General features: G+C 73.6%; 36 protein-coding genes and 1 tRNA gene. 22 read left to right on the top strand and 15 right to left on the bottom strand.

What is annotated here, in order from left to right; all coding sequences use genetic code 11:
* Positions 1-371 precede the first annotated feature (371 nt).
* Complete coding sequence (locus CYJ76_RS12250) at positions 372-572, top strand: hypothetical protein (protein ID WP_141495059.1); 201 nt, start codon at positions 372-374, stop codon at positions 570-572.
* A gap of 77 nt (positions 573-649) precedes the next feature.
* Here the strand turns inward: CYJ76_RS12250 and CYJ76_RS10130 are convergent, their stop codons facing one another.
* Positions 650-1,369 (bottom strand): PspA/IM30 family protein, encoded by a 720-nt coding sequence (locus CYJ76_RS10130; RefSeq protein ID WP_070705621.1) that lies wholly within the window; start codon positions 1,367-1,369, stop codon positions 650-652.
* A 110-nt stretch (positions 1,370-1,479) separates the two neighbouring features.
* Entirely contained in the window at positions 1,480-3,630 is a 2,151-nt protein-coding gene (locus CYJ76_RS10135; protein ID WP_168168494.1) for a TPM domain-containing protein, read from the bottom strand.
* A 229-nt stretch (positions 3,631-3,859) separates the two neighbouring features.
* On the opposite strand from CYJ76_RS10135, the gene mfd reads away from it, so the two are divergent.
* From mfd to CYJ76_RS10175, 8 genes are all read left to right on the top strand, one after another.
* Positions 3,860-7,384, top strand: a complete 3,525-nt coding sequence (mfd, locus tag CYJ76_RS10140; RefSeq protein ID WP_101850030.1) for a transcription-repair coupling factor — start codon at positions 3,860-3,862, stop codon at positions 7,382-7,384.
* Entirely contained in the window at positions 7,381-7,812 is a 432-nt protein-coding gene (locus CYJ76_RS10145) for a MazG nucleotide pyrophosphohydrolase domain-containing protein (RefSeq protein WP_070705619.1), read from the top strand. The genes mfd and CYJ76_RS10145 overlap by 4 nt, the downstream gene beginning before the upstream one ends.
* A gap of 69 nt (positions 7,813-7,881) precedes the next feature.
* Positions 7,882-9,162: a phosphopyruvate hydratase gene (gene eno / locus CYJ76_RS10150; RefSeq protein ID WP_101850025.1), complete on the top strand. Its 1,281-nt coding sequence runs from the start codon at positions 7,882-7,884 to the stop codon at positions 9,160-9,162.
* A 184-nt stretch (positions 9,163-9,346) separates the two neighbouring features.
* A complete protein-coding gene (locus CYJ76_RS10155) occupies positions 9,347-9,913 on the top strand; it encodes an FtsB family cell division protein (protein ID WP_070705617.1) in 567 nt (188 codons plus the stop codon).
* Entirely contained in the window at positions 9,910-10,449 is a 540-nt protein-coding gene (locus CYJ76_RS10160) for a DUF501 domain-containing protein (protein WP_070705616.1), read from the top strand. Before CYJ76_RS10155 ends, CYJ76_RS10160 begins: the two co-directional genes overlap by 4 nt.
* Positions 10,446-11,444 (top strand): Ppx/GppA phosphatase family protein, encoded by a 999-nt coding sequence (locus CYJ76_RS10165; protein ID WP_101850031.1) that lies wholly within the window; start codon positions 10,446-10,448, stop codon positions 11,442-11,444. The genes CYJ76_RS10160 and CYJ76_RS10165 overlap by 4 nt, the downstream gene beginning before the upstream one ends.
* A gap of 4 nt (positions 11,445-11,448) precedes the next feature.
* A tRNA-Leu gene (locus CYJ76_RS10170) sits at positions 11,449-11,523 on the top strand.
* A 90-nt stretch (positions 11,524-11,613) separates the two neighbouring features.
* Complete coding sequence (locus CYJ76_RS10175) at positions 11,614-12,483, top strand: Bax inhibitor-1/YccA family protein (RefSeq protein WP_101850026.1); 870 nt, start codon at positions 11,614-11,616, stop codon at positions 12,481-12,483.
* A 90-nt stretch (positions 12,484-12,573) separates the two neighbouring features.
* Here CYJ76_RS10175 and CYJ76_RS10180 read toward each other — a convergent pair whose 3' ends face one another.
* The gene (locus tag CYJ76_RS10180; RefSeq protein ID WP_101850027.1) at positions 12,574-14,370 is read right to left on the bottom strand and encodes a bifunctional metallophosphatase/5'-nucleotidase; all 1,797 of its coding nucleotides are present in this window, start codon (positions 14,368-14,370) and stop codon (positions 12,574-12,576) included.
* 84 nt (positions 14,371-14,454) lie between these two features.
* Here CYJ76_RS10180 and CYJ76_RS12550 point away from each other — a divergent pair, with 84 nt between their 5' ends.
* Complete coding sequence (locus tag CYJ76_RS12550; protein ID WP_180802281.1) at positions 14,455-14,766, top strand: hypothetical protein; 312 nt, start codon at positions 14,455-14,457, stop codon at positions 14,764-14,766.
* Between the two features lie 2 nt (positions 14,767-14,768).
* On the opposite strand, the gene CYJ76_RS10190 is transcribed toward CYJ76_RS12550, so the two are convergent.
* From CYJ76_RS10190 to CYJ76_RS10210, 5 genes are all read right to left on the bottom strand, one after another.
* Entirely contained in the window at positions 14,769-15,992 is a 1,224-nt protein-coding gene (locus CYJ76_RS10190; RefSeq protein WP_070705431.1) for an acetyl-CoA C-acetyltransferase, read from the bottom strand.
* Positions 15,993-16,067: 75 nt separating this feature from the next.
* The gene (locus CYJ76_RS10195; protein ID WP_083323612.1) at positions 16,068-17,114 is read right to left on the bottom strand and encodes an SGNH/GDSL hydrolase family protein; all 1,047 of its coding nucleotides are present in this window, start codon (positions 17,112-17,114) and stop codon (positions 16,068-16,070) included.
* Positions 17,111-18,067, bottom strand: coding sequence for an NAD-dependent epimerase/dehydratase family protein (locus CYJ76_RS10200; RefSeq protein ID WP_238138222.1), 957 nt, complete (start codon positions 18,065-18,067; stop codon positions 17,111-17,113). The genes CYJ76_RS10195 and CYJ76_RS10200 overlap by 4 nt, the downstream gene beginning before the upstream one ends.
* Positions 18,068-18,096: 29 nt before the next feature.
* Positions 18,097-20,868 carry an alpha/beta fold hydrolase gene (locus CYJ76_RS10205; protein ID WP_238138221.1) on the bottom strand — a complete coding sequence of 924 codons (2,772 nt, stop codon included), beginning with the start codon at positions 20,866-20,868 and terminating at the stop codon, positions 18,097-18,099.
* Positions 20,865-21,887, bottom strand: coding sequence for a 3-oxoacyl-ACP synthase III (locus CYJ76_RS10210; protein ID WP_070705048.1), 1,023 nt, complete (start codon positions 21,885-21,887; stop codon positions 20,865-20,867). Before CYJ76_RS10210 ends, CYJ76_RS10205 begins: the two co-directional genes overlap by 4 nt.
* 97 nt (positions 21,888-21,984) lie before the next feature.
* On the opposite strand from CYJ76_RS10210, the gene CYJ76_RS10215 reads away from it, so the two are divergent.
* Positions 21,985-22,749: an ABC transporter ATP-binding protein gene (locus CYJ76_RS10215; RefSeq protein ID WP_070705045.1), complete on the top strand. Its 765-nt coding sequence runs from the start codon at positions 21,985-21,987 to the stop codon at positions 22,747-22,749.
* On the top strand, positions 22,734-24,323 hold the full coding sequence (locus tag CYJ76_RS10220) for a hypothetical protein (RefSeq protein WP_070705042.1): 1,590 nt from the start codon (positions 22,734-22,736) through the stop codon (positions 24,321-24,323). The genes CYJ76_RS10215 and CYJ76_RS10220 overlap by 16 nt, the downstream gene beginning before the upstream one ends.
* A gap of 63 nt (positions 24,324-24,386) precedes the next feature.
* On the opposite strand, the gene CYJ76_RS10225 is transcribed toward CYJ76_RS10220, so the two are convergent.
* Together CYJ76_RS10225 and CYJ76_RS10230 are read right to left on the bottom strand one after the other, a co-directional pair.
* Positions 24,387-25,877, bottom strand: coding sequence for an FtsX-like permease family protein (locus CYJ76_RS10225; RefSeq protein ID WP_070704404.1), 1,491 nt, complete (start codon positions 25,875-25,877; stop codon positions 24,387-24,389).
* Entirely contained in the window at positions 25,874-26,602 is a 729-nt protein-coding gene (locus CYJ76_RS10230) for an ABC transporter ATP-binding protein (RefSeq protein WP_070704406.1), read from the bottom strand. The genes CYJ76_RS10225 and CYJ76_RS10230 overlap by 4 nt, the downstream gene beginning before the upstream one ends.
* A 129-nt stretch (positions 26,603-26,731) precedes the next feature.
* On the opposite strand from CYJ76_RS10230, the gene CYJ76_RS10235 reads away from it, so the two are divergent.
* Positions 26,732-27,445: a sensor histidine kinase gene (locus CYJ76_RS10235; protein WP_070704409.1), complete on the top strand. Its 714-nt coding sequence runs from the start codon at positions 26,732-26,734 to the stop codon at positions 27,443-27,445.
* A complete protein-coding gene (locus CYJ76_RS10240) occupies positions 27,442-28,122 on the top strand; it encodes a response regulator transcription factor (RefSeq protein ID WP_070704412.1) in 681 nt (226 codons plus the stop codon). Before CYJ76_RS10235 ends, CYJ76_RS10240 begins: the two co-directional genes overlap by 4 nt.
* Positions 28,123-28,125: 3 nt before the next feature.
* Here CYJ76_RS10240 and msrA read toward each other — a convergent pair whose 3' ends face one another.
* From msrA to CYJ76_RS10255, 3 genes are all read right to left on the bottom strand, one after another.
* Positions 28,126-28,758 (bottom strand): peptide-methionine (S)-S-oxide reductase MsrA, encoded by a 633-nt coding sequence (msrA, locus tag CYJ76_RS10245; RefSeq protein WP_070704415.1) that lies wholly within the window; start codon positions 28,756-28,758, stop codon positions 28,126-28,128.
* A gap of 90 nt (positions 28,759-28,848) precedes the next feature.
* Positions 28,849-29,343, bottom strand: coding sequence for a transcription elongation factor GreA (gene greA, locus CYJ76_RS10250; RefSeq protein WP_070704418.1), 495 nt, complete (start codon positions 29,341-29,343; stop codon positions 28,849-28,851).
* Between the two features lie 161 nt (positions 29,344-29,504).
* A complete protein-coding gene (locus tag CYJ76_RS10255; RefSeq protein WP_070704421.1) occupies positions 29,505-29,885 on the bottom strand; it encodes a DUF4307 domain-containing protein in 381 nt (126 codons plus the stop codon).
* A 141-nt stretch (positions 29,886-30,026) separates the two neighbouring features.
* On the opposite strand from CYJ76_RS10255, the gene mca reads away from it, so the two are divergent.
* The 5 genes from mca to CYJ76_RS12555 all read left to right on the top strand — a co-directional run bounded on the left by mca (position 30,027) and on the right by CYJ76_RS12555 (position 35,199).
* Positions 30,027-30,974 carry a mycothiol conjugate amidase Mca gene (mca, locus tag CYJ76_RS10260; RefSeq protein ID WP_070704424.1) on the top strand — a complete coding sequence of 316 codons (948 nt, stop codon included), beginning with the start codon at positions 30,027-30,029 and terminating at the stop codon, positions 30,972-30,974.
* Complete coding sequence (locus tag CYJ76_RS10265; RefSeq protein ID WP_070704427.1) at positions 30,974-31,306, top strand: hypothetical protein; 333 nt, start codon at positions 30,974-30,976, stop codon at positions 31,304-31,306. Before mca ends, CYJ76_RS10265 begins: the two co-directional genes overlap by 1 nt.
* Positions 31,303-32,091, top strand: coding sequence for an isoprenyl transferase (locus tag CYJ76_RS10270; RefSeq protein ID WP_070704430.1), 789 nt, complete (start codon positions 31,303-31,305; stop codon positions 32,089-32,091). The genes CYJ76_RS10265 and CYJ76_RS10270 overlap by 4 nt, the downstream gene beginning before the upstream one ends.
* A 184-nt stretch (positions 32,092-32,275) precedes the next feature.
* On the top strand, positions 32,276-33,652 hold the full coding sequence (locus CYJ76_RS10275; protein ID WP_083323482.1) for a PhoH family protein: 1,377 nt from the start codon (positions 32,276-32,278) through the stop codon (positions 33,650-33,652).
* A gap of 290 nt (positions 33,653-33,942) precedes the next feature.
* Positions 33,943-35,199: an aggregation-promoting factor C-terminal-like domain-containing protein gene (locus tag CYJ76_RS12555; protein ID WP_180802282.1), complete on the top strand. Its 1,257-nt coding sequence runs from the start codon at positions 33,943-33,945 to the stop codon at positions 35,197-35,199.
* A 99-nt stretch (positions 35,200-35,298) separates the two neighbouring features.
* On the opposite strand, the gene CYJ76_RS10285 is transcribed toward CYJ76_RS12555, so the two are convergent.
* Positions 35,299-36,690, bottom strand: coding sequence for a class II fumarate hydratase (locus tag CYJ76_RS10285; protein WP_070703596.1), 1,392 nt, complete (start codon positions 36,688-36,690; stop codon positions 35,299-35,301).
* Positions 36,691-36,715: 25 nt separating this feature from the next.
* Positions 36,716-37,666, bottom strand: coding sequence for a type I pantothenate kinase (gene coaA / locus CYJ76_RS10290; protein WP_070703604.1), 951 nt, complete (start codon positions 37,664-37,666; stop codon positions 36,716-36,718).
* A 94-nt stretch (positions 37,667-37,760) separates the two neighbouring features.
* On the opposite strand from coaA, the gene glmS reads away from it, so the two are divergent.
* The 3 genes from glmS to CYJ76_RS10305 all read left to right on the top strand — a co-directional run bounded on the left by glmS (position 37,761) and on the right by CYJ76_RS10305 (position 41,497).
* Positions 37,761-39,614: a glutamine--fructose-6-phosphate transaminase (isomerizing) gene (gene glmS / locus CYJ76_RS10295; RefSeq protein WP_070703598.1), complete on the top strand. Its 1,854-nt coding sequence runs from the start codon at positions 37,761-37,763 to the stop codon at positions 39,612-39,614.
* A gap of 66 nt (positions 39,615-39,680) precedes the next feature.
* Positions 39,681-40,043 carry a holo-ACP synthase gene (locus CYJ76_RS10300; protein ID WP_070703600.1) on the top strand — a complete coding sequence of 121 codons (363 nt, stop codon included), beginning with the start codon at positions 39,681-39,683 and terminating at the stop codon, positions 40,041-40,043.
* A 20-nt stretch (positions 40,044-40,063) separates the two neighbouring features.
* Positions 40,064-41,497: a bifunctional ADP-dependent NAD(P)H-hydrate dehydratase/NAD(P)H-hydrate epimerase gene (locus CYJ76_RS10305; RefSeq protein ID WP_144043080.1), complete on the top strand. Its 1,434-nt coding sequence runs from the start codon at positions 40,064-40,066 to the stop codon at positions 41,495-41,497.
* The last annotated feature ends 193 nt before the right edge of the window (positions 41,498-41,690 follow it).

Consider the following 41,690-nt stretch of genomic DNA (forward strand, 5'->3'; position numbering starts at 1 on the left):
CCGAGGGGGTAGAAGTCCTCAGATCATGCCCGGGACCTCGACCCCTACCCCCAAGCACCCACGCTCAACTCCGAAGAGCCAGCTACCGGGACCTGGAGGACGCCAGTACTCGATCCACGAGTGCTGGGGCGATCCGGGCGACGGTGCTGCGGCAGATCAGGACCACGGACCGTCTCGATCCTGTGCAGGAGGACTCACCGGCGCTGGAGTACGACCTGTGGGAGGTGCGTGTCGACGAGGCCCCCGGGGCCGATGCCACGCCCAGGTCGTTGGTGGTCGCCCAGGTGGCGAACACAGCGAACCAGAGCCACAGCGGTCCCGGGCCCCGGTTGCAGGAGGGTGCACGGGGAGTGCTCGTTCTGGGGACGGCGATGTCGGACGAGTGGGTCCACCCGGAGTTCGGCTGGGTCTACTACCCGGTGGCCTTCTACGGGGAGGAGGGGAAGGGCCAGCTGCGCGACCGGGCCACGGAGCGACTGGCTGCAGCGAGCCCCCAGGGAAAGACGGTGGACGAGGTGCTGCGCGAGGCCAACCAGGGCGTGACCTTCCACGCGTCGACGATGACGGACTGACCTGCTGCACCCGGGCGCCCAGCCATGAGGAGGCCCCCACCGCGGTGCGGTGGGGGCCTCCTTCGTCGTCGAGGGGGTCAGCCCTGCTGGTTCTTCAGCGCGGCGAGGCGGGCCTCCACCTCGGCGGACTTGGTGGAGTCCTCGAGCTGCTCGAACTGGCCCTCCAGCGTCGCGGACTGGGCCTCCTGACGGCCCTGCACCAGCGCCTCCTGGCGGCGCACCTTCTCGTCGAAGCGCCCCAGCTCGGAGGACGGGTCGAGGATGGAGATCGAGCCCATCGCGTCGGACACCTGCTGCTGCGCCTCGGCGGTCCGGGCGCGGGCCACGAGGGCGTCGCGGCGGGACTTCAGCTCGTCCAGCTTGGAGCGCATCTCGACCAGGCCCTGCTTGAGGGTCTCGACCGTCTGGCGCTGCTGGGTGATCATCGGCTCGGCGGTGCTCACGTCGCCCTCGAAGCCGATCTGCTTCTCGATGGCGGCCTTGGCCAGGTTGTCGAACTTGTCCGCCTCGGCGGTCTGGCCGGCGGCGCGCAGGCGGTCGGCCTCGGTGGAGGCGGCGGCGGCCTTGCGGCCCCAGTCGGCAGCCACCTTCTGGTCCTGCTCGAGGTCCTGCTCGGCCATGCGCAGGCCGGCGATGGTCTGCGCCACGGCCTCCTCCGCGTCGGCGATGGCGTTGGTGTAGTCCCGCACCATCTGGTCGAGCATCTTCTCGGGGTCCTCGGCGCGGTCGAGGATCGCGTTGATGTTCGCGCGCGCCAGCGTGCTGATGCGGCCGATGATCGTCTGCTTCTGAACCATGAGGTGTTCCTCTCCTGCCGCGGGGCGCGGCGTCCGTTCGCTCGGTCGTCAGTCTGTCCTACAGGGCCTGCGGGCGCCAGCACAGCCGCAGGGGTCGGTGGGGAGGGGACTCAGAAGCGGCCGCCGCCGCCGAAGCCACCGCCGGAGCTGTCCCCGATGCCGCCGAAGCCGCCCCCGCCGCCTGAGGAGTGGCCGCCGCCGAAGCCCCCTCCGTACCCTCCGCCGCCGAACCCGCCGGAGAGGATGCCGCCCAGCACCAGGGAGCCCACGTCGATGCCCCCGTAGCCGCCGCGGCGACCGCCGTAGCCCCCACCGAAGGGGCCACCGGGGCCACCCCCGAAGGGCCCCTGCTGCAGGTCGTCCTCGGCGGCGGTCCGCGCGGACTCGATGAGGCGCTCGGCCTGGTCGAGCAGGCCGCCCGCACCCTGCGGGTCGGAGCCCAGCTGGGCCTCGGCGGCGTCGAGCAGGCGCCCGGCCTCGGAGATCTCGGTGCGGGCCCGACCACCCACGGCCCCGCGACGGGTGCGGATGAACTCGTCGACGCTCGCATGGGCGGCGCGGAGTCGGGTCAGGCGCTGGCCCACCGTCCCGGCGACCCGCTGGCGGTGGTCGTCGGCGGTCCGGGCCGGTTCGAGGGCGGCGTCGATGGCCTCCTCCGCGGCGGTGAGCTCGGCCAGGGCCGCCAGCGGGTCGCCCCCGGAGTGGCTCCCCTCGGCCTGGGCGATCGCGCGACGGGCGCGGTCCACCAGCGGGGCCAAGGCGGCGTCACCCGGGCGCAGCCGCTCGGCATCGGCGATGTCCTGCGAGATCGACCCGATGGCGCGGGCGAGCTCGTGCTGCGAGTTCTCCAGGGTCTGCCGGGCGCCGTCCACCTGGTCGAGCAGGTCGGCGGCCTGGCCGAGGGCGTCCTCACCGGTGCGGGCGGCCGTCACCGCGGTGCGACGGTCGCTGCCGGTGAGGGCCTTCTGCCCGTTGGTGGCCGCCTGGCGCGCCGAGGCGATGAGGCGCTCGGCCTGCTCGATGTTGCCCGCGACGGTGCCCAGGGTGCGCGGGTCGTAGCTCACCTGCAGGGCGCGCAGCTGCTCGCGGGCGCCGGGCAGCCGGCCCTCGAGCTCGTCGGCCCGGGCGGGGATGCCCTGCAGCACCTCCGGGGCCCGGGCCTCCAGGTCGCGCAGCTGCTCGAACTTCTCACCCTGGGCGTGCAGGGTGGCCAGTGCCTCACCGGCCAGGTCGTCGATGCGCTCCAGGGTGCCGCGCTGGGACTCCTCGGTGGCACCGGAGCGCAGGGCCTCGTCCACCTGCTGCTTGAGCGCGAAGGCCTCGGAGGCTCGACTCCGCGCGGCCTGCACCGCGTCCTCGAACTCCTGCGTGGCCTGCGCGCCGAACTGGGCGCGGGAGTACCGCACCTCCTCGTCGGCCGAGCGCACGGCGTCGTCCACCTGCACGAGGCGCTCGGACACGCGGTGCGCGACCTGCTCGGTGGTCTCGCCGGTGCCCTGGGCGTCGGCGGGCGCCGTGGAGGGCTGCGGTGCGCGGCGGCCGCGCCGCCCCATCCGCGTGAGCATGACGACACCACCCACCAGGAAAGGGGCCGCCAGGAGCCAGACCGGGAAGCCGGTGCCACCGCCGGCGCCCGAGTCCCCGCCGCCGCCGGCGAGGTCGCCGGTGGCCGCGTCCTCGAAGCCGCGCACGGCACCCTCGACGGCGCCGTCCCAGTCGTCCTTGCCCAGGGCGGGCTCCACGTACTCGGTCTCGATGGTCGAACCCTCGGCCTGGCTCACGGTGCCCGTCCCGCCGTACATGCCGTAGCGGCGCTGGTCGGTGGCCACTGCCAGGATCGCGTCCTTGGAGCCGAGCCCGGAGGCGTCGAAGGTCTGCTTGGCCCAGGTCTCCCCGTCGACGGCCTGGCCGGAGGAGTCGGTGAACTCCTCCACGTAGACCACGAAGAGCTGGAGGCCGTGCTCGGAGCGCAACTGCTGGAGCTCCCGCTGGAGTCCCTTCTCGTCCTTCAGCACGCCTGCGTCGTCGACGAGCTGGTCGGGCAGGTCCATCGGCTGGGTGGCCGGGAGGGCGCGCGTTCCCGTCACCACCGTCGTCGCGGGCCGGGCGCCGTGCGGGGTGGCCACGGCCGAGGCGGGCGCGAGGGCCGGCACAACGGCCGAGCCGGCCAGGCTGACGGCCAGGATCCCCCCGGCGAGACGCCCACCGCCTCGGCGGGCGTGGGGCGTGCGGACGGACGAGGAGCGCTGTCGGTGGGCCACGGGGTCGATCCTCACCGAGCCACGGCGTGGACGCAACATCGCACGCCGCCGGTCCACAGGGGTCCGGACCCGGGGCCGACGGGGTGTCGGTGGTGGCACCTACCCTTGGCGTGTGCCCGATGCCGTGACGCCTCAGCCCGCCCCCGCCACCACCCCCGCCGACCAGGACGCCGCACCGCCCCTGGGCGGGTTGCTGGCACAGGTGGCCGCCTCGCCCTGCTTGGCGCGGATGCTGGAGATCCACCGCCGCGGGGACGCCGAGGTGGACCTCACGGCCGTGCCCGGGGTGCGGCCGTGGGTGGCCGCGGCGCTGGCCCGTGAGATGGAGGCCGACGGGGGCGTGGTGCTGCTCGTGACCGCCACCGGCCGCGAGTCCGAGGACCTCGCGGCCAGTCTGCGCTCGGTGCTGCCGCCCTCGTCGGTGGTGGTCTTCCCGAGCTGGGAGACCCTGCCGCACGAGCGGCTCAGCCCGCGCAGCGACACCGTCGGCCAGCGCCTGGCGGTGCTGCGGAGGCTGGCCCACCCGGGCCGCGACGACCACGACGGCCCGGTCCGCGTGGTCATCGCGGCGGTGCGCTCGCTGCTGCAGCCGATCCCCACCGGCCTGGGCGACCTGGAGCCGGTCTCGGTGCAGGCCGGTCAGGAGCGCGGCCTCGAGGAGGTGGCCCAGGCCCTCGTGGCGGCCGCCTACACCCGCACCGACCTGGTGGAGAAGCGCGGTGAGTTCGCCGTGCGCGGCGGCATCCTCGACGTCTTCCCGCCCACCGAGGACCACCCGCTGCGCCTGGAGTTCTGGGGCGACGAGGTGGAGGAGGTGCGCTGGTTCCGGGTGGCCGACCAGCGCTCGCTGGAGGTCGCGCCCGGCGGGCTGTGGGCCCCGCCGTGCCGCGAGCTGCTGCTCACCCCCGAGGTGCGCGAGCGCGCCGCACGCCTGGTCCCGGAGCTGCCGGGCGTGGCCGACATGCTCGAGGCGGTGGCCGCCGGCGTGGCCACCGAGGGCATGGAGTCGCTCACCCCGGTGCTCGTGGACGGCATGGAGACCCTGCTCGACGTGCTGCCCGCCGGGTCGCGGCTGCTCGTGAGCGACCCCGAGCGCATCCGCCGCCGCGCGGCCGACCTCGTGACCACCTCGCAGGAGTTCCTCACCGCCGGGTGGTCCTCGGCGGCGGCCGGCGGGCAGGTGCCGGTGGACCTGGCCGCAGCACTGGGGGAGGGCGCCTACCGGGAGCTCGCCCAGATCCGCGAGCATGCGCTGGAGACCACCGGGTGGTGGGCGCTCTCGCCGTTCGCCCCGGACCTGGACACGCTCGACGACGACGCCACCCACCTGCGCCTGGACGCCGAGGAGGTGCCGAGCTACCGCGGTGAGCCGGACCGCGCCGTGACGGACGTGCGCGCGGCGCTGGCCGCGGGGCGGCGCGTGGTGCTGCTCACCGACGGGCCGGGCCTGGCCAAGCGCCTCGCCGAGGTGCTCGGCGAGGCCGAGGTGGGTGCCCGCCTCGTGGTGGCCCCCGGGCCCGAGGGACCCGCGGGCGTGGCCGAGATCTGCACCGCCTCGTGGGGGCCGGGCGTCAGCCTGCCCTCGGTGGGCCAGGGGCTCGTCGTGGTCTCCGAGCAGGACCTCACCGGGCAGGCCGTCAAGGGCTCCACCAAGGACATGCGCCGTATGCCCTCGCGCCGCCGGAAGATGGTGGACCCGCTGCAGCTCAACCCGGGTGACTTCATCGTGCACGAGCAGCACGGCGTGGGACGCTTCGTGGAGATGGTGCAGCGCCAGGTGGGTGGGGCCACCCGGGAGTACCTCGTGGTGGAGTACGCCTCCTCCAAGCGTGGTCAGCCGGCCGACCGGCTCTTCGTGCCCACCGACCAGCTCGACCAGATCACCCGCTACGTCGGCGGCGAGGCACCCACGCTCAACAAGCTCGGCGGCTCGGACTGGTCCAAGACCAAGTCCCGGGCGCGCAAGCACGTCAAGGAGATCGCCAACGAGCTCATCCAGCTCTACTCGGCGCGCATGGCCACTCAGGGGCACGCCTTCGCCCCGGACTCGCCCTGGCAGCGGGAGCTCGAGGACGCCTTCGCCTACGTGGAGACGCCCGACCAGCTCTCCACCATCGACGAGGTGAAGGCCGACATGGAGAAGTCGGTGCCCATGGACCGCCTGCTGTGCGGCGACGTGGGCTACGGCAAGACCGAGATCGCGGTGCGCGCCGCGTTCAAGGCCATCCAGGACTCCAAGCAGGTGGCCGTGCTCGTGCCCACCACCCTGCTGGTGCAGCAGCACCTGCAGACCTTCAGCGAGCGCTACCAGCAGTTCCCCGTCACCGTGCGGGCCCTCTCGCGCTTCACCCCGGACTCCGAGGTGGAGCAGACCCTCGAGGGGCTCAAGGACGGGTCGGTTGACCTCGTCATCGGGACCCACCGACTGCTCAGCCCCTCGGTGCGCTTCAAGGACCTGGGCCTGGTCATCATCGACGAGGAGCAGCGCTTCGGCGTGGAGCACAAGGAGCAGCTCAAGACGCTGCGCACCGCGGTGGACGTGCTGGCCATGTCGGCCACGCCCATCCCGCGCACCCTGGAGATGGCGGTCACCGGCATCCGCGAGATGTCCACGCTGGCCACTCCGCCGGAGGAGCGCCACCCCGTGCTCACCTACGTGGGCGCCTACGAGGAGAAGCAGATCGCCGCGGCCATCCACCGCGAGCTGCTGCGCGAGGGGCAGGTCTTCTTCGTGCACAACAAGGTGGCCACCATCGACAAGGTGGCCGCCCGGCTGCGCGAGCTCGTGCCCGAGGCGCGGGTGGAGGTGGCCCACGGCCAGATGGGGGAGCACCGGCTGGAGCAGGTGGTCACCGACTTCTGGGAGCGCAAGTTCGACGTGCTCGTCTCCACCACCATCGTGGAGACCGGCCTGGACATCGCCAACGCGAACACGCTCATCCTCGACCGGGCGGACACCTTCGGCCTCTCGCAGCTGCACCAGTTGCGCGGCCGCGTGGGGCGTGGCCGGGAGCGCGCGTACGCCTACTTCCTCTACCCGCCGGAGAAGCCGCTCACCGAGACCGCGCACGACCGCCTGCGCACCATCGCCAGCCACACCGACCTGGGGGCCGGTATGCAGGTGGCGATGAAGGACCTCGAGATCCGCGGCGCCGGCAACCTGCTGGGCGGCGAGCAGTCCGGGCACATCGCCGGGGTGGGCTTCGACCTGTACGTCCGGATGGTGGGCGAGGCCGTGGCCCGCGCCAAGGAGGGCGACGAGGGCGACGGCGAGCCCACGGAGATCAAGGTGGAGCTGCCGGTGGACGCCCACCTGCCGCACGACTACGTGCCGGGGGAGCGCCTGCGCCTGGAGGTCTACAAGAAGCTGGCCGGAGTGCGCGACGACGCGGAGCTCGACGACATCGTGGCCGAGGTCACCGACCGCTACGGCACCCCGCCGCAGCCGGTGGAGGCCCTCTTCGCGGTGGCGCGCCTGCGCACCCTGGCGCGGCGTGCCGGGGTGGCCGAGATCTCCGCGATGGGGTCCAAGGTGCGCTTCGCGCCGGTGGAGCTGCGCGAGAGCCAGGAGCTGCGCCTGCTGCGCATGTATCCCGGCACCGTGGTGAAGCCCGCCCTGGGCGTGCTCCTGGTGCCCACGCCGAAGACCGCCAAGGTGGGCGGCCAGCCGCTGCGTGACGCCGAGGTGCTGGAGTGGGCCGGGCAGCTGCTGCGGGCGGTGCTGCTCGACGACATCGCGCAGGGGCAGGCATGAGCGGCGAACAGCGCGGCGACGGTGCGACGGCGGCACCCGGCGCCTCGCTGGCGCGGGTGGTGGAGCTCATGGCGCGGCTGCACGCACCGGACGGGTGCGCGTGGTCCCGTGCCCAGACCCACGCGTCCCTCGCCCCCTATGCCACCGAGGAGGCCGCCGAGGTCCGCGAGGCCATCGACGAGGGCGACCCCCAGCACCTCTGCGAGGAGCTGGGCGACCTGCTGTGGCAGGTGGTGGTCCACTCCCAGCTGGCCAGCGCGGCAGGGCAGTTCACCATCGACGACGTGGTGGCCACGCTGGAGGCCAAGGTGGTGCGCCGCCACCCCCACGTGTTCGACCCGGAGGTGCCCAACGTGGCCACCGCCGAGGAGGTGGTGCCGATCTACCAGGCGGCGAAGGCCCGCGAGAAGGCCGCGCGGCACCAGTAGGCTCACCCCCGGACCGCACGCACCCCGCGCGCGGCGCACCCCGTCCTGAGCACCCACGAGGAGCACACCTTGGCACTCATCGAAGGAATCCACGCCCGCGAGATCCTCGACTCCCGCGGCAACCCGACCGTCGAGGTCGAGGTGATGCTGGAGGACGGCACCGTCTCCCGTGCGGCCGTCCCGTCGGGCGCCTCCACCGGGCAGTTCGAGGCCGTGGAGCGTCGTGACGGCGACTCCGGCCGTTACCTGGGCAAGGGCGTGGAGCAGGCCGTGGAGGCCGTGATCGACGAGATCGCCCCCCGCCTGGTGGGCGAGGAAGCCTCGGACCAGCGCCTCATCGACGCCGACATGCTGGCCCTGGACGGCACCGACAACAAGGGCGAGCTGGGGGCCAACGCCATCCTCGGCGTCTCCCTGGCCGTGGCCAACGCCGCCGCCATGTCCGCCGACCTGCCGATCTTCCGCTACGTGGGCGGCCCGAACGCCCACGTGCTGCCGGTGCCGATGATGAACATCCTCAACGGTGGCTCCCACGCGGACTCCAACGTGGACATCCAGGAGTTCATGATCGCCCCGATCGGTGCGCCGACCTTCCGCGAGGCGCTGCGCTGGGGCACCGAGGTCTACCACGCGCTGAAGGCCGTGCTGAAGGAGAAGGGCCTGTCCACCGGGCTGGGCGACGAGGGTGGCTTCGCGCCGAACCTGGAGTCCAATCGCGCCGCCCTGGACCTCATCGCCGAAGCCGTGGAGAAGGCCGGCTACACCCTGGGCAAGGACATCGCCCTGGCCCTGGACGTGGCCGCCAGCGAGTTCGCCGAGAAGGGCTCGTACACCTTCGAGGGCGAGCAGCGCACCGCCGAGCAGATGGTGGAGTACTACTCCGAGCTCGTGGACGCCTACCCGCTGGTCTCCATCGAGGATCCGCTGGACGAGGAGGACTGGGAGGGCTGGAAGGCCATCACCGCCGCCCTGGGCGACAAGGTCCAGCTGGTGGGCGACGACCTGTTCGTCACCAATCCCACCCGCCTGCAGCGCGGCATCGACGAGCAGGCCGGCAACGCCCTGCTGGTCAAGGTCAACCAGATCGGTTCGCTCACCGAGACCCTGGACGCGGTCTCCCTGGCGGCCCGCAACGGCTACGCCTCGATGATGTCGCACCGTTCGGGCGAGACCGAGGACGTCACCATCGCCCACCTGGCGGTGGCCACCAACTGCGGCCAGATCAAGACCGGTGCCCCGGCCCGCTCCGAGCGTGTGGCCAAGTACAACGAGCTGCTCCGCATCGAGGAGGAGCTCGACGACGCCGGCGTGTACGCCGGTGCGTCGGCCTTCCAGCGCTTCAAGGGCTGACACCCGCGTCACCGCACCGGCCGCTCGGACCCTCGGGTCCGGGCGGCCGGTCGTCGTCGGGGAGCGGGTGGGGGACCGGCGCGAGGTGTGCCCGGTGCGGCAGAATAGGGGGATGGCCCCCGGACACCCGCGCACCCCGCGACGAGCTCCCGGCTCCGCGCGCCGCGGTGCCCAGGTGGCCCTGATGGGAGCCACCCCGTGGCGCGGCGTGGCGCTGCTCGTGACGGTGCTGCTGGCCGCGTGGATCGCGGTGCCGCCCTTCGCCGGGTGGTGGACGCAGCGCGCGGAGATCCGGCAGACGCTGCAGGAGTCGGTGCAGGAGAAGGACCGCACGCGCGAACTGATGGCCCAGCGTGACGAGTTGCGCGACGACGAGCACCTGCGCCAGCTGGCCCGCACCCGCCTGGACTACGCCGAGCCCGGCGAGAAGCGCTACCACGTGCTCACCGACGGCGAGGTGGCCCAGGCCGGGCACGACGCCGGGTCCGGTGGCAGGGCCGCCTGGTACGAGCAGGTGTGGGGCTCGGTGGAGCAGTCCGCCCAGGGTGTCTCCGTGGAGCCCCAGCCTGCCGAGGAACCGGCCCCCGAGCCGGGCTCCCCGGCCCCCAGCGACCCCGTCCGTGAGGTGGAGCAGCCGGTGCCCGACGGGGTGCCGAGCCTCATCACCGAGGACGGCTTCGACCCCGCAGACATCCCGGCCTCCGACCTGCAGGGCGGCGAGGAGAAGCCGGCAGCCGAAGGAGCACAGTGATCGACCAGTTGACCTTCCCCGGGCCGAGCGAGCCCACCGAGGACGACCTGCGCACGGTGGAGGGCCAGCTGGGCCGTCTGCCGCGCGGTGTGGTGTCCGTGGCCCACCGGTGCCCCTGCGGCTGCCCCACGGTGGTGCAGACCGAGCCGCGCCTGCCCGACGGCACGCCCTTCCCGACGACCTTCTACGCCACGTGCCCACGCCTGACGGGTGCGATCTCCACGCTGGAGACCACCGGTCTCATGGCCGAGATGACGCAGCGCCTGGCCGACGACCCCGAGCTGGCGACGGCCTACGAGGCCGCCCACGAGCACTACCTGGCCGCCCGCCGGGCACTGGGCGTGGTGGAGGAGATCGACCACGTGAGCGCCGGCGGCATGCCCACGCGCGTGAAGTGCCTGCACGTGCTCGTGGCCCACTCCCTGGCCGCCGGGCCCGGCGTGAACCCGCTCGGCGACGAGGCCCTGGAGGCGCTCGACCCGTGGTGGCACACCGGGTGCTGCGCGGACGCCATCGCGGCCCGGGGCGAGCGGTGAGCGCCGCGCAGCCCGGGCGGGGCAGGCGCGTCGCCGCCGTCGACTGCGGCACCAACTCCATCCGCCTGCTCGTGCTCGAGGCCCACCTGCGCGACGGCGTGGTGGTGGCCGGCGAGCAGCCCCACCGGGAGAACCGCATCGTGCGCCTGGGACAGGGCGTGGACGCCACCGGGCGCATCGCCCCGGACGCGATGGAGCGCACCGTGGCCGCCGCCGCGGACTACGCCGCCCTCTGCGCCGAGCACGCCGTGGAGCAGGTGCGCTTCGTGGCCACCTCGGCCAGCCGCGACGCAGAGAACGCCGCCGAGTTCACCGCCGCCATCGCCGCGGTGTTCGCCGAGCACGGGTTCACCACCGCCCCGGAGGTCATCTCCGGCGACGAGGAGGCACGCCTGAGCTTCCTCGGGGCCACCGGGCCGCTGCGCGCCCGTGGGGTGCCGGGGCCCTTCCTCGTGGTGGACCTCGGGGGTGGCTCCACGGAGTTCGTCCTCGGTGACGAGGCCGTGCAGGCCGCGCGCTCGGTGGACATGGGCAGCGTGCGCCTCACCGAGCGCCACCTGCACTCCGACCCGCCCACCCCGCAGGAGGTGGCCGCGGCGCTGGAGGACGTGGACGCCGGCATCGACCTGGCCGCCGAGGTGGTGGACCTCTCGGCCGTCACCACGCTGGTGGGCGTGGCCGGGACCATCACCACCACCACGGCGCACGCTCTGGGACTGCCGGAGTACGACCGCGCCGCCATCGACGGGGTCACCCTGCCGGTCGATCAGGTGCGTGCGGCCGCCCGGGACCTCACGGCGCGGAGTCGTGCGCAACGGGGCGAGCTGCCCTACCTGCACCCGGGGCGGGTGGACGTCATCGGCGCCGGGGCGCTGGTGTGGCAGCGCGTCGTCCAGCGCGTGGAGCAGGCCGCCGGCATCACCACCGTGACGGTCAGCGAGTCCGACATCCTGGACGGCACGGCCCTGGACATGGCGGCGCGGCACCTATCCTGAGTCCGCCCTCGTGGCCCAACTGGCAGAGGCAGGCCACTTAAAATGGCTCACGGTGCGGGTTCGAGTCCCGTCGAGGGCACGGAATCCCCCCGGCCCGCCCGGCGTTGACCCCAGCGACGGACGCCGACCGCCCCGGCGGCGACCCGACGTCCCCGAAGGAGACACACCCATGGCTTTCAACCCCACCATGAACCGCGTGGAGAAGGAGAGCCGTTCCGGGCAGCCCCGGTACGGCCAGTACGCCGACTTCGACGCGGCCCCGCAGTACGGGCAGGCCACGTACGGCCAGCAGCAGTACGCCCAGGCACCCTACGGGCAGCAGTACGCCGGCATGGAGCAGGCCTACGCCGCGCCGGCCGTCGACCAGGGCCGCACCGGCCGGGTCAGCCTCGACGACGTGTTCGTGAAGACCGCCGTGCTCTTCGGCATCGTGCTCGCGGCGGCCGCGGGCACGTGGGTCGTCGTCGGGGCGCAGCCCCAGCTGGCCATGGTGGTCTGGCTGGCCGGCATGTTCGGATCGCTGCTGCTGAGCTTCGTCATCGGGTTCATGAAGACGGTCAACGTGCCGCTGATCCTCCTGCACGCGGTGTTGCAGGGCGCCTTCATCGGTGCGGTGAGCGCCACCTACGAGTCCCTCCAGGACGGCATCGTGGCCACCGCCGTGGTGGCCACCGTGGGCACCTTCGCCGCCATGCTGCTGGGGTGGAAGGTCGGCCTGGTCAAGGTGAGCAGCCGCGCCATGCGCATCTTCGGCCTCATCGCCCTGGGCTACCTCGTGTTCCAGCTGGTCAACCTCGGGTTCGCCTTCTTCGCCGGGGCCAGCATCTACTCCACCGGCCTCGGCTGGATCGTGGCCCTGGTGGGTGTCGCCCTGGCGGCCTACTCCCTGGCCATCGACTTCGAGACCGTGCAGCGCAGCGTGGCCTCCGGCATGCCGCAGAAGTACTCGTGGCTGCTGGCCCACGGCCTCATCGCCTCGCTGGTGTGGCTGTACATCGAGATCCTGCGCCTGCTGTACGTCCTGCGCTCCAACGACTGACGCAGCGGCAGCCCGCGGGTCCGCCCGCACGCGACGGAGCCCCCGCCGACCAGCTGGTCGACGGGGGCTCCGTCGCGGGGAGCGCTGAGCTCAGGCGCGGCGACGGCCGGCCACGACCAGGCCGGCGCCGGCCAGCAGCGCGGCCACGGCGCCACCGACGGCCGCCGGGGCGGTGGAACGGCCCTGCGCACCGGTGTCCACGATGGGGCCCTGAGCGCCCACCTCGGGCACGTCGGGGTCCTCCGGGGTGTACGGCGAGTTCTGCTTGAGGTACGCGCGGAAGGCGTCGATGTCCAGGCCACCGAAGTACACGTCGCGGCCCTCGGCGAAGGTCGGGAAGCCGTCGCCGCCACCGGCCAGGAAGTTGTTGGTCACGACGCGGTAGGTGCGCGAGTCGTCGTTCGGCACGCGCTCACCGTCGATCATCACCGTGCCCTCCACCAGCTGCGGGGTCTCGGCGTCGTCCACGCCGTAGGTGAAGCCCGCCGAGGTCTGCAGGACCTTGGGCTGGCCAGCGTTCTCGCCGCTCCACTGCTCGGTGAGGATGTCGTGGATCTGGCGGCCCGTGAGGTCCATGGACACCAGGTAGTTGTTGAACGGCTGGGCGCTGAACGCCTCCTCCATGGTGACCTTGCCGTCGGTGCGGCCGTCGGCGCCGGCCTGGTCCAGCTCCGGCACGCGGATGCCGCCGGGGTTCATGAAGGCCACCACCGGCTCCTTGCCGCCGGTCACCACGGACTCGTCGGCCAGCTGGGCGTCGGCGATCATGCGGCCCAGCGAGGAGACGCCGAAGGCGTAGCGGTCGTGGGAGACCTGCGCGGTCACGGTGCCCAGCACCTCGTCGGCGATGGTGCCCACCACGGCCTTGTAGCGCTCAACGATCTCGGCCACCTCGGCATCGGGCGTGACGTCCTGGCTCACCTCCACCTGGGTGGCCTTCGCGGAGCCGGGCACCACGTCCTTCGTCCGCGGGTCGAGCTTCATCCGCACGTCGGTGAGCAGCTGGCCGTAGTTGCCGGACTGGGTGATGAGGCGGCCGTCCACGGTCGTCACGTAGGTCTGGTGCGTGTGGCCGGAGACGATGGCGTCGTACTCGGGGTCCAGCTGGGCGTTGAAGTCCATGACGTCGCCGGAGACGTTCTTGCCGTCCTGGGACTCGCCGCCCTCGTGGATGACGGCCACCATGGCCTCCACGCCCTGCTTCTTGAGCTCGGGCACGAGCTCGTTGGCGCGCTGGGCCGAGTCCACGAAGTCCACGTCCTTGATGCCCTCGGCCGAGACGATGTCCGGGGTGGTGTCCAGGCCCAGGCCCACGTAGGCCACCTTGACGCCGTCGTACTCCTCGATGACGTAGCTGGGCAGCATGGACTCGCCGCTGTCCTTCCACAGGACGTTCGCCGCCAGGAAGGGGAACTGGGCGCCGGCGAAGGGCTGGTCGGGCAGCGGGCAGGAGTTGCGGCCGCCCTCGCCGTCGCCGTCGTCCTTGCAGCCGCCCTTCTGCATGCGCAGCAGCTCGGTGGTGCCCTGGTCGAACTCGTGGTTGCCCACGGCCACGGCGGTGAGGTCCATCTGGGAGAGGACGTCGATGGTGGGCTCGTCGCGGAACGCCGCGGAGAGGAAGGGCGAGGCGCCGATGCTGTCGCCGCCGACCACGGTGGCGGTGTGCTCCTGGCCCTCGCGGAGGCGGTCGAGGTGCGCGGCCATGTTGGCGGCGCCACCGGCCTTGGAGGGGTCCTCCGGGGCCTCGATGTTGCCGTGGAAGTCGTTGAACGACAGGATCTGCAGCTCGACCTCGCCGGACGTGGGGGCGGGGGCGGTCTGGGCGGCGGGGGCCAGCGCCACGAGCAGCGCGGCCGAGAGGCCCAAGGGGGCGGTGCGACGGAACATGTCTCTCCAAGGACGGGGTGGATGTGTGCCCGCGCAGTGTGCCCAGCCCGTGTGAACCGGTGGTGAACCGCGAGAATGCGCAGCATGACGACCGTGCCGGAGCCCCTCCAGACCGAGCTCGCCCGCGCCCGCCGCATCGCCGCACGGGCCACCGTGGACCCCGCGTGGGTGGAGGGTGCCGCCGCCCTGGCGCAGGAGTGGGCCGATGCCGAGGCCGCCGCCCACGGCTGGCCCCCCGCCCCGGTGCGCGTGCCCTCGGTGGCGGCGCTGCCGGACGTGCTGGCCGCCGTCGCCCGCGGCGTGGTGGCGGGGCAGCACGCCACCCCGGACGCCGGCGAGGTCGGTGACCGCCTGGCCACCGACCTCGCCGCACTGCGCCGCCGTGCGGGCGCCTGACCTCAGCTGAGGCGCTCCAGGATCATCGCCATGCCCTGGCCGCCGCCCACGCACATCGACTCCATGGCGAACTGGGCGTCGCGCTCCTGCATCGCGTTGATGAGCGTGGTGGTGATGCGCGCGCCGGTCATGCCGAAGGGGTGGCCCAGCGCGATGGCGCCGCCGTGCACGTTGAGCTTGTCCAGGTCCATGCCCAGGTCGTCGGCGCTGGGGAGCACCTGCGCGGCGAAGGCCTCGTTGATCTCGTAGAGGTCCAGGTCGCCGATGGACATGCCGGCCCGGGCCATCGCCTGGCGGCACGCCTCCACCGGCCCCAGGCCCATCACCTCGGGGGAGAGCGCGGAGACACCCGTGGACACGATGCGGGCCAGCGGCGTCAGCCCCAGCTCCTTGGCCTTCGTGTCGCTCATGACCACCAGGGCGGCGGCGCCGTCGTTGAGCGGGCAGCAGTTGCCCGCGGTCACGGTGCCGTCCTCGCGGAAGACCGGCTGCAGGCCCTGCAGCTTCTCCAGCGTGGTGCCGAAGCGGGGGCCGTCGTCGGTGGCGTGGGTGGTGCCGTCGGGCAGGGTCACCGGGGTGATCTCACGGGCCAGGATGCCGGCCTCGATGGCGGCCTGCGCCCGGTTCTGGCTGGTGACGCCCCACTCGTCCTGGCGCTCGCGGCTCACGCCTCGGGAGGTGGCCACGTTCTCGGCGGTCTGCCCCATCGCGATGTAGACGTCCGGCAACAGCCCCTCGGCGCGCGGGTCGGTCCACGGGGTGTTCTCGGCGGCGATGCGCTCGGTGCGCTCGCGGGCCTCGGCGAAGCGCGGGTTCTGCCACGCCACCTTGGACATGCCTGCCCCGGTGAAGTCCGCGTAGCGGCTCACGCACTCCACGCCGCCGGAGACGAACACGTCGCCCTCGCCGGCCTTGATGGCGTGCATGGCCATGCGGGTGGTCTGCAGGCTGGAGGAGCAGAAGCGGTTGACCGTGGCGCCCGGCAGGTGGTCCATGCCGGCCAGCACGGACACCACGCGGGCCATGTTGGACCCGTGCTCGCCCCACGGCTCGGCGCAGCCCAGGTAGAAGTCGTCGATCTCGCGCGGGTCGAGCTCGGGCACCTGCGCCAGCGCGGCGGTCACCATCTGGGCGGCGAGGTCGTCGGGTCGCACCTCGGTGAGGCTGCCCTTGAAGGCGCGCCCGATGGGGGAGCGGGTGGCGGCGACGATGACGGCTTCGGGCATGGGGTGACTCCTGGTCCTCGATGCGGTGCGGACGCGTGCGTCCGGCGTCATCCTAGGCAGAGGGCGTGACCTGGGTCACGGGCGGGGCTCCTCCGCCGGCCGGGCGGGGGCCGCGGTGTCCGCGTCGTCACCGGGGTCGCGCCGCCGGCGCTGCACCAGGGCGCGCAGGCGCCCTCGGCCACCCTCGGCGGGCCTGACCTCGGTGCCCTCGTGCGCGGCGGCCCGCAGGGCGGCCTGCTCCAGGCTCAGCGGCACCCCGCGCTCCACCACCGCGCCGGCGGCACGGCGTTCGTCGCGCTCGCTCACCGGCAGGCCGAGGGCGTCGAGCAGCGAGGGCACGAGCACCTGGGCAGCCCGCTTGTACCCGCGGGCCGAGGGGTGGAAGCGGTCGGTGTGGAACATCGCGTCGGGGTCGTCGAGGAAGGCGCGCGTGGTGAGCGCGCCCAGGGACACGGTGCGCCCGCCGCACTCCACTACGGCGACGGTCTGCCGGGCGGCGTAGCGGCGGGAGCGGGCCTGCATGATCCACCGCAGCGGCTGGCCGAGGGAGGCGATCATCCCGAAGTCCGGGCAGGTGGCCACCACCACCTCGGCGCCGGCGGCCCGGAGCCGCAGCACGGTGCGCCGCAGCTCCACCAGGCAGGCCGACAAGTCGGCGTTCTTGGCGATGTCGTTGCCGCCGATGCTCAGCAGCACGAGGTCGGGTCGGGGGAACTTCCGCAGGGCGCGGTCCACCTGCTCGCCCAGCCCCACGGAGGTGACGCCGTTGACGGCCACGCTCTCCAGGTAGACGGGGCGGCCGGAGATGGCGGCGATGCGGCGCGCGCACCGGGCGCCGATGGTCTGCGCGGGGCGCTGGGCGCCCACCCCGTTGGCCACCGAGTCGCCCATCATCACGAACTCCCAGGGCGACTCCACCTCGTCGCGCTGGTGGCCGCCGGACGGCGTGTAGACGCCGTTCTCGTCCGGCGCGTTGCCGGGCGATCCGTCCGAGAGGCGGCTGGCCTGCCACAGCTCCACCCCCAGCGTGCCGACGGTGGCCAGCGCGGCGGTGGCCAGGCCCCACCCCACGGCCGGTGCCCGGCGCGCCAGGGCGGCGCGCGCCTCGTCCCACGTGCTCACGCTGCCTCCCGCAGGCGCTCCAGTCCGTCGTCGAGGGAGACCGCCGGACGCCAGCCGAGCGCCGTGTGGGTCTCCCGCTGGGAGAACCAGTGCGCGGTGGTGAGTTGTTCCACGAGGAAGTGCGTGAGCGGCGGCTCGGTGATGGGGTGCACGTGCTGGCTGGCGGCCACCGCGGCGTCCACGAGGTGACCGACGCCCCCGGCGGGGGTGGTGGGCACGTGCAGCCGGGGCAGCGGGGCGCCGTGGGCCCGCAGGATGCCGGCGATCAGCTCGCCCACCGGGCGCGGCTCGTCGTTGGTCACCACGAACGCCCGGCCGTGGGCGGAGTGCTCGCCGCGGGGGAGGGCCAGGGCGTCGAGCGCGGCCACGAGGGCGTCGCGGGCGTTGTCCACGTAGGTGGAGTCCACCAGGGCCGCCCCGTCGCCCACCCACGGCAGGCGCCCGGCGCGGGCGCGCTCCACGATGCGGCCCACCAGCTGGGTGTCGCCGGGGCCCCACACCAGGTGCGGGCGGACGGCCGTCACCGCCGTCGAGGGGGAGTCCGCGGCCAGCGTGAGCAGCTCCGCGGCGGCCTTGGTGCGCGCGTAGCTCCCGCGGGCACGGCGCGGGTCGGCGGGCTCGGCGCCCACCCCCACCAGCGCGCTACCGGCGTGCGCCACCGAGGGCGAGCTGGTGTGCACGAAGCGCGCCACCCCCTCGCGCCGGGCCGCCTGGAGCAGCAGCCGGGTGCCGGTGACGTTGGTGCGCTCGAACTCCGCGAGCGGACCCACCACGTCCACCTTGGCGGCCAGGTGCACCACGGCCTCCTGTCCGGCCACGGCGCGCTGCACCGCCTCGGGATCGTCCACGCTGCCGAGCACCTCCCGCAGGCCGCTGGACGACGGGCGCCGCTGCATCACGGTCACCTCGTCACCCCGCGCGGCCAGGGCACGCGCCACAGCACCCCCGAGCATCCCGGAGGCGCCGGTCACCAGCACCCGCGTCACGGCCGGAAACCCACCCGGTCGACGCGGCCCAGCAGGCGGGCCGGGGCGGCGGCCACGCGGCGCAGGCGCTGCGGCAGGCTGCGGTTGCCGTCGCCGGCAAGCACCTCCTGCGCCCAGTCGGCCAGGGCGGCGCGGTCGATCTTCGAGGCGTGGCGGATGTCCACCGGCAGGCTCCCGCGCACCAGCACGGCCGCGACCGGTGCGGCGCCCGGCCCCTGCTGGGCGGCGGCCCGCACGGTGGCGGCGAACTCGGCGGAGGCCACTGGGGAGGCGGCGTGCAACCGCAGGTCGGCCCCCTCGTCGGGGCGCACCACCACGGCCACGCGCTGACCGCCCGCGGGTCCCACGCCCACCACGGCGGCCTGGGCCACGCCCTCGAGGGCCTCCACGCGGGACTCGATGCCGCCGGGGGCCACCGGGCCGTCGGCGGTGGTCACGGTGTGGATGCCGCGCCCCTCCACCCAGAGCCGGCCCGCGGCGTCGAGGTGGCCCACGTCGCCGGTCCGGTGCCAGCCGGCCGGGTGGGCGGTGGCGTGCTGCGTGCCCCAGAGGCGGTCGTAGTGGCTCTTGAGGTGCGGTGCGCTGGCCACCACCTCGCCCACCACCCCGGCCTCGGTGGTCAGCGCGTCGTCCCCGGCGGGGGTACCCGCGGCGTCCAAGGGGGCGATGCGCAGCTCTACGCCGGGCACCGGGCGGCCCACGCACACGCCGGCGTTGGCGGAGCGGTCGGCCGGATCCACGGTGCGCGGGTCCACGACGGTCAGGGGCAGGGCCTCGGTCATGCCGTAGGGCGTCACGGTGGACGCGGCCGGAGCCAGCCGGCGCACCTGCTCCAGCAGCTCCACCGGCACCGGGGCACCGGCGGACATCACCATGCGCACACCGGTCAGCGGGGCGGCGGTGGCCTCGTGCGTGGCCACCACGTTGCGCAGGGCGGCCGGAGAGGCGAACACGACGTCGGCGTGCACCGCGTGCACCGCATCGGCCAGGGCCGCGGCGGTGAGCGTGTCGGGCTGCGTGACGTCCATGTCCGGCACGGCCGAGGTCATGCCCAGGGCCGGACCGTAGAGCGCGAACGGCGCGAAGGCCGCCACCAGCGACTCCCCGGCGCGCAGCTCCAGCGCCGCCTCGATGACGTCGCGCTGCGCCAGCAGCTGCCGGTGGCGGTAGACCACGCCCTTGGGCGGGCCGGTGGCCCCGGAGGTGAACAGCACGGCGGCCTCGTCGTCCAGGGCCGGGCGGCCGAGGTCGGTGGTGTCGCCCTCGCCGGCGCGCTCCACGGCCGCCAGGGTGAGGTCGGCGTCCGCCAGCCGGCCCGCCGCGCGGGCGGCCACGGCACGCACACCGGCGGCCTCGGGCTCCACCACCACGCGCTCGGCCTCCACGCCGAGACCGCGGGCCACGGCGAGCCCGGCGGGGATGCCCACCACCAGCTGCGGGTCCGCGGCGCGCAGGGCCCGCGCCATCGGACGCACGCCCAGACCGGCGTCGGCCACCACCACGGCGCCCCCGGCCCGCCACACGGCGTAGACCAGCACGGTCAGGTCGATGCCGGGCGGCACGAGCACCGCCACCCGCGTGCCGCGCTGCACGCCGTGGCGGCGCAAGCCGTGGGCCAGGCGCTCCACGCGCTGCTCGAGCTCCCCGGCGGTCACGGTGCGCCCGGCCCCGGTGAGTTCCACCACCGCGGGGGCCCCGGGCTCGCGGGCCGCCCACTCGGTGAGCCGCGACCACAGGACCGTGCCGTCCGGGCGGCCGGTGCCGGCGTCGTCCACCGGGCGGGCGCTCCCGCGGGCGGCGGGGTCGGTGAGCCACGCCCAGGCCATGCCCACGCCCTCGGGGGCGTCCTCGAGCACCAGGTGCGACGCAGTGCCGAAGCGGTGCACGTCGGCATCGGGGAAGCGCTCCAGCAGGTCGCGCAGGTAGCGGTCGGTGAAGACCGGGTCCTGCGCGCCCCAGAGCACCAGGGCGGGCACGTCGAGGGCGGCGGCGCCGGCGGCCACCTCCTCGAGCGTCGCGCGCGAGGGGTGGTCGGGCTCCAGCGGGATGTCGGCCACGAAGTCGCCCACCGCGCGGCGCCGGTCGCGGCGCACGTACGGGGAGGCCAGCGCGCGGGCGTCGGCCGTCTCGGGGCCGGGACGCCCCACCCACGAGGCGGCGTGCACGAAGGTCGGGGTGTCCACCGTGGCCAGTCGGTGCAGGCGGGCGGCGCGCGCTGCCCGGATGCCCGGGGGCACCCGGTCGTCCGGCTGCCACAGCGCGGTGTTGGTGATGACCGCCGAGGCGATCCGCCCCGGGTGCCGCGCGGCCCAGCCCAGCCCGATGGCGCCGCCCCAGTCGTGCACCATCACCGAGACCGGCAGGTCGCCGTGCTCGCCGCCGAGGACGCCCAGCTGCGCCATCGCCTCGTCCAGGTCGTCGATGCGGTCGCGCAGGCGCCGCGTGGTGCCCGAGCGCTCGCTGTGGCCCATGCCCACGTGGTCCACGGCCACCACGCGCCAGTCGGCCGGGGCGTGCCCCAGCACCCGGCGCCACAGGTACGACCAGGTGGGGTTGCCGTGCACGCACACCAGCACGTGCCGTACGGCGGCAGGGTCGGCGCCGGCGGCCACCATCGCGGGGGAGTGGGTGTCCAGCACGGCCATCCGGGCCGCGGGAAGGTCGCCGCGGGCGGGCAGCTGCAGGTGGTGCTGCCAGCGGGGGTCCACCCCGGGCAGCCCGGTCAGGGGGGTCGCGCGGTCGCCGGTGGCCGGGGGCACGGGGCTCACCACTCGATCTCGGCGCAGCAGGCGTTCAGGCCCGACCCGATCCCCATGAGCAGCAGGCGGTCGCCGCGTTCCAGCTGCGGGGCCTCCATCGCCAGGGTGAACGGCACGGCCGCCGGACCCAGGTTGCCGAACCGGGGGAAGGTCCGCGGCACCTTCGCGCCGTCCAGCCCGAGGCGGTCGCAGACCTGCTCGGTGTGCACGGTGGAGACCTGGTGGATCACGTAGCGGTCCATGTCCTGCCAGTCGAACTCCTCCCGCGCGTCGGCCCACAGCGCCTCGGAGAGCGCGATGCCGGCGTCCTGCAGGGCCACCGAGTCGGTGGTCATGCGGTCGAAGTCGCCCACGCACAGCTCGTGGTGCTCGGTGGCCGCGCGGGAGACGCCGCCGACGAAGCGGTGCCCCTCGGGGTGCTGGTCGGTGCGTCCCAGCACCATCGCGGCCGCGCCGGAGCCCAGGGTGAGCGTCGCCAGCTGCTGCAGCACGTCGTCGGCCGTCGCGTCCTCGCGCTCCAGACGGGCCAGCGTGCGCTCCTGCGTGGCGCGGCTGGTCTCGGCGTTCACCACCAGGGCGTACTCGATCTGCCCGGAGTCGATCATCGCGGCGGCGATCTGCATGCCGTTGACGAAGCCCAGGCAGGCGTTGGTGACGTCGAAGTTCATGGCGCTGCGCGGCATCCCCAGGGCGTCGTGCACGCGCACCGCGGTGGACGGCTCGAGGTGGTCACGGCTCACCGAGGTGTTGACCATGAGGCCCACCTGCTCGGGCCTGATGCCGGCGTCCACCATCGCGCGGCGGCCCGCCTCGGCGGCGGCCTCGGTGAAGTGCACGTCCTGCGGCCACCACCGGCGCTCCTTGACGCCCACCAGGCGCGAGAGCACGCCGGGCACCAGCCTGTTGCGGCGCAGGGTGTCCATGATGCGTTCGTCGAACTCCGCCGAGGTGCGGACCTCTGGGGCCGGGAGTCCGGTGACCGAGAGGATCGAGGTGTTGCTGTGGCGGAAGGTGGCGTTGCCGGGCATGCGAGATCGAAGAACCTTTCAGTGGGAGCCGCGCCAGTCTTTCACGCAGCCTGGGACCGCGCTCTCCGCCGGTGGTCGTGGGGCATACCCTCCGGACATGGAGACCAACGGGGTGGCGATGCAGTGGCGGGGGCTCACCAAGGCCTTCAGCGGCCAGGTGGCGGTGGCGGGGGTGGACCTCGACGTGCCGCGCGGGGCCGTGATGGGGCTCGTGGGCCCCAACGGTGCGGGCAAGACGACGGCGCTCTCGATGGCCACCGGCCTGCTGCGCCCCGACGCCGGCGCGGTGCAGGTGCTCGGCCACGACGTGTGGTCCGCGCCGCACGAGGCGAAGGCCCTGCTCGGGGTGCTGCCCGACGGGCTGCGACTCTTCGACCGCCTCTCCGGCCAGGAGCTGCTGACCTACGTGGGGCGCCTGCGGGGCATGGACGAGGTCACCACCACCGAGCGCACCGGGCAGCTGCTCGCCGCGCTCGGGCTGGAGCCGGCCGCCCACAAGATGGTGGTGGACTACTCGGCCGGCATGACCAAGAAGATCGGCTTGGCCTGCGCCCTGCTCCACGCCCCGCGGGTACTCGTGCTCGACGAGCCGCTCGAGGCGGTGGACCCCGTCTCGGCGCAGGGCATCCGCGATCTCCTGGCCGACTACGCGGCCGGTGGCGGCACCGTGGTCATCTCCAGCCACGTCATGGAGCTCGTGGAGTCCCTCTGCTCGCACGTGGCGATCATGGCCGAGGGGCACCTGCTCGTCTCCGGGACGGTGGAGCAGGTGCGTGGCGGTGACTCCCTGCAGTCCACCTTCATCCGCCTCGTCGGTGGAGGGCGCGAGTACGGGGAGGGCCTGTCGTGGTTGCGCTCCTGATCCGCCTCAAGTGGACCCTGCTCAAGGCCGGCTTCCGGCGCAACGGGTGGGCCCTGGCCGGCTTCGTCCTGGGCACCCTGCTGGGCCTGGCGCTCGCGGTGGGTGCGTGCGTGGCCCTGGCCTCGATGCGGGGCCTGGCCCCGGACCTCGCGGCCGAGCTGGTCACCGTGGTGCTGGCGGCCCTGTCCTTCGGTGTGGTGCTGGTGCCCCTGGTCTCCACCGGTGTGGACGACACGCTCGACCCCAGCCGGTTCGCCCTGCTGCCGGTGACCTCCCGCCAGCTCCTCCCGGGTCTCGTGGTGGGCTCGCTCGTGGGCATCACGGGGCCGGTGCTCGGGCTCGGCGCGGCGGGCGCCGTCATCGGGCTGGCGCGCGGGCCGGTGCTCGTGGCGGCGTCGGTGGTGGCCGCGCTGCTGTGGGGGCTCACCACCATCGTGCTGCGCAGCGCGGCCGCGGCGGGCATGAGTGCACCGGGCACCCCCCGCTGGGTCCGTGACCTCGCGATGGGGGTGGGCGTGCTCCTGGCGGCCAGCACCGGGCTGCTGTCCAACCTCCTCACGGTCGGGGTCGACTCGGCCGAGGCGCTCCGCCACCGGCTCGACCTGGTCACGCAGGTGGTGGGCTGGACACCCTTCGGCCTGCCGTGGGCGGCCGTCGCGGACCTGGAGGCGGGCCGGTGGGCCGCGGCGGGTCTGCGGGGCGTCGTGGGGCTGGGGGTGCTGGGCCTGCTCCTGTGGTGGTGGGAGAGGTCCGTCGCCGGGCGCCTGGTGTCACCGCTGGAGGAGACCGGGTCGGGTCACGACGTGCACCTGGGCCGTCTCGCGCGGCTCGCCCCCGTCACGCCCGCCGGCGGGGTGATGCTGCGCAGCCTGCTCAACTGGCGCCGCGACCCCCGCTACGTCATGAACTTCGCGATGGCGGTGCTCATGCCGGTGCTCGCGGTGGGGCCCATGCTGCTGCAGGGCCTGTCGACCGACGCCTCGCCGCTGCTGCCGTACGCCGGGTGCGCGGTGGTGCTCTCCTTCGCCATGGTCACGATGCAGGACACGAGTTACGACGGGTCGGCCTTCTGGCTGCACGTCTCCTCGGGGATGCGCGGCTGGCAGGACCGGTGGGGCCGCTTCCTGGCGGTGGTCACCGTGGCCGCGCCGCTCGTCGTGGCCACCGTGCTGCTGGGGTGCGCCCTCAGTGGCCGGTGGGACCAGCTGCCCAACGCCCTGGGCGTGTCCCTGGGCCTGCTCGCGGTGGGGTGCGGGCTCGGTCAGGTGACGAGCGCGTTGTGGCAGTTCCCCGCGCCGCAGGCCGGGGCCAACCAGTTCTCCACCCCGCCGGGCAGCACGTTGGCCACCCTCTTGGCGATGGTCGTGGTCTGGATCGGCCTGGGCGTGGTGGCCGGAGGCGCGGTGGCCCTGTGGTTCGCCACCCGCGACCACGGGTGGGTCCACCAGCTGGTCGGGCCGACCGTGCTCTCGGTGGGGGCCCTGGCGGCCTGGGCCGGCGTCGTGGGCTCGGGCCGCTGGCTCGAGCGCCGTTGGCCGGACGTGCTGGCTGCCGTCACCGAGAAGGGCGCCTGACCGGCACGTCCCGGACGAGGGGGCCGCACCCACCCGGGTGCGGCCCCCTCGTCGTGGGGAGGGTCAGTCGGCGCGCCGACGCTGTTCGGCCAGCACCCCGCGCTGCAGCGGGGCCGTGGCCAGCAGGGCCAGGGCCGTCAGGGTTGCACCGGCGGCGAGCGTCCCACCGAGGATCGTCGGGCCGGTGCCGTTCCGCTCGTACCCCTTGCTCACGGCCACGGTGGCCATGGGGGAGGCGAGCAGCACCCCGAGCCCGGCGCCCAGCGCGAGGGCCAGCACCAGCGGGCCCAGCACCTCGAGCCAGGCCACGCGGCGCAGGTACCCGGCCGAGGCGCCCATCCGGTGCATGGCGCGGCTCTGCTCGGCGCGCTCGAACACCGCGGAGGCCTGCGTGATGTACGTGCCGGCGGCCGCCAGCACGAAGCCGATGCCCAGGGTGATGAGCGCGCCCTTGGTGATGTCGAAGGTGGTGGCCACGGCGAACTCCGCGCCCGGCGGTGCGCCGGCCGGGGGCTCGGTGGCCAGCGGCATCATCGAGGTGTAGCCGCCGATGAAGGCCAGGAATCCCAGCGGCGCCACGCGTCGCCAGGTGGCCCGCGGGTCGGCCTGCACGCGGCGGGCCGCCCACACCACGGTGGCCGAGGGGAGGTGGGCCAGCACGCGGCAGACCACCTGCAGCAGCCAGGGGCCCACCACGGCCGTGCCCATGAGCACGGTGGCCAGCGCGAGCCCCATGGCGACCCACGGCAGCAGGGCCGAGCCGGTGTCGGCCGACCTGCCGACCACCACGAACGCACCCACCAGCAGGGCGACGAAGGCCACCGGGCGCCACCAACGCAGGGCGGGACTGCTGGCGCGGCGGGCCACGCCCAGCGGGGAGACCCGCACCCGCCGCAGGCCCCACCAGGCCGAGACCAGGCCGATGAGGACGGTCGCCAGGGCCACCGGCGCGGCCAGCCACACCGGCAGGATCATCTCGGAGGGCTCCACCCGCATCGCCTGGATGGTCAGCAGCGACCAGGCCGGCAGCGTGGCCAGGTAGAGCAGCGCCCCCGCGGCGGTGCCGATGACGGACTGCACGAGGGTGTCCACGAGGGTCATGCGCGTGACGTCACCGGACGAGAGGCCCAGCAGGCGCAGGGCGGCCATGCGGCGCTCGCGCCCGCGGGCACCCAGGACGGCGGCCGAGGCAGCCAGGCCCACCATCGCGGGCACCAGCAGGGCGCAGGCGATGGCGGCCAGGCCCACGTAGAAGCCCAGGATCTGTCCCACCACGTGGTCCTGGGCGAGGTACTCGGCGTGCACGCCGTGCGGTGCCCTCCAGCGCCGGAGGAACATCCACGTACCGCCGGCCACGGTGAAGGCGAGCGCCGAGGAGACCACGTAGGCCAGCGTGGAGACCAGGTAGAGCAGCGACTCGCCCTCCCGCGCACCGAAGCGGGCGCGGGTGAGGCGGAGGGTGAAGTCGAGCAGGGTGCGCAGCCCGGGGCCGTTCGCGGGTGCCCCGGCGGCCGGGCCCGCGGGGGGCGCAGTGGTGTGGGCGGTGGTGCTCATCGGGCCACCCCCACCGGCTCGCGGGTCGGGCGGTCGGTGTGCACCAGCCCGTCGCGGATCTCCACGAGGCGGTCGCACCAGCGGGCCACGCCCGGGTCGTGCGTCACGAGCACCAGGGCGGCCCCGGCGTGGGCCACGGTGGCGGTGAGCAGTTGCATCACCTCGTGGCCGGTGGTCTGGTCCAGGGCACCGGAGGGCTCGTCGGCGAACACCACCTGCGGCTGGCCCACCAGGGCACGGGCGATGGCGACGCGCTGCGCCTGGCCGCCGGACATGTCGCCGGGGCGGCGGCCGCGCAGCTGGGGGATGCCGATCTGCTCCAGGGCGTGGTCGGCCGCGGTGAGGGCCTTCCCGCGCGAGGTGCCGGTGAGCATCATCGGCAGGGCCACGTTCTCGCGGGCGGAGAGCTCGGGGATGAGCTGGTGGTCCTGGAAGACGAAGCCGAACCGGCTCAGGCGGGTGTGCGAGCGGCGGCGGTCGTCGAGGCTCGAGAGCGGCTCACCGCCCAGCCGCACCTCGCCCCGGGTGGGCACGAGGATGCCCGAGAGGCAGTGGAGCAGGGTGGACTTGCCGGAGCCGGACGGGCCCATGACCGCCACCGTCTCCCCGGGGGCGATGGCCAGGCTCACCCCGGCCAGGGCCTGCACGCCGCCGTAGGCGACGGTGATGTCGTCGGTGGCCAGCACGGGTGCTGGCGTCCTGGTCTGCGCGGTGTGGGTGTTCATGGCTCCATTCGACGGCGCGGAGGGCGCTTCCGGAACAGTGTGGGCGATGGTTCGCAGGTGGTGCTGGCACTACCCCGCAGGTGGCCCGCGTCCTCCGGCCGCTCGGGTGGCTCCGGTAGTTTCGCGGCCGTGGACCTCTTCCGTCGCCGCCGCTCGGCCTCCCGCGAGCAGGAGGCCGAACGGCGCATCGCCGCGCTCACCGCATCGCGCCGGGAGGTGGTGCAGGCCTACGAGGTGGAGCGCCGCCGGGTGGAGCGCGACCTGCACGACGGTGCGCAGCAGTACCTCGTGGCCGCCGCGATGCTGCTCGGTGAGGCCCGGTCCCTCGAGGTGGCCACGCAGGACGCCGAACTGGCCGACCTGCTCCGCCGCGCCGCGGGCCAGCTCACCGACGGGCTGGAGGCCCTGCGCGCCACGGTGCGCGGCATCCACCCGGCCACCCTTGCCGAGCAGGGGCTGGAGGCCGCCCTGTGGGAGGTGGCACGGAGCAGCGGCCAGGCGGTGCGTGTGGTGTGCCCGCACCCGTTGCCGGAGGTCCCCGAGGGAGTGCTCGTCTCGGCGTGGTTCTTCGCCTGCGAGGCCATCGCCAACGCCGCCAAGCACGCACCGGGCGCACAGGTGACGGTGCTGCTGGGGGCCGACACCGACCTGCGGGTCTCGGTGGTGGACACCGGACCCGGCGGGGCGGTGGTCGAACCGGGTGGGGGGCTCTCGGGCCTGAGCGAGCGCATCGCGGCCTTCGGTGGGGAGGTCACGGTCACGAGTCCGGCGGGCGGCCCCACCCAGGTGGCGGCCTCGATACCGTTGCTCCTCATGCGAGGCGAGACGGGGGTGCCGCTGTGACGGCCCGGTTGGTGGTGGCGGACGACTCGGCGATCCTCCGCGAGGGCCTCGTGGGCCTGCTCGAGCGCCGTGGCTACGAGGTGGTGGCGCAGGCCGCCCGCGCCGACGACCTGGCGCAGGTGGTGGGCGAGCTCGCCGCGCAGGGGGCCCTCCCGGACGGGGTCGTCACCGACGCCCGCATGCCCCCGGGCATGACCGACGACGGCATCCGCGTGGCGGTGGACCTCAGGACCGCCCACCCCGGGCTGGCGGTGATGGTGGTGAGCCAGTACGTGGTGCCCGTGCACGCGCAGCGGCTGTTCGCCCTCCAGGGGGCGGGTGGCACCGGTTACCTGCTCAAGGACCGCGTGGCCGAGGTGGACGACTTCGTCGCCTCGCTGGACCTCGTGCTCTCCGGCGGCGTGGTGACCGGCCCGGAGATCACCCGCGCCATGATGAGCGCCGGCAGCCCGGGCCTCCGCGAGCTCACCGACCGGGAGCACGAGGTGCTGGAGCTCATGGCCCGTGGGCTGTCCAACGGCGAGATCGCTGCCGAGCTCGTCCTCTCGGGGGCGGCCGTGGCCAAGCACGTGTCCAACATCTTCGCCAAGCTCGGCCTGGCGCCGGGGGAGGACAACCGCCGGGTCAAGGCGATCCTGCAGCTGCTCTCGGCCCGGGGCGACGCACCGGCCTGGTGAGCCTCAGCCCTGCGGGGGCAGCACGTCGGTCTGCGCGGGCAGGGCCACCAGCCCCACGGGGCACGAGAGCCCGTTGGGGCCGTGCATGCAGTACCCGTCGGGGTTCTTGTGCAGGTACTGCTGGTGGTACTCCTCGGCGAGGTGGTACTCGCCCAGCTGCTCCGGCGGCACGATCTCGGTGGTGATCGGCCCGTACCCGGCGGCGGTGAGCTGCTCCTGCATCGCCGCGGCGGTGGCGCGAGCGACGGCCACCTGGTGGTCGGTGGTGCAGAACACGGCCGAGCGGTACTGGGTGCCGACGTCGTTTCCCTGCCGGTCGCCCTGGGTGGGGTCGTGGTTCTCCCAGAACACCTTGAGCACCTCGTCGATGCGGGTGCGCGCGGGGTCGAACACGACCTGCACGGTCTCGGCGTGGCCGGTCGTCCCGCGGCACACCGACTCGTAGGTGGGGTGCGGGTCGGTGCCGCCCATGTAACCCACCGAGGTGGTCACCACGCCGGGCAGCTGCCAGAAGAAGCGCTCCACGCCCCAGAAGCAGCCGGCCGCCAGGTGCACCACCTCGCTGCCCTCGGGCCAGGAGTCCATCGGGACGTCCAGGACGGCGTGCGGGGTTCCGGCGGGAAGCAGCGAGCTCATGGCCCCATCGTCCCACCCGGGGTGTGTCGTGGACACGCGCAGGGCCCCACCGGTTCACGAACCGGTGGGGCCCTGCGCAGGGTGCGGTGGTCAGCCGTCGTAGGGGCGGACCTCCACGATCTTCACGTCGATCTGCTTGCCGTTCGGGGCCTCGTAGGCCACGGTCTCGCCCCGGGTGTGGCCGTCGATGGCCTGGCCCAGCGGGGACTTCTCGGAGTAGACCTCCAGGTCGTCGCCGTCGGCGATCTCGCGGTTGCCGAACAGGAAGGTCTCGGTGTCACCGAACATCTCGATGGTGACGACCATGCCCGGCTCCACGACGCCGTCGTCGGCCGGGGGCTCCTCGCCCACCTCGGCGTTCTGCAGCAGGGTGGTGAGCTGCTGGATGCGGCTCTCCATCTTGCCCTGCTCCTCCTTGGCGGCGTGGTAGCCGCCGTTCTCCTTGAGGTCGCCCTCGGAGCGGGCCTCCTCGATCTGCTGGGCGATGTCCCGGCGGCCCGGGCCCTTGAGCTGCTCGAGCTCGGCGCTCAGGCGGTCGTACGCGGCGCGCGTCAGGTAGGTCGTCTCCTGGGTGGCGTCAGCCATGGTCACTCTCCTTAGCAGAGTGGCGGTCCGGCCGGCGGTGCTCGCCGTGCCGGACTGCGGAAAGGCCCGGCCGCCAGCTTCGCGACCGGACCTGGGTGTACGTGGGTATGAGGGATGAGTCTACGCCGGGTACCCGTTTTCCGCCATTGCGCGGCGGGGAGTCACCCCTCGGGGTACCAGCAGCCCGTCACGTTGCCCACCAGTGGCCGCGAGGTGGTCTGCACCACCGATCGCTCCCGGGTGGAGCCCGCGCCCCGGGGCGGGACGGTGACGTCGCGGGTGCCCACCACCTCGTGGTTCTCGTTCTCGGCCACCAGCCGGCACACCACGGGGCGGTCGGGCTCACGGTGCACGTCGTAGATGACGGTCACCGAGCTGTCGGTGATCTTCTCGTGCCCGGCGTAGAACCAGTTGGGCTTGTTGGTGTTCAGGGCGATGCCGTACCAGACCACCAGGGCGGTGGCCAGACCCACGAGCACCGTGCCGACGACCCACCACCGGCGCTGCGAGGGGGTGGTGCGGGGGCGGGCGGGCGTGGACATCGGGGCTCCTCGGGGATCGCGGCCGCGGCCTCCCGGCCGCAGGGGGCGGCCAGGTCATGGGGGACAATGGCCGACGCACCATTGTGGTCCATCGGCCCGCGCGCCCGATGGCGCGCCCGCCCCCAACGAGGAAGGTGACTCGTGACCGACCAGCTCCGCCTGCTCGCCGTCCACGCCCACCCCGACGACGAGTCGAGCAAGGGCGCCGGCACGATGCTGCGCTACGTCGCGGCCGGGCACCCGGTCACCGTCGTCTCGTGCACCGGCGGGGAGCGCGGCGACGTGCTCAACCCGCGGCTGCAGGACGACCCCCAGGTGCTGCGCAACATCGTGGAGGTACGGCGCCGGGAGATGGCCGCGGCCCAGGAGATCCTGGGGGTCGACCACGTGTGGCTCGGCTTCGTGGACTCCGGCCTGCCGGAGGGGGACCCGCTGCCGCCGCTGCCCGACGGCTGCTTCGCGTTGGAGCCGCTGGAGGTCACCACCGAGGCCCTGGTCCGGGTGATCCGTGAGCGCCGCCCTCACGTGGTGACCACCTACGACGAGAACGGCGGCTACCCCCACCCCGACCACATCATGACCCACGTGGTGACGATGGCGGCGGTGGAGGCGGCAGGGGACGCGGAGCGCTTCCCGCACGCCGGCGAGCCCTGGCAGCCGCTGAAGGTCTACTACAACCAGGGCTTCAACCCGGACCGCATCGAGGCCCTGCACGCCGGGTGCGAGGCGGCCGGTCTGGAGTCGCCCTACGTGGACTGGATGGAGCGGATGCGTGACCGACCGCGCCGCACCCTCACCACGCGGGTGGAGTGCGCCGAGTTCTTCGAGCGCCGCGACGACGCGCTGCGCGCCCACGCCACGCAGATCGACCCGGAGGGCTGGTTCTTCAGCGTCCCGATCGACGTGCAGCGCAGCGCATACCCTTGGGAGGACTACGAGCTGGCCGTGTCCCTGGTGCCCGTGCAGCTGCCCGAGGACGACCTGTTCGCGGGTCTGCCGGCGGACGCGGCGGAAGCCGACGAGATCGCCCGGAAGGCGTCGTGGGACCGGATGGCGCACGACGGCCGGGCACGGACCAAGGAGTCGTGATGGGTGGACCGTTCCTCGCGCAGGGTGGAGGCGACACCAACGTCTCCATCAATGGTGGCCTGGGGGCCTTCCTGGCCCTGTTCGTCATCGCGCTGGCCATCTGGGCGCTGGGGTGGAGCATGACCCGCCACCTGCGCCGGGTCAGCTATCTCGAGAAGCAGCACGCCGGCATGCGCCCGGGGGAGTCCCCGCGCGTCATCCACACGGTCGAGGACCGCGTGCCGGGCCAGCAGTCCACCGCGCGCCGTGACTCCATCCCCGCCGCCGACGACCCTGCCGAGGGTGCGGAGCCCACTGAGGACCCCACACCGCGCGGGGGCCACGGCGCGTGAGCGAGTCCACGGGAGGCTCGGCCGGCCGCGTGCGTGGCCTGGTCTACGGCGCCTACGAGCAGCGGCTCTCCCAGGAGCTCGAGGCCGACCGGCTGCCCCGCCACGTGGGCGTGATGCTGGACGGCAACCGCCGCTGGGCCCGGGAGCGCGGGAGCGACACCGCGGAGGGGCACCGGGCGGGTGCCGAGAACATCGAGCCCTTCCTCGGGTGGTGCGAGGAGCTCGGCATCGAGGTGGTCACGCTGTGGATGCTCTCCACGGACAACCTCAAGCGCCCCGCCACGGAGCTCGAGCCGCTGCTGGCCATCATCGAGAAGGCCGTCACCGACCTCGCCGCGAGCGGGCGCTGGCGCGTGCACCTTGTCGGCTCGCCGGGGCTCCTGCCGGAGTCCACCCGTGGGGTCCTCCAGGAGGCGGTCCGCCGTACCGAGGACGTGGACGGGCTGCTCGTGAACGTGGCCATCAGCTACGGCGGACGCCAGGAGGTCAGCGACGCGGTGGCCTCGATGCTGCGGCAGTGGCACGCCGAGGGCCTCGACATCGCCGAGGCGGCCGACCGGGTGACGCCGGAGGCCATCGGGGAGCACCTGTACACCCGCGGGCAGCCGGACCCGGACCTGGTGATCCGCACCTCCGGTGAGCAGCGCCTGGGGGGCTTCCTGCTCTGGCAGAGCGAGAAGAGCGAGTTCTACTTCTGCGAGGCCTACTGGCCGGACTTCCGGCGGGTCGACTTCCTGCGGGCGTTGCGTGCCTACGCCGGGCGCGAGCGTCGCTTCGGTCGCTGAGCGCCCACCGCCGGCCCGAGGCGGCCGACGTGCTCCCGGCCGCCCCTGCTTGAACGCCGCGTGAACGTCTGGACAACGCTCGGGGACCCCTGCCGGACTGTGCGCCCGGCGTGTCGACCGACCCCTAGATTCGGGGGTGTCAACGAGTCGACCCGCGTCGACCCGGCGCGGGACAGGAGGCGTCATGACCGGTCACACGCAGCACTCCACGGGGGACGGACTGCGAGGGGGTGAGGTGGCCACCGTCACGGCGTCCGGCCACGCCCCGGCGCAGGCGGCCACCGCCGTCCGCACCTACGTGGTGGACACCTCGGTCCTGCTGTCCGACCCCCGCGCGATGATGCGCTTCGCCGAGCACGACGTGGTGCTGCCGGTGGTGGTCATCACCGAGCTCGAGGCCAAGCGCCACCACCCGGAGCTCGGCTACTTCGCCCGCTCGGCCCTGCGGATCCTCGACGACCTGCGGGTTCAGCACGGCCAGCTCGACCAGCCGGTCCCCACCGAGGGCGGGGGCTGGCTGCGGGTGGAGCTCAACCACACCGACCCCTCCTCGCTGCCGGCGGGCTTCCGGCTGGGGGACAACGACACGCGCATCCTCTCGGTGGCGCGCAACCTCGCGGACGAGGGGCTGGACGTCTGTGTGGTCTCCAAGGACCTGCCGATGCGGGTGAAGGCCTCGGCCGCGGGGCTGGACGCCGAGGAGTACCGGAACGAGATGGCGGTCGACTCCGGCTGGACCGGCATGACCTCCCTGACAGTGACCGCCGAGCAGATGGACTCCCTCTACGACGAGGGGCGCGTGGTGGTCGAGGAGGCCCTCACCCTGCCCTGCCACACCGGCGTGGTGCTCACCTCGCCCACCGGGTCCGGACTGGCCAGGGTCTCGCCGGACGGGGCGCTGCGCATGGTGCGCGGGGACCGGGACGCGTTCGGCCTGCACGGCCGCAGCGCCGAGCAGCGGGTGGCGCTGGACCTGCTGCTCGACCCGGACGTCGGCATCGTCTCCCTGGGCGGCCACGCTGGCACCGGCAAGTCGGCCCTCGCCCTGTGCGCGGGCCTCGAGGCGGTCATGGAGCGCCGGCAGCAGAGCAAGGTGATCGTCTTCCGCCCGCTCTACCCGGTGGGTGGGCAGGAGCTGGGCTACCTGCCGGGCAGCGAGAACGAGAAGATGGGGCCGTGGGCGCAGGCCGTCTTCGACACCCTGGGGGCGGTCGTCTCGCGCGAGGTGGTGGAGGAGGTCGTCGACCGCGGCCTCATCGAGGTGCTGCCGCTGACGCACATCCGCGGGCGCTCCCTGCACGACGCCTTCGTCATCGTCGACGAGGCACAGTCCCTGGAACGCAACGTGCTGCTCACGGTGCTCACCCGCATCGGGCAGAACAGCCGGGTGGTGCTCACGCACGACGTGGCGCAGCGCGACAACCTGCGGGTCGGCCGGCACGACGGGGTGGCGGCGGTCATCGAGGCGCTCAAGGGGCGGCCGCTCTTCTCGCACGTCACGCTGACCCGCTCGGAGCGGTCCCCGATCGCGGCGCTTGTCACGGAGCTGCTCGAGCCCTGAGGTCCCCGGGCCCGCCGGGAGGTGCTCCCGGCGGGCCCTGTCGTGCCCGGGAGGACGCAGAATCTGAACACCGGGTGAACACCGGGAGGGGTCGACGGGGGCGGGTGCTCGTCCCCAGGGGGCGCATCGGTGAGTTTGACCTCGTGTGGGTGATGCGCAAGAGTTCAGGGTCGCTCTTCACGCTGTACCGTCCCGTGCGGTGTGGCGACACTGTTCCGACGTCCATCGGGTCGGAGCTCTGACGAGGGCTGGGATGTCCCTTCCCGGCCGTGATCTCGAAGGACAAATCGATGAACGTGTCCCCTGACAACTCCGCCCGTCGTGGCCTGAACACGCTGCGCCGCCACCCCGTGGCCGGTGCTGCCGCAGCTGTGACCGCGCTGGCCACCGCCGCGGGTGTGACCGCCTCGGTGCTGCCCTCGGAGCCGTCGCAGGACGAGGCATCCGCCGCGGCCCTGAGCCACCAGGTGAAGGCCGACGACCGCGAGCAGGGCGCCAGCCGCTCCAACGCCGAGCAGAAGGCGGAGGCCGCCGCCAAGAAGGCAGCCCGCCAGGCCGCCAAGGAGCGTGCGGAGAAGGCCCGTCAGAAGGCTGCCGCGCAGAAGCGCGAGCGAGCCGAGAAGGCCGCCGAGCGCAAGGCCGCCCAGGAGCGGGCCGAGAAGCGCGCGGCCGCGAAGAAGGCGGCTGCTCGCAAGGCCGCTGCCGAGCGCCTCGCGGCCCGGAAGGCGGCCCGCGAGGCCGCGGCGCAGAAGGCCGCCGAGGAGCGGGCCGAGCGCGTGGCTGCCCGCAAGGCGGCTGAAGAGCGGGCCGAGCGCGTGGCTGCCCGCAAGGCGGCTCAGGAGCGCGCCGAGCGCATCGCTGCGCAGAAGGCGGCCGAGGAGCGGGCCGAGCGCGTGGCTGCCCGCAAGGCGGCTCAGGAGCGCGCGGAGCGCATCGCTGCGCAGAAGGCGGCCGAGGAGCGGGCCGAGCGCGTGGCTGCCCGCAAGGCGGCTCAGGAGCGCGCGGAGCGCATCGCTGCGCAGAAGGCCGCAGAGGAGCGGGCCGAGCGGGCTGCTGCTGCCAAGGCCGCTCAGGAGCGTGCCGAGCGCATCGCCCGCGAGAAGGCGGCCCAGGAGCGCGCTGAGGAGCGTCAGCGTGCCCGTGAGGAGGCGGAGCGCAAGGAGCGCCTCGAGCGCGAGCAGCAGCGCAAGGAGCAGGAGCGCCGCGAGCGCGAGGAGGAGCGTCGCCAGACGCCGCCGGTGCGTACGGGCGACCCGCGGTCCATCGGGCGTGCGATGGTGGCCGAGCGTGGCTGGGACGCCGCCCAGTTCCAGTGCCTGGACAACCTGTGGACCAAGGAGAGCAACTGGCAGGTCGATGCCACCAACCCCACCTCGGGCGCGTACGGCATCCCGCAGTCCCTGTACCCGGAGCTCATGGCCGAGGCCGGTCCCGACTGGCGCACCAACCCCGCCACCCAGATCGAGTGGGGGCTGGGCTACATCAGCGGGCGCTACGGCACCCCCTGCGGCGCCTGGGCGCACTCGGTCGAGCTGAACTGGTACTGAGCCCCGGAGCACTCTGACGAAGGGCCCCAGCTCCCGCGGGAGGTGGGGCCCTTCGCGTGGGCGCACAGGGGTGGGGCCGCCGCGGCGGCCCCACCCCGTTCAGCGGCCGTGCGGCGTGGCCATGCCCAGCAGGTCCAGGGCCTCGTCCAACTCGGCCTCGGTGAGGTCGCCGTTCTCCACGTGGCCGCGGTCGATGACCACCTGGCGCACGGTCTTCTTCTCCGCCAGCGACTGCTTGGCCACCTTGGAGGCGGCCTCGTAGCCGATCTTGGCGTTGAGCGCGGTCACGATGGCCGTGGACGCACCGGCGAACTCGGCCAGGTGCTCGACATTGGCCTCCAGACCGGAGACGCACCGGTCGGCCAGCACACGGGAGGCGCCGGCGAGCAGGTCGATGGAGTCGAGCATGTCGGTGGCCATCACCGGCAGCATCACGTTGAGCTCGAAGGAGCCGGTGGTGCCCCCGAAGGCGATGGTGGCGTCGTTGCCCATGACGCGGGCGCACACCATGAGGGTGGCCTCGGGCACCACCGGGTTCACCTTGCCGGGCATGATCGAGGAGCCCGGCTGCAGCTCCGGCAGACGCAGCTCGCCCAGGCCGGCGCGGGGGCCGGAGCCCATCCAGCGCAGGTCGTTGCAGATCTTCGTCAGCGAGACGGCCACGAGGCGGGTGGCGGCCGAGAGGTGCACCACGGCGTCCTGGGTGGACTGCGCCTCGAAGTGGTCGGCGGCCTCGCGCATCTCCACGCCCACCTGACGGGAGAGGTCCGCGATCGCCTTGCCGGCGAACTCCGGGTGCGCGTTGAGGCCGGTGCCGGCGGCGGTGCCGCCCAGTGGCAGCTCGGCCACGGCGTCGGCGGCCTGCGCCAGACGCTCACGGCCCAGCTCGATCTGGCGGGCGTAGCCGCCGAACTCCTGCCCCAGGGTCACCGGCACGGCGTCCATGAGGTGGGTGCGCCCGGCCTTCACCACGTCGGCGAACTCGCGGGACTTGGCCTCCAGGGCCTCCTGCAGGCCCTTGAGGGCCGGCTCGAGGCGCTCGGCCACGCCCTGCACCATCGCCACGCGCATGGCGGTGGGGAAGGTGTCGTTGGACGACTGGCCCATGTTCACGTCGTCGTTGGGGTGCACGTCGGTGCCGGCCTGGCGGGCCAGCGTCGCGATGACCTCGTTGGCGTTCATGTTGGTGGACGTGCCGGAGCCGGTCTGGAAGATGTCCACCGGGAAGTGCTCGTCGTGCTCACCGCGGGCCACGGACTCGGCGGCGGCCACGATCGCCTCGGCCTTGGCGGCGTCCAGGTTGCCCAGCTCGGCGTTCGCCCGGGCGGCGGCGGCCTTCAGCTGGCCGAAGGCGTGGATGACGGCGGCCGGCACGGGGCGGCCGGAGATCGGGAAGTTCTCGACGGCGCGGGCGGTCGAGGCGCCGTACAGCGCGTCGGCCGGAACCTGCATCTCGCCCATGGAGTCGTGTTCAGTGCGGTACTCAGTCATGGGCCCATCATCGCAGGGCCCCTGCTCAGACCTTGCGCAGGAGCACCCGGTGCACGGAGTGGTCCTCGCCCTTGGTCAGCACCGCCGTCGCCCGGCCCCGCGTGGGGGCGATGTTCTGCTGCAGGTTGGGGCCGTTGATGGCGTCCCACACCGAGAGCGCGAACTCCTCGGCGTCGTGCGCCGACATCTGGGCGTAGCGGTGGAAGTAGGACTCCGGGTCGGCGAACGCCGTCGTCCGCAGCTTCTGGAAGCGGTCCAGGTACCACTGCTTCACGTCCTCGGTCCTGGCGTCCACGTAGACCGAGAAGTCGAAGAAGTCGCTCACCGCCAGGCCGGCCGAGCCGTCGCGGCGGGGCACCGGCGGCTGCAGCACGTTGAGCCCCTCGATGATGAGCACGTCCGGCTGGCGCACCACGACCTCCTCGTCCGGGACGATGTCGTAGACCAAGTGCGAGTAGACCGGCGCCGAGACCTCGGGGGAGCCGGCCTTCACCGAGGAGACGAAGCGCAGCAGCTTGCGCCGGTCGTAGCTCTCCGGGAAGCCCTTGCGGGACATGAGCCCCTTCTCCTCCAGCACGGCGTTGGGGTAGAGGAAGCCGTCGGTGGTCACCAGCTGCACGTCGGGGGTCTCCGGCCAGCGCGACATGAGGTCGTGCAGCAGGCGCGCGGTGGTCGACTTGCCGACCGCCACCGAGCCGGCCACGCCGATCACGAAGGGCGTGCGGCCTGTGCGTTCGCCGAGGAACTCGTTGGTCGTCTCCCGGAGGCGTCGCGAGTTGGTGACGTACAGGTTGATGAGGCGGCACAGGGGCAGGTACACCTGCTCCACCTCCTCCACGCTGATCCGGTCGCCCAGTCCCTCGATGCGGCGCACGTCCTCGGCGGTGAGGCTCATGGGGTGCGACTGCCGCAGCCGGGCCCAGTCGTCACGGTCGAGCTCGACATAGGGCGAGTGGGAGGTGGAGGGGTGGGACATGCGCGCCATTCTGCCTGCCGCGTCCGGGGTCTGTGGGCCGCGCCACGGCCTCGGGGTGGCGGGCCGACCGTGTGCAGGGGTTAGTGTGAGCGCCATGTGTGGAATCGTTGGTTTTGTCGGGCGTGACCGGAACGAGCGCGCTCTCGACGTCGTCATGGAGGGCCTGGCCCGCCTCGAGTACCGCGGGTACGACTCCGCGGGTGTCGCGCTGGTCGGTGAGGGCCGCGTGGAGACCGCCAAGAAGGCCGGCAAGCTGGTGAACCTCCAGGCGGAGATCCAGGAGCACCCGATGCCGGCGACCAACACCGCCATCGGCCACACCCGCTGGGCCACGCACGGCGGCCCCACGGACGAGAACGCCCACCCCCACCGCGGTGGCGAGGACGGCAAGCTCGCCCTCATCCACAACGGCATCATCGAGAACTTCCACCAGCTGCGCGAGGAGCTCGAGGCCGACGGCGTGGAGTTCACCTCCGAGACCGACACCGAGGTCGTGGCGCACCTGCTGGCCACGGTCTACGCCGGCGACCTCACCGAGGCCATGCGCACCGTCGTGAACCGCCTCGAGGGCGCCTTCACGCTGCTGGCCGTGCACGCCGACTCCCCGGGCACCGTGGTCGGCGCCCGCCGCAACTCGCCGCTGGTCATCGGCCTCGGCGAGGGTGAGAACTACCTCGGCTCGGACGTCGCTGCCTTCATCAGCCACACCAAGCAGGCGATGGAGATGGACCAGGACCAGATCGCCACCATCACCGCCGATGCGGTGGAGGTCATCAACTTCGACGGCACCCCGGCGCAGGGCAAGCCGTTCGAGGTCACCTGGGACGCCGCCGCCGCCGAGAAGGGTGGCTACCCGACCTTCATGGAGAAGGAGATCCACGACCAGGGCGACGCCGTGCGCGACACCCTGCTGGGCCGCACCGACGCCGACGGGCGCCTCACCCTCGACGAGCTGAAGATCGACGAGGAGGCCCTGCGCGGGGTCGAGAAGATCATCATCATCGCGTGCGGCACCTCGGCCTACGCCGGCATGGTGGCCAAGTACGGCATCGAGCACTGGGCCCGCATCCCGGTCGAGGTCGACCTCGCCCACGAGTTCCGCTACCGCGACCCGGTGCTCGACCCGAGCACCCTGGTGGTCTCCATCTCCCAGTCCGGCGAGACCATGGACACCCTGATGGCGGTCCGCCACGCCAAGGAGCTGGGCGCCCGCACCCTGTCCATCTGCAACAGCCACGGCTCGAGCATTCCGCGCGAGTCCGACGCCGTGCTGTACACGCACGCCGGTCCGGAGATCGCGGTGGCCTCCACCAAGGCCTTCGTCGCGCAGATCACCGCCTGCTACGTGCTGGGTCTCTACTTCGCCCAGCTCAAGGGTGGGGAGTACGCCGACGAGGCCGGCCGCGTGCTCAAGGACCTGCACGGTGTGCCGGAGAAGATCGAGACCCTGCTGTCGGACACCTCGCGCATCGAGGAGATCGCGAAGTTCATGTCCGACACCCGCTCGGTGCTCTTCCTGGGCCGCAACGTGGGCTACCCGATCGCCATGGAGGGTGCGCTCAAGCTCAAGGAGCTCGCCTACATCCACGCCGAGGGCTTCGCCGCCGGCGAGCTCAAGCACGGCCCCATCGCGCTCATCGAGCCGGGGCAGCCGGTGTTCATCGTGGTGCCGCCCACCGACGCGCCCCACGGCCTGCACGGCAAGGTGGTCTCCAACATCCAGGAGATCCGCGCCCGCGGTGCCCGCACCCTGGTGATCGCCGAGGAGGGCGACGAGCAGGTCGTGCCCTTCGCCGACGAGGTCATCCGCATCCCGGCCTCGACCCCGCTGCTGCAGCCGCTGCTGGCGATCATCCCGCTGCAGCTGTTCTCGCTGTACCTGTCCACGGCCAAGGGCCTGGACGTCGACCAGCCGCGCAACCTGGCCAAGTCGGTCACCGTCGAGTGACCGAGCGCCCGTGCGCATGACCTCGCGTCACGTCACCGCCCCGTCTCCCGGTTGGGAGGCGGGGCGGTGATCGTGGGTCTGGGCACCGACGTGGTGCAGGTGGAGCGGCTCGGCCGGGCGCTGGACCGCACGCCGGCGCTGCTCGCGCGCCTCTTCACCGAGGCCGAGCAGGGCCTGCCGCTGGAGTCGCTCGCCGCGCGGTTCGCGGCCAAGGAAGCGGTGGCCAAGGCGCTCGGCTCGCCGCCCGGGCTGGGCTTCCGCCAGGCCGAGGTGGCCCGTGGCGAGCACGGCCGCCCCGTCCTGCGGGTCTCCGGTGAGGCGGCGCGGGTGGCTGGTGCTCTCGGCGTCACCCGGTGGCACGTGTCGCTCTCCCACGACGCAGGGGTGGCCGTGGCCACCGTCATCGCCGAGGGGGAGGGGCCGTGCTGAGGGCCTGGCAGCCTGAGGCCGTGCGGGAGCACGAGCGGGCCACGGGGGACCTGTTCACCTCCGGGGCGCTGATGCAGCGGGCCGCGGACGCCGTGGCCGGGGTCGTCGCCGACCGCGTGGGGGAGCACGGTCGGGTCGTCGCCCTGGTCGGTGCGGGGGACAACGGGGCCGACACCCTCTGGGCCCTGGAGCGTCTCGCCTCCGGGCGGGTGGGGCGGCCCGTCCCGTGCACCGCCCTCCTCCTCGTGGAGGACGACCAGCGCGAGGCCGTCGGTGCCGCGCTCCGGGCGGGGGTGGAGCTGGCCCCGGTGGGGGCAGACACCCTCGAGGGTGTGGGCGCCGGGGACGTGGTGCTCGACGGCATGGTCGGGCTCGGCGGACGGCCCGGGCTGGGTGGCCGGGCTGCCCTCCTCGCCGAGGGTGCTGCGGCGGCGCGTTCCCGGGGCGCCCTGGTCCTGGCCGTGGACCTGCCCAGTGGGCTCGACCCCCTCGGTCGCGCGGTGCCCACCCCCGGTGACCACGTCGGAGCCGACCTCACCCTCGCGCTCGTGGCGCCCAAGCCGGTGCACCTGGCGCCTGCCACCACGGCGGCGTGCGGGGAGCTCCTCGTCGACGCGCTGGGCACGGGGACCCCCTCGGCGGAGCACGTGCTGGAGTCCTGGCAGCACGACGACCTCGCCGCCGCGTACCCGGTGCCCGGACGCACTGCGCACAAGTACACCCGCGGGGTGCTCGGTGTCGCGGCCGGGTCGGACACCTACCCCGGGGCAGCGGTGCTCTGCTGCACCGGGGCGCTGGGAGCGGGCACGGGCATGGTGCGTTACCTGGGGCCGCGTCGCGCACAGGACCTGGTGCTCGCCTCGTGTCCCGAGGTGGTGCCGGGGGAGGGCCGCGTGCAGGCCTGGGTGCTCGGGCCGGGGTGCCCGGAGGAGGACACCGACCGGCAGCGGGGTCTGGCCCAGCTCGCCCGACGTCCCGAGCCCGCCGTCCTCGATGCGGGAGCCCTCCACTGCGTGGCTGTCCGCCCGGCGGACGCGGTCACCCTGCTGACGCCGCACGCGGGGGAGCTGGCGGCAATGCTCGGCTGGCGCCGCGAGGAGGTGGAGGCCGATCCCGAGGGCGCGGGCTCCGAGGCCTCCCGCCGCTGGGATGCGACGGTGCTGGTCAAGGGCGCGGTGTCCGTGGTGGTGCCGTCTGTGGCCGAGCGTCGGCGGGGGTGCGTCCCGGTGACCGTGCGGGAGGGGACGTCCTGGCTGGCCACGGCGGGAACGGGGGACGTCCTCGCCGGCGTGCTCGGTGCCCTCCTGGCGGCTGGGCTCGCAGCGGTGGACGCTGCCGTGCTCGGGGCCGCCCTGCACGCGCGCGCCGGGGCTCGGCTGTCGGGCGGCGGGCCGATCAGGGCCGCGGAGCTGGGGCGGGCGATGACCGCCGAGGTGAGGGACCTGCTGGGCTGAGCCCCGGTGCCCCGCCCGATGTCTCGCGGGGGTGGGGCCGGCTCGGTGTGGCCGTTTTGCGTCGGGTCCGGTGGGTGTGTATTGTTCCTCCTCGTTGCCCAGCCGGGTGGCCCGCTCCGGGAGACCGGGGAGTGTGGGTCCGGGGTCTGGGTGGCGGCAACCTCTTTCTCTCAGGTCTGGTGATCTGGTCTGT

This window comes from Kytococcus schroeteri, assembly GCF_002847825.1.
Classification (GTDB): Bacteria; Actinomycetota; Actinomycetes; order Actinomycetales; family Dermatophilaceae; genus Kytococcus; species Kytococcus schroeteri.

What these genes read in the sequence shown, in the direction of transcription:
- CYJ76_RS10190 (WP_070705431.1), bottom strand. Translation starts at nt 15,992, where the DNA reads ATGCCCGAAGCCGTCATCGTCGCCGCCACCCGCTCCCCCATCGGGCGC.
- CYJ76_RS10130 (WP_070705621.1), bottom strand. Translation starts at nt 1,369, where the DNA reads ATGGTTCAGAAGCAGACGATCATCGGCCGCATCAGCACGCTGGCGCGC.
- CYJ76_RS10175 (WP_101850026.1), top strand. Translation starts at nt 11,614, where the DNA reads ATGGCTTTCAACCCCACCATGAACCGCGTGGAGAAGGAGAGCCGTTCC.
- CYJ76_RS10155 (WP_070705617.1), top strand. Translation starts at nt 9,347, where the DNA reads ATGGGAGCCACCCCGTGGCGCGGCGTGGCGCTGCTCGTGACGGTGCTG.
- CYJ76_RS10225 (WP_070704404.1), bottom strand. Translation starts at nt 25,877, where the DNA reads ATGAGCACCACCGCCCACACCACTGCGCCCCCCGCGGGCCCGGCCGCC.
- CYJ76_RS12250 (WP_141495059.1), top strand. Translation starts at nt 372, where the DNA reads ATGTCGGACGAGTGGGTCCACCCGGAGTTCGGCTGGGTCTACTACCCG.
- CYJ76_RS10215 (WP_070705045.1), top strand. Translation starts at nt 21,985, where the DNA reads ATGGAGACCAACGGGGTGGCGATGCAGTGGCGGGGGCTCACCAAGGCC.
- CYJ76_RS10145 (WP_070705619.1), top strand. Translation starts at nt 7,381, where the DNA reads ATGAGCGGCGAACAGCGCGGCGACGGTGCGACGGCGGCACCCGGCGCC.
- CYJ76_RS10285 (WP_070703596.1), bottom strand. Translation starts at nt 36,690, where the DNA reads ATGACTGAGTACCGCACTGAACACGACTCCATGGGCGAGATGCAGGTT.
- CYJ76_RS10210 (WP_070705048.1), bottom strand. Translation starts at nt 21,887, where the DNA reads ATGCCCGGCAACGCCACCTTCCGCCACAGCAACACCTCGATCCTCTCG.
- CYJ76_RS10265 (WP_070704427.1), top strand. Translation starts at nt 30,974, where the DNA reads ATGGGTGGACCGTTCCTCGCGCAGGGTGGAGGCGACACCAACGTCTCC.
- CYJ76_RS12550 (WP_180802281.1), top strand. Translation starts at nt 14,455, where the DNA reads ATGACGACCGTGCCGGAGCCCCTCCAGACCGAGCTCGCCCGCGCCCGC.
- greA (WP_070704418.1), bottom strand. Translation starts at nt 29,343, where the DNA reads ATGGCTGACGCCACCCAGGAGACGACCTACCTGACGCGCGCCGCGTAC.
- CYJ76_RS10230 (WP_070704406.1), bottom strand. Translation starts at nt 26,602, where the DNA reads ATGAACACCCACACCGCGCAGACCAGGACGCCAGCACCCGTGCTGGCC.
- msrA (WP_070704415.1), bottom strand. Translation starts at nt 28,758, where the DNA reads ATGAGCTCGCTGCTTCCCGCCGGAACCCCGCACGCCGTCCTGGACGTC.
- coaA (WP_070703604.1), bottom strand. Translation starts at nt 37,666, where the DNA reads ATGTCCCACCCCTCCACCTCCCACTCGCCCTATGTCGAGCTCGACCGT.
- glmS (WP_070703598.1), top strand. Translation starts at nt 37,761, where the DNA reads ATGTGTGGAATCGTTGGTTTTGTCGGGCGTGACCGGAACGAGCGCGCT.
- mfd (WP_101850030.1), top strand. Translation starts at nt 3,860, where the DNA reads ATGCTGGAGATCCACCGCCGCGGGGACGCCGAGGTGGACCTCACGGCC.
- CYJ76_RS10255 (WP_070704421.1), bottom strand. Translation starts at nt 29,885, where the DNA reads ATGTCCACGCCCGCCCGCCCCCGCACCACCCCCTCGCAGCGCCGGTGG.
- CYJ76_RS10275 (WP_083323482.1), top strand. Translation starts at nt 32,276, where the DNA reads ATGACCGGTCACACGCAGCACTCCACGGGGGACGGACTGCGAGGGGGT.
- CYJ76_RS10200 (WP_238138222.1), bottom strand. Translation starts at nt 18,067, where the DNA reads ATGCTCGGGGGTGCTGTGGCGCGTGCCCTGGCCGCGCGGGGTGACGAG.
- CYJ76_RS12555 (WP_180802282.1), top strand. Translation starts at nt 33,943, where the DNA reads ATGAACGTGTCCCCTGACAACTCCGCCCGTCGTGGCCTGAACACGCTG.
- CYJ76_RS10180 (WP_101850027.1), bottom strand. Translation starts at nt 14,370, where the DNA reads ATGTTCCGTCGCACCGCCCCCTTGGGCCTCTCGGCCGCGCTGCTCGTG.